The 55,568-nt window shown below is 69.5% G+C and carries 60 protein-coding genes (1 of these 60 running past the window's edge); 28 read left to right on the top strand and 32 right to left on the bottom strand.

From position 1 onward, the window contains the following. The first annotated feature begins 200 nt into the window (after positions 1-200). From A5757_RS04710 to A5757_RS04720, 3 genes are read left to right on the top strand one after another with little or no spacing between them, the layout of a single operon-like run. Entirely contained in the window at positions 201-824 is a 624-nt protein-coding gene (locus A5757_RS04710; RefSeq protein ID WP_197497258.1) for a DUF3000 domain-containing protein, read from the top strand. 1 nt (position 825) lies between these two features. Further along, the gene (locus tag A5757_RS04715) at positions 826-2,091 is read left to right on the top strand and encodes a ribonuclease D (RefSeq protein WP_066829154.1); all 1,266 of its coding nucleotides are present in this window, start codon (positions 826-828) and stop codon (positions 2,089-2,091) included. A 44-nt stretch (positions 2,092-2,135) separates the two neighbouring features. Next, positions 2,136-3,836 carry an alkaline phosphatase D family protein gene (locus tag A5757_RS04720; RefSeq protein WP_231983888.1) on the top strand — a complete coding sequence of 567 codons (1,701 nt, stop codon included), beginning with the start codon at positions 2,136-2,138 and terminating at the stop codon, positions 3,834-3,836. Here A5757_RS04720 and dxs read toward each other — a convergent pair. Beyond that, positions 3,817-5,742: a 1-deoxy-D-xylulose-5-phosphate synthase gene (gene dxs / locus A5757_RS04725; RefSeq protein ID WP_066829164.1), complete on the bottom strand. Its 1,926-nt coding sequence runs from the start codon at positions 5,740-5,742 to the stop codon at positions 3,817-3,819. The two genes, A5757_RS04720 and dxs, sit on opposite strands and share 20 nt — an antisense overlap. A 28-nt stretch (positions 5,743-5,770) precedes the next feature. Then, entirely contained in the window at positions 5,771-7,084 is a 1,314-nt protein-coding gene (gene nhaA / locus A5757_RS04730) for a Na+/H+ antiporter NhaA (protein WP_066829166.1), read from the bottom strand. 101 nt (positions 7,085-7,185) lie between these two features. On the opposite strand from nhaA, the gene A5757_RS04735 reads away from it, so the two are divergent. Continuing rightward, entirely contained in the window at positions 7,186-7,647 is a 462-nt protein-coding gene (locus A5757_RS04735; protein WP_066829168.1) for a hypothetical protein, read from the top strand. Here the strand turns inward: A5757_RS04735 and A5757_RS04740 are convergent. The 3 genes from A5757_RS04740 to A5757_RS04750 are packed head-to-tail and all read right to left on the bottom strand — an operon-like array spanning position 7,634 to position 11,414. Beyond that, entirely contained in the window at positions 7,634-8,200 is a 567-nt protein-coding gene (locus tag A5757_RS04740) for a hypothetical protein (RefSeq protein WP_066829172.1), read from the bottom strand. The genes A5757_RS04735 and A5757_RS04740 overlap by 14 nt on opposite strands. After that, a complete protein-coding gene (locus tag A5757_RS04745) occupies positions 8,197-9,423 on the bottom strand; it encodes a class I SAM-dependent RNA methyltransferase (protein WP_066829175.1) in 1,227 nt (408 codons plus the stop codon). Before A5757_RS04745 ends, A5757_RS04740 begins: the two co-directional genes overlap by 4 nt. Then, positions 9,420-11,414: an APC family permease gene (locus A5757_RS04750; protein ID WP_066829178.1), complete on the bottom strand. Its 1,995-nt coding sequence runs from the start codon at positions 11,412-11,414 to the stop codon at positions 9,420-9,422. The genes A5757_RS04745 and A5757_RS04750 overlap by 4 nt, the downstream gene beginning before the upstream one ends. Before the next feature lie 98 nt (positions 11,415-11,512). On the opposite strand from A5757_RS04750, the gene A5757_RS04755 reads away from it, so the two are divergent. Next, positions 11,513-12,178, top strand: coding sequence for a TrkA family potassium uptake protein (locus A5757_RS04755; RefSeq protein ID WP_197497253.1), 666 nt, complete (start codon positions 11,513-11,515; stop codon positions 12,176-12,178). After that, positions 12,178-12,846: a TrkA family potassium uptake protein gene (locus tag A5757_RS04760; RefSeq protein ID WP_066829181.1), complete on the top strand. Its 669-nt coding sequence runs from the start codon at positions 12,178-12,180 to the stop codon at positions 12,844-12,846. The genes A5757_RS04755 and A5757_RS04760 overlap by 1 nt, the downstream gene beginning before the upstream one ends. Positions 12,847-12,853: 7 nt before the next feature. Here the strand turns inward: A5757_RS04760 and A5757_RS04765 are convergent, their stop codons facing one another. Genes A5757_RS04765 through A5757_RS04775 form a run of 3 tightly spaced genes read right to left on the bottom strand, consistent with a single transcriptional unit; the run spans position 12,854 to position 15,375 of the window. Then, a complete protein-coding gene (locus A5757_RS04765; RefSeq protein ID WP_066829184.1) occupies positions 12,854-14,281 on the bottom strand; it encodes an MFS transporter in 1,428 nt (475 codons plus the stop codon). 7 nt (positions 14,282-14,288) lie between these two features. After that, positions 14,289-14,993, bottom strand: coding sequence for a DUF3159 domain-containing protein (locus tag A5757_RS04770; protein ID WP_066829187.1), 705 nt, complete (start codon positions 14,991-14,993; stop codon positions 14,289-14,291). A 10-nt stretch (positions 14,994-15,003) separates the two neighbouring features. Then, the gene (locus A5757_RS04775) at positions 15,004-15,375 is read right to left on the bottom strand and encodes an OB-fold nucleic acid binding domain-containing protein (RefSeq protein ID WP_066829364.1); all 372 of its coding nucleotides are present in this window, start codon (positions 15,373-15,375) and stop codon (positions 15,004-15,006) included. A 146-nt stretch (positions 15,376-15,521) separates the two neighbouring features. On the opposite strand from A5757_RS04775, the gene A5757_RS04780 reads away from it, so the two are divergent. After that, a complete protein-coding gene (locus tag A5757_RS04780; protein WP_066829190.1) occupies positions 15,522-16,238 on the top strand; it encodes a thioesterase domain-containing protein in 717 nt (238 codons plus the stop codon). On the opposite strand, the gene A5757_RS04785 is transcribed toward A5757_RS04780, so the two are convergent. Together A5757_RS04785 and dut are read right to left on the bottom strand one after the other, a co-directional pair. Further along, positions 16,225-17,001 (bottom strand): DUF3710 domain-containing protein, encoded by a 777-nt coding sequence (locus A5757_RS04785; protein ID WP_082929319.1) that lies wholly within the window; start codon positions 16,999-17,001, stop codon positions 16,225-16,227. The genes A5757_RS04780 and A5757_RS04785 overlap by 14 nt on opposite strands. Then, the gene (gene dut, locus A5757_RS04790; protein WP_066829193.1) at positions 17,002-17,466 is read right to left on the bottom strand and encodes a dUTP diphosphatase; all 465 of its coding nucleotides are present in this window, start codon (positions 17,464-17,466) and stop codon (positions 17,002-17,004) included. 25 nt (positions 17,467-17,491) lie between these two features. Here dut and A5757_RS04795 point away from each other — a divergent pair, with 25 nt between their 5' ends. Beyond that, on the top strand, positions 17,492-17,971 hold the full coding sequence (locus tag A5757_RS04795) for a DUF3093 domain-containing protein (protein WP_066829366.1): 480 nt from the start codon (positions 17,492-17,494) through the stop codon (positions 17,969-17,971). Positions 17,972-17,999: 28 nt separating this feature from the next. Here the strand turns inward: A5757_RS04795 and A5757_RS04800 are convergent, their stop codons facing one another. Continuing rightward, complete coding sequence (locus A5757_RS04800; RefSeq protein WP_066829195.1) at positions 18,000-18,302, bottom strand: DUF4193 domain-containing protein; 303 nt, start codon at positions 18,300-18,302, stop codon at positions 18,000-18,002. A 180-nt stretch (positions 18,303-18,482) separates the two neighbouring features. On the opposite strand from A5757_RS04800, the gene cei reads away from it, so the two are divergent. Continuing rightward, positions 18,483-19,139, top strand: a complete 657-nt coding sequence (gene cei / locus A5757_RS04805; RefSeq protein WP_066829198.1) for an envelope integrity protein Cei — start codon at positions 18,483-18,485, stop codon at positions 19,137-19,139. A gap of 3 nt (positions 19,140-19,142) precedes the next feature. Here cei and A5757_RS04810 read toward each other — a convergent pair whose 3' ends face one another. Continuing rightward, positions 19,143-20,003 carry an inositol monophosphatase family protein gene (locus A5757_RS04810; RefSeq protein WP_066829201.1) on the bottom strand — a complete coding sequence of 287 codons (861 nt, stop codon included), beginning with the start codon at positions 20,001-20,003 and terminating at the stop codon, positions 19,143-19,145. 127 nt (positions 20,004-20,130) lie between these two features. Between A5757_RS04810 and ppgK the strand changes: the two genes are divergently transcribed. Next, entirely contained in the window at positions 20,131-20,940 is an 810-nt protein-coding gene (gene ppgK / locus A5757_RS04815; protein WP_066829204.1) for a polyphosphate--glucose phosphotransferase, read from the top strand. Between the two features lie 107 nt (positions 20,941-21,047). Here ppgK and A5757_RS23375 read toward each other — a convergent pair whose 3' ends face one another. Next, positions 21,048-21,215, bottom strand: coding sequence for a hypothetical protein (locus A5757_RS23375; RefSeq protein ID WP_197497261.1), 168 nt, complete (start codon positions 21,213-21,215; stop codon positions 21,048-21,050). Here A5757_RS23375 and A5757_RS04820 point away from each other — a divergent pair. The 3 genes from A5757_RS04820 to A5757_RS04830 are packed head-to-tail and all read left to right on the top strand — an operon-like array spanning position 21,160 to position 24,173. Beyond that, positions 21,160-22,596, top strand: coding sequence for an RNA polymerase sigma factor (locus A5757_RS04820; RefSeq protein WP_066829207.1), 1,437 nt, complete (start codon positions 21,160-21,162; stop codon positions 22,594-22,596). The genes A5757_RS23375 and A5757_RS04820 overlap by 56 nt on opposite strands. Positions 22,597-22,653: 57 nt before the next feature. Beyond that, on the top strand, positions 22,654-23,778 hold the full coding sequence (locus A5757_RS04825; protein WP_066829209.1) for a methyltransferase: 1,125 nt from the start codon (positions 22,654-22,656) through the stop codon (positions 23,776-23,778). Then, a complete protein-coding gene (locus A5757_RS04830) occupies positions 23,775-24,173 on the top strand; it encodes a RidA family protein (RefSeq protein ID WP_369815914.1) in 399 nt (132 codons plus the stop codon). Before A5757_RS04825 ends, A5757_RS04830 begins: the two co-directional genes overlap by 4 nt. Here the strand turns inward: A5757_RS04830 and A5757_RS04835 are convergent. Next, a complete protein-coding gene (locus tag A5757_RS04835; protein ID WP_066829213.1) occupies positions 24,131-24,499 on the bottom strand; it encodes a DUF952 domain-containing protein in 369 nt (122 codons plus the stop codon). The two genes, A5757_RS04830 and A5757_RS04835, sit on opposite strands and share 43 nt — an antisense overlap. Before the next feature lie 157 nt (positions 24,500-24,656). On the opposite strand from A5757_RS04835, the gene A5757_RS04840 reads away from it, so the two are divergent. Together A5757_RS04840 and A5757_RS04845 are read left to right on the top strand one after the other, a co-directional pair. Continuing rightward, the gene (locus A5757_RS04840) at positions 24,657-24,845 is read left to right on the top strand and encodes a hypothetical protein (protein ID WP_066829216.1); all 189 of its coding nucleotides are present in this window, start codon (positions 24,657-24,659) and stop codon (positions 24,843-24,845) included. A 66-nt stretch (positions 24,846-24,911) separates the two neighbouring features. Continuing rightward, a complete protein-coding gene (locus A5757_RS04845) occupies positions 24,912-25,886 on the top strand; it encodes a YihY/virulence factor BrkB family protein (RefSeq protein WP_066829219.1) in 975 nt (324 codons plus the stop codon). Here the strand turns inward: A5757_RS04845 and A5757_RS04850 are convergent. Then, on the bottom strand, positions 25,876-26,112 hold the full coding sequence (locus A5757_RS04850) for a DUF3039 domain-containing protein (protein ID WP_066829222.1): 237 nt from the start codon (positions 26,110-26,112) through the stop codon (positions 25,876-25,878). The genes A5757_RS04845 and A5757_RS04850 overlap by 11 nt on opposite strands. A gap of 77 nt (positions 26,113-26,189) precedes the next feature. On the opposite strand from A5757_RS04850, the gene A5757_RS04855 reads away from it, so the two are divergent. The 3 genes from A5757_RS04855 (at position 26,190) to A5757_RS04865 (ending at position 28,543) form a co-directional block, all read left to right on the top strand. Beyond that, positions 26,190-26,591 carry a DUF3099 domain-containing protein gene (locus tag A5757_RS04855; protein ID WP_197497254.1) on the top strand — a complete coding sequence of 134 codons (402 nt, stop codon included), beginning with the start codon at positions 26,190-26,192 and terminating at the stop codon, positions 26,589-26,591. 113 nt (positions 26,592-26,704) lie between these two features. Next, on the top strand, positions 26,705-27,694 hold the full coding sequence (locus tag A5757_RS04860) for a sigma-70 family RNA polymerase sigma factor (RefSeq protein ID WP_255360349.1): 990 nt from the start codon (positions 26,705-26,707) through the stop codon (positions 27,692-27,694). A 156-nt stretch (positions 27,695-27,850) separates the two neighbouring features. Next, the gene (locus tag A5757_RS04865; RefSeq protein ID WP_066829234.1) at positions 27,851-28,543 is read left to right on the top strand and encodes a metal-dependent transcriptional regulator; all 693 of its coding nucleotides are present in this window, start codon (positions 27,851-27,853) and stop codon (positions 28,541-28,543) included. 9 nt (positions 28,544-28,552) lie between these two features. Here A5757_RS04865 and A5757_RS04870 read toward each other — a convergent pair whose 3' ends face one another. Beyond that, the gene (locus A5757_RS04870) at positions 28,553-29,578 is read right to left on the bottom strand and encodes a DUF4192 domain-containing protein (protein WP_066829369.1); all 1,026 of its coding nucleotides are present in this window, start codon (positions 29,576-29,578) and stop codon (positions 28,553-28,555) included. Positions 29,579-29,672: 94 nt separating this feature from the next. Then, positions 29,673-30,356, bottom strand: coding sequence for a hypothetical protein (locus A5757_RS04875; protein ID WP_066829236.1), 684 nt, complete (start codon positions 30,354-30,356; stop codon positions 29,673-29,675). Between the two features lie 226 nt (positions 30,357-30,582). On the opposite strand from A5757_RS04875, the gene A5757_RS04880 reads away from it, so the two are divergent. From A5757_RS04880 to A5757_RS04890, 3 genes are read left to right on the top strand one after another with little or no spacing between them, the layout of a single operon-like run. After that, on the top strand, positions 30,583-31,584 hold the full coding sequence (locus tag A5757_RS04880; RefSeq protein WP_066829239.1) for a proteasome assembly chaperone family protein: 1,002 nt from the start codon (positions 30,583-30,585) through the stop codon (positions 31,582-31,584). Between the two features lie 54 nt (positions 31,585-31,638). Further along, complete coding sequence (locus A5757_RS04885; RefSeq protein ID WP_066829242.1) at positions 31,639-32,661, top strand: alpha/beta fold hydrolase; 1,023 nt, start codon at positions 31,639-31,641, stop codon at positions 32,659-32,661. Positions 32,662-32,696: 35 nt separating this feature from the next. Then, the gene (locus tag A5757_RS04890) at positions 32,697-33,386 is read left to right on the top strand and encodes a PhzF family phenazine biosynthesis protein (protein ID WP_066829245.1); all 690 of its coding nucleotides are present in this window, start codon (positions 32,697-32,699) and stop codon (positions 33,384-33,386) included. Positions 33,387-33,402: 16 nt separating this feature from the next. Here the strand turns inward: A5757_RS04890 and nrdR are convergent, their stop codons facing one another. Continuing rightward, a complete protein-coding gene (gene nrdR / locus A5757_RS04895; RefSeq protein WP_066829247.1) occupies positions 33,403-33,867 on the bottom strand; it encodes a transcriptional regulator NrdR in 465 nt (154 codons plus the stop codon). 161 nt (positions 33,868-34,028) lie between these two features. Beyond that, positions 34,029-34,493, bottom strand: coding sequence for a LysM peptidoglycan-binding domain-containing protein (locus A5757_RS04900; protein WP_066829250.1), 465 nt, complete (start codon positions 34,491-34,493; stop codon positions 34,029-34,031). 202 nt (positions 34,494-34,695) lie between these two features. Between A5757_RS04900 and lexA the strand changes: the two genes are divergently transcribed. Then, complete coding sequence (gene lexA / locus A5757_RS04905; protein WP_066829252.1) at positions 34,696-35,391, top strand: transcriptional repressor LexA; 696 nt, start codon at positions 34,696-34,698, stop codon at positions 35,389-35,391. Between the two features lie 9 nt (positions 35,392-35,400). Here the strand turns inward: lexA and A5757_RS04910 are convergent, their stop codons facing one another. Then, positions 35,401-37,368 carry an LGFP repeat-containing protein gene (locus A5757_RS04910; RefSeq protein ID WP_066829255.1) on the bottom strand — a complete coding sequence of 656 codons (1,968 nt, stop codon included), beginning with the start codon at positions 37,366-37,368 and terminating at the stop codon, positions 35,401-35,403. Between the two features lie 184 nt (positions 37,369-37,552). Between A5757_RS04910 and A5757_RS04915 the strand changes: the two genes are divergently transcribed. After that, positions 37,553-39,856, top strand: a complete 2,304-nt coding sequence (locus A5757_RS04915; RefSeq protein WP_066829258.1) for a molybdopterin-dependent oxidoreductase — start codon at positions 37,553-37,555, stop codon at positions 39,854-39,856. Here the strand turns inward: A5757_RS04915 and A5757_RS04920 are convergent. The 6 genes from A5757_RS04920 to A5757_RS04945 all read right to left on the bottom strand — a co-directional run bounded on the left by A5757_RS04920 (position 39,853) and on the right by A5757_RS04945 (position 46,327). Beyond that, entirely contained in the window at positions 39,853-41,199 is a 1,347-nt protein-coding gene (locus A5757_RS04920; protein ID WP_066829261.1) for a DEAD/DEAH box helicase, read from the bottom strand. The two genes, A5757_RS04915 and A5757_RS04920, sit on opposite strands and share 4 nt — an antisense overlap. 222 nt (positions 41,200-41,421) lie before the next feature. After that, complete coding sequence (gene hflX, locus A5757_RS04925; RefSeq protein WP_066829266.1) at positions 41,422-42,840, bottom strand: GTPase HflX; 1,419 nt, start codon at positions 42,838-42,840, stop codon at positions 41,422-41,424. A gap of 45 nt (positions 42,841-42,885) precedes the next feature. After that, positions 42,886-43,791, bottom strand: coding sequence for a diaminopimelate epimerase (gene dapF / locus A5757_RS04930; protein ID WP_369815912.1), 906 nt, complete (start codon positions 43,789-43,791; stop codon positions 42,886-42,888). Between the two features lie 10 nt (positions 43,792-43,801). Continuing rightward, a complete protein-coding gene (miaA, locus tag A5757_RS04935) occupies positions 43,802-44,725 on the bottom strand; it encodes a tRNA (adenosine(37)-N6)-dimethylallyltransferase MiaA (protein ID WP_066829268.1) in 924 nt (307 codons plus the stop codon). Next, on the bottom strand, positions 44,726-45,424 hold the full coding sequence (locus A5757_RS04940) for a hypothetical protein (protein ID WP_066829271.1): 699 nt from the start codon (positions 45,422-45,424) through the stop codon (positions 44,726-44,728). It lies immediately after the preceding gene. A 36-nt stretch (positions 45,425-45,460) separates the two neighbouring features. Then, positions 45,461-46,327 carry a DMT family transporter gene (locus A5757_RS04945; RefSeq protein ID WP_066829274.1) on the bottom strand — a complete coding sequence of 289 codons (867 nt, stop codon included), beginning with the start codon at positions 46,325-46,327 and terminating at the stop codon, positions 45,461-45,463. Positions 46,328-46,555: 228 nt separating this feature from the next. On the opposite strand from A5757_RS04945, the gene A5757_RS04950 reads away from it, so the two are divergent. Continuing rightward, positions 46,556-47,947 (top strand): DUF349 domain-containing protein, encoded by a 1,392-nt coding sequence (locus A5757_RS04950; RefSeq protein ID WP_066829277.1) that lies wholly within the window; start codon positions 46,556-46,558, stop codon positions 47,945-47,947. Positions 47,948-48,023: 76 nt separating this feature from the next. On the opposite strand, the gene A5757_RS04955 is transcribed toward A5757_RS04950, so the two are convergent. Further along, positions 48,024-48,617 (bottom strand): hypothetical protein, encoded by a 594-nt coding sequence (locus tag A5757_RS04955; RefSeq protein WP_369815913.1) that lies wholly within the window; start codon positions 48,615-48,617, stop codon positions 48,024-48,026. After that, the gene (gene miaB, locus A5757_RS04960; protein WP_066829283.1) at positions 48,614-50,137 is read right to left on the bottom strand and encodes a tRNA (N6-isopentenyl adenosine(37)-C2)-methylthiotransferase MiaB; all 1,524 of its coding nucleotides are present in this window, start codon (positions 50,135-50,137) and stop codon (positions 48,614-48,616) included. Before miaB ends, A5757_RS04955 begins: the two co-directional genes overlap by 4 nt. A 101-nt stretch (positions 50,138-50,238) precedes the next feature. On the opposite strand from miaB, the gene A5757_RS04965 reads away from it, so the two are divergent. The 4 genes from A5757_RS04965 to A5757_RS04980 are packed head-to-tail and all read left to right on the top strand — an operon-like array spanning position 50,239 to position 53,397. Next, on the top strand, positions 50,239-50,967 hold the full coding sequence (locus tag A5757_RS04965) for an amino acid ABC transporter ATP-binding protein (RefSeq protein ID WP_066829375.1): 729 nt from the start codon (positions 50,239-50,241) through the stop codon (positions 50,965-50,967). Between the two features lie 30 nt (positions 50,968-50,997). Then, complete coding sequence (locus A5757_RS04970; protein WP_066829377.1) at positions 50,998-51,816, top strand: glutamate ABC transporter substrate-binding protein; 819 nt, start codon at positions 50,998-51,000, stop codon at positions 51,814-51,816. Positions 51,817-51,838: 22 nt separating this feature from the next. Continuing rightward, positions 51,839-52,519 carry an amino acid ABC transporter permease gene (locus tag A5757_RS04975; protein WP_066829286.1) on the top strand — a complete coding sequence of 227 codons (681 nt, stop codon included), beginning with the start codon at positions 51,839-51,841 and terminating at the stop codon, positions 52,517-52,519. After that, positions 52,519-53,397, top strand: a complete 879-nt coding sequence (locus tag A5757_RS04980) for an amino acid ABC transporter permease (RefSeq protein ID WP_066829289.1) — start codon at positions 52,519-52,521, stop codon at positions 53,395-53,397. The genes A5757_RS04975 and A5757_RS04980 overlap by 1 nt, the downstream gene beginning before the upstream one ends. Before the next feature lie 4 nt (positions 53,398-53,401). Here the strand turns inward: A5757_RS04980 and recX are convergent, their stop codons facing one another. The 4 genes from recX to A5757_RS05000 form a co-directional block, all read right to left on the bottom strand. Continuing rightward, complete coding sequence (gene recX, locus A5757_RS04985) at positions 53,402-53,947, bottom strand: recombination regulator RecX (protein ID WP_066829291.1); 546 nt, start codon at positions 53,945-53,947, stop codon at positions 53,402-53,404. Then, positions 53,916-54,956: a recombinase RecA gene (gene recA / locus A5757_RS04990; RefSeq protein ID WP_066829294.1), complete on the bottom strand. Its 1,041-nt coding sequence runs from the start codon at positions 54,954-54,956 to the stop codon at positions 53,916-53,918. The genes recX and recA overlap by 32 nt, the downstream gene beginning before the upstream one ends. Before the next feature lie 189 nt (positions 54,957-55,145). Then, positions 55,146-55,340 carry a DUF3046 domain-containing protein gene (locus A5757_RS04995; protein ID WP_066829380.1) on the bottom strand — a complete coding sequence of 65 codons (195 nt, stop codon included), beginning with the start codon at positions 55,338-55,340 and terminating at the stop codon, positions 55,146-55,148. 10 nt (positions 55,341-55,350) lie between these two features. Then, positions 55,351-55,568: the end of a glycosyltransferase gene (locus A5757_RS05000; protein ID WP_066829297.1), read on the bottom strand. It continues 946 nt past the right edge of the window; 218 of the gene's 1,164 nt are visible here — the last part of the coding sequence; its start codon lies beyond the right edge, outside the window; its stop codon occupies positions 55,351-55,353.

The raw sequence follows: 55,568 nt of genomic DNA on the forward strand, positions 1-55,568 counted from the left end.
CAACCTGCAGGTCAGCGGCGTTCTTCCCGCTGGCAGTGATTGACCGACCGGTGGCAGGAAGTGATCGCCGAGTGTGCATCCTGGGCGTCGAGAGTGCGTCCAGGGCGACGATCCGGCCGTCCGCCCGCCCTGGGTGCACACTCGACGCCCTCACCGCACACTCGGTCGTCGTCGGAGCCGGCGATCATGGTTCGGCGCGCCTGCGCCGACGTGCGGCGGAATGGTCTAGCGTCGTCGGCGTGACCACCGCCGCCGAACCGGCTCAGTTCCGTACTGCGGTGGCGGCGATGAATGCCACCACCGTGCGACCGGAGATCGAGCTGGGCCCGATCCGTCCGCCGCAGCGGCTGGCGCCCTACAGCTACGCGCTCGGCGCGGAGGTGCGCCATCCCGAGACGGTGGTCGTTCCGGAACGCTCGGAGGGCGACGCCTTCGGCCGGCTGATCCTGCTGCACGACCCCGACGGCGCCGAAGCGTGGGACGGCACCATGCGGCTGGTCGCCTACATCCAGGCCGACCTGGACTCCAGCGAGGCCGTCGACCCGCTGCTGCCCGAGGTGGCCTGGAGCTGGCTGGTCGAGGCGCTGGAGACCAGGGCAGATCATGTGACGGCGCTGGGCGGGACCGTCACCGCGACCACCTCGGTGCGCTACGGCGACATCTCCGGCCCGCCGCGCGCGCACCAGCTGGAGCTGCGCGCGTCGTGGACGGCGACGTCGCTGGAGCTGGGACCGCATGTGGAGGCGTTCTGCGAGGTGCTCGAGCACGCCGCGGGGCTGCCGCCGGACGGGGTGACCGATCTGAGTTCCCGCAGCCGCGCGTGAGATGACCGACGAGACCATCACCGACGCCGACGGCGCCGAACCCGAGGTACCCGAGACCACGCCGCTGCTGGCGCCGGCCGACGGGGTGCCCGAACTCGCCGTCACCACCGACCAGATCCTGGCCGCCGCCGAACTGCTGGCCGCCGGCCACGGTCCGTTCGCGATCGACGCCGAGCGGGCCTCGGGCTTCCGGTACTCCAACCGCGCGTATCTCGTCCAGATCCGGCGCGAAGGCGCGGGGACCGTCCTGATCGACCCGGTCAACCACGGGGAGAACGCCACCATGGTGATGGCGCCGGTGGCCGACGTGCTCGACACCGACGAATGGGTGTTGCACGCCGCCGACCAGGATCTGCCGTGCCTGGCCGAACTCGGGATGCGCCCGCCTGCGCTGTACGACACCGAACTCGCGGGCCGGCTCGCCGGCTTCCAGCGGGTGAACCTGGCGACGATGGTGTCCGAACTCCTCGGCCTGCAGCTGATGAAGGGTCACGGCGCCGCGGACTGGTCGAAGCGACCGCTGCCCGACGAGTGGCTCAACTACGCCGCCCTCGACGTCGAGGTGCTGCTCGAACTGCGCGACGCCATCGCCGCGGTGCTCGAGGAGCAGGGCAAAACCGATTGGGCTGCACAGGAATTCGAACATCTGCGGACCTACACCGCGGCACCGACGCGGCGCGATCGGTGGCGGCGCACGTCCGGTATCCACAAGGTGCGCAATCCGCGGGCGCTGGCGGCGGTCCGCGAACTCTGGCTCACCCGCGACGAGATCGCGCGCCGACGCGACATCGCGCCTGGCCGCATCCTGCCCGACTCGGCGATCATCAACGCCGCCACCACCGACCCCGACACCACCGAGAAGCTCACCGCGCTGCCGGTGTTCGGTGGTTCGCGGCAGCGCCGCAGCGCCCATGTCTGGCTCGGCGCGCTCGAGCGTGCCCGCAGCAGCGACGACGCGCCCGAATCGGCCGAACCGCCCAACGGGCCGCCGCCGCCGTCGCGCTGGGCCCGCCGCAAACCCGAAGCCGCCGCACGCCTCGAGGCCGCCCGCGCCGGCCTGGCGGCGCTGTCCGAACGGGTCAACGTGCCGGCCGAGAACCTCGTCACACCCGAGGTGGTGCGACGGCTGTGCTGGGACTGGGAACCGGTCGGCGATACCGCGGCGCAGATCGAGGAGTTCCTGGTGGAGGCCGCTGTCCGGCCGTGGCAGCGCCAGCTGGTGGTGCCCGTCCTGACCGCCGCGCTCACCCCAGCCGCCACGGAGTGACCGGCCAGCGTTTGAGCTGGTGACGATAGGGGAACCGCCCTCTGGTGACCATCGCGGACGCGTCAATCAACACCTCGGAGCGCCTGCTTCTCGGACCGGCATTACGCCACGTCGGCGAAACCACCGCCGTGGTCTGGGTACAGACCGACAGCTCCGCTACGGTGAGCGTGTTGGGTTGCGACGCAACGACTTTTGAAGTCAAGGGCCATCACTATGCACTGGTCACCGTCACCGGCCTGGAACCGGACACCGTGGTGGAGTACCAGGTGGCGATCGACGGTGAACAGGTCTGGCCGCCCGCGGACTGTCCGTTCCCGCCCAGCGTCATCCGCACCCGCGGTCCCAGGATGGCCGACCGGTTGCGCGCGGTGTTCGGCTCCTGCCGGTATCCGAAGACCGGCGTCGACGAGGTCGACGACAAACTCGGCGCGGATGCCCTGGACCGCTACGCGACCCGGATGGCGCAGCTGCCGGTCGAGCATTGGCCGGATGTGCTCATCCTGCTCGGTGACCAGGTGTACGCCGACGAACTCACCCCCGAGGCGCGACGCCATCTGACGGGGAGGCGCCGCAAGCGGGTCTCGCACGCCCACCGACCGGCCGACGAGGTGGTGTCGTTCGACGAGTACGAGGAGCTGTACCGGCACTCGTGGTCGGATCCGGAGATCCGCTGGATCATGTCGACCGTTCCGACGGCGATGATCTTCGACGATCACGACATCCGGGACGACTGGAACACCTCGGCGGCCTGGCGCGCCGACATGAACGAACAACCGTGGTGGCGCGATCGCATCCGCGCCGGACTGGTGTCGTACTGGGTGTATCAGCACATGGGCAACCTGAGCCCCGACGAACTCGCCGCTGACGAGGATCACCAGCGGATGCAGGCCGCCGAGGGCGACTTGTGGCCGGTGCTGGTGGAGATGGCCGACCGCGCCGACGCCGAGGTCGACGCCAACAAGGGGGTCCGCTTCTCCTACCGGTGGGACATGGGGCGCAGCAGGTTCCTCATGATGGACTCCCGTAACGGCCGCATCCTCGACTCCGGCGAACGAATGATGATCGGCGAGCGGGAGTTCTCCTGGCTGGAGGCGCAGGCCGAGGACGGTATCGAGCAGGTCGACCATCTCGTGCTCGGCTCGTCGGTGCCGTGGCTGCTTCCGCCGGTGCTGTCGGATCTGCAGACGGTCAACGAGATCTCCGCGGACCGGCCGGGCTGGCGCGGGTGGCCCGGGGAGAAGATTCGCCAGGCTGCGGACCTCGAACACTGGCCGGCGTTCATGAAATCGTTCCTAAGGCTGACGACGATGATCCGGCGCGCGGCGACCCACCCGGACGGTCCGGCGACGGTCACGGTGCTCTCCGGCGATGTGCACCACAGCTACGCAGCCCGCGCCACACTCGACGGGGTGGGCGACGACGCCGCTCCGGTGCATCAGCTGGTGTGTTCACCGGTGCACAACTACGTCCCGTCCTACGTCAAACCGGCATTCAAGATCGGGTGGTCCAACCGGATGGCGCCGATCATGCGGCGCTGGGCGGTCCGCCACGGCTCGCCGGAGCTGCCGATCAGCTGGGACAACGACGCGGGTCCGCTGTTCGGCAACACCATTGCGACGCTGGCGATCTCGGGACGCGACGCCGAGGTGCTGTTCGAACAACCCGACGGTGAGCACGACATCCGTGAGGTCGCCCGGGTGGCACTCGGCAAGCGGCGAGCGGCCGTCAGTCCAGCTGCTCGCTGACCTCGTTCTGGCTGTCGGTCTCGGTGGACGTACTGCCCTGTGCGGCAATCCATCCGGTGATCTGACGGGCGATGTTGCGGTCGGTCAGACCCACCTCGGAGAGCACCTCGCCACGCGATGCGTGATCGAAGAACCGCTGCGGCAACCCGAGATCCCGGCACGGCACGTCGATCTCGGCGCGCCGCAGGGCTCCCGACACCGCCGAACCGACTCCGCCGTGCACGCCGTTGTCCTCGAGCGTCACCACCAGCTTGTGCCCGGCGGCGAGGTCGACCACGGCCTCGGGCACGGGCAGCACCCAGCGCGGGTCGACGACGGTGACGCCGATGCCCTGGTTGCGCAGGTGGTCCGCGACCGTCATGGCCATCGTGGCGAACGGGCCGACGGCGACCAGCAGCACATCGTCGGACAGGCCGGCGTCCGGCTTGGCCAGCACGTCGACCCCGCCGCGACGTTCGACCGCGTCGATGTCGGCGCCGACGTCGCCCTTGGGGAAGCGGATGGCGGTGGGGCCGTCGTTGACGTCGAGCGCTTCACCGAGTTCCTCGCGGAGCCGGGCGCCGTCGCGCGGAGCGGCGACCCGCATCCCCGGCACGATCCCCAGGATCGACAGGTCCCACATGCCGTTGTGGCTGGCGCCATCGGGGCCGGTGACCCCCGACCGGTCCAGCACCATGGTGACGGGCAGCTTGTGCAGCGCGACGTCCATCATCATCTGGTCGAACGCGCGGTTGAGGAACGTCGAGTAGATCGCGACGACCGGATGCAGACCGCCCATGGCCAGACCGGCGGCCGAGGTCATGGCGTGCTGCTCGGCGATGCCCACGTCGAAGAACCGGTCCGGGAACCGGTCGCGGAACGCCGAGAGCCCCGTGGGCCCCGGCATGGCGGCGGTGATCGCCACGACGTCGCGACGTTTGGCCGCTGCGCCCACCAGCGCCTCGGTGAACGCGGACGTCCACCCCGGGCCGGCGACCTTGGTGGCCTGACCGGTGGCGACGTCGATGACACCGCAGGCGTGCATCTGGTCGGCCTCGTCGTTCTCGGCGGGTGCGTAGCCGTTGCCCTTGCGGGTGACTGCGTGCACGATCACCGGCGCGTTGAAGCCGCGGGCGTGCCGCAGCGCGGACTCCACGGCGTGTTCGTCGTGCCCGTCGATGGGGCCGACGTATTTGAGCCCGAGGTCGGTGAACATGACCTGCGGGGACAACGCGTCCTTGATACCGGCCTTGACGCTGTGCATGCACTGGTAGCAGAACTCGCCGATCATCGGCAGCCCGCGCACGGCCTTGCGGCCCTCCTCGAGGAGGCGTTCGTAGCCGGGCTGCAGGCGCAGCGCCGCCAGATGGTCGGCGAAGCCGCCGATCGTGGGCGCGTAGCTGCGGCCGTTGTCGTTGACGACGATGATCACCGGCCTGCGGGCGGCGGCGATGTTGTTCAGCGCCTCCCAGCACATTCCGCCGGTCAGCGCGCCGTCACCGACGACGGCGACGACGTGCCGGTTGCGGTGTCCGGTCAGCTCGAAGGCCTTGGCCAGCCCGTCGGCATACGACAGGGCTGCGCTGGCGTGGCTGGACTCCACCCAGTCGTGCTCGCTCTCCGAGCGCGACGGATAACCCGACAGCCCGTCCTTCTTGCGCAGCGAGTCGAAATCGTGCGCGCGGCCGGTCAGCATCTTGTGCACGTAGGCCTGGTGACCGGTGTCAAAGATGATGGGGTCGTGCGGCGAGTCGAAGACGCGGTGCAACGCGAGCGTGAGCTCCACCACACCGAGATTGGGCCCCAGGTGACCACCGGTCGCAGCGACCTTGTGGATGAGGAACTGACGGATCTCTCCGGCGAGTTCGCTCAGCTGGGACTGCGAAAGGTGCTGGAGATCAGCGGGTCCGCGGATCTGTTCGAGCATCCGACCAGTCTACGCACGGCCTGGTCCGTCAGTCTTCTCGAGACTGATAGATGTCGGGCACTCCGTCGGCGTCGGCGTCGACCGTCTCCTCGGCGTATATGCGCCGGTAGTGGCGGTTGCGAAGCCTCAGCAGCACCGCTGCGCCCAGGGCCGCGACCAGGGATCCGGTGAGTACCCCGACCTTCACGAAATCGTCACGTTCGGAGCCGAGACCGTAGGCCAGGTCGCCGATCAGCAGCGACACGGTGAAGCCGATCCCGGCCAGCATCGCCACCCCGAGGACGTCGATCCACTGCACCGCGCTGTCCAGCGAGGCGCGGGTGACCGCGGCCATCACCCGGGTGGTGAGGAAGATCCCGACCGGTTTACCGACGACCAGACCCACCACGATGCCGAGCGTGACGGGGTCGCCGAGGGCGGCGGTGAAGCCGTCGAATCCGCCGAGCGCCACACCGGCGGCGAAGAACGCGAACACCGGTACGGCGAACCCGGCCGACAGCGGCCGCAGGCGGTGTTCGAAGTGTTCGGCCATACCGGGTCCGGCATCGGGTCCGCCGGCGGCGGCGCTGCGCACGACGGGCACGGTGAAGCCGAGCAGGACACCCGCCACGGTCGCGTGCACGCCGGATTCGTGCATGAGCACCCAGGTGGCGACCCCGAGCGGGATGAGCAGCCACCAGGAGCTGATGCGCCGCTGCACACACAGTGCGAACGCGCCCAGCGGGAGCAGCACCGCGGCCAGTGCCCACAGCGTGATGTCCTCGGTGTAGAACACCGCGATCACCGTCACCGCCAACAGATCGTCGACCACCGCGAGCGTCAGGAGGAAGGTCCGTAGCGCGGACGGCAGGTGGGTGGACAGTACGGCCAGCACCGCGACGGCGAACGCGATGTCGGTGGCCGTGGGGATCGCCCAGCCCCGCGTCGCGCCGTCACCGGCGGACAGGGTGAAGGCGACGAATATCAGGGCGGGCACGATCATCCCGCCGACGGCTGCGGCGATGGGCAGCGCCGCGCGGGCAGGGTCGCGCAGATCCCCGGCGACGAACTCCCGCTTCAGTTCGAGACCGACGACGAAGAAGAAGATCGCCAGCAGACCGTCGGCGGCCCAGTCGCCGATTGTCAGGGTCAGGTGCAGCCCGAACGGTTCGCCGCCGATCTCCAGATCCCGCAGCGAGAAGTAGGCGGCCGACCACGGCGAGTTGGCCCAGATCAGAGCGACGGCCGCGGCGACGAGCAGGATGGCGCCGCCGATCGTCTCTCGGCGCAGCACCTCGGTGATGCGGCGGGCTTCCGGCCAGGAGCCGCGCGACAGCAGGCGGCGGTTGGACTGCTCGGTCATGGGCGGCTCCGGGGTCGGCGGTACAGACGCCGACCAGACTTCCCGGCACACCGGACGCAAACGTAGCGCACCGAGGAATCCACGCGTCTAGCGTGACCCCCATGATCGTCGAACGGCGCGCGGTCGTCGACGCACCCGTCGAGCGGGTGTGGCAGCGGATCGTCACCCCGGACGGCATCAACCACGAATTGCGGCCCTGGCTGACGATGTCGATGCCGCGCCACGCCCGCCACCTCACCGTCGACAGCGTCGCGGTGGGGGTGCCGGTCGGGCGGTGCTGGCTGCGACTGTTCGGCGTCCTGCCCTTCGACTACGACCTGCTCACGATCGCCGCCCTGCGGCCCGGCCGTGGATTCGACGAGCAGTCGACGATGTTGAGCATGCGGTCCTGGCGCCACGAGCGGTCGCTGGAGCCCGACGGCGACGCCACCGTGGTGCACGACCGGCTCACCTTCGAACTGCGGGCCCCGCTGCGCGTCCTGACGCCGGTCATCGGGGCGGGGGTCGGCGCGTTGTTCGGTCACCGCCAGCGCCGGCTGCAGCGGTTCTTCAGCGGCGCCTGACGGCCCGGATCGCGGCGTCGGGCCACAGCGCCGCCGCGCCGTGGCCGAGGAGCAGCTTCGCGTGGAAGACCGGCCCGAACCACGGCGCCGCGGCGGACGGTCCGAGCACCCGGTCCAGAGCCACCGCGCCCGCGGTCACGGCCACCCCGACCACCCGGCGCCCGCGGCCGGCACGGCGGATCAGCACCGTGGCCGCCATCAGGTAGGCGTAGTTGGCGACCGCCCAGCGCAGCCGTGCCCGGCCGCCGCCGTCCATCCAGGCCAGCAGGAACGGGTGCAGGTGCGCCGCGGCGAACCGCAGATGATCGCCGTCGGTCTGCCCGGGCCGTTCGTACCAGCGCGCACACGCCAGCGTGTTGTTCGACCAGGCGCCACCCCACAAATCGACTGCCGAGACCACCAGCAGCGTCTTCTCCGCCGTCCCGAGCCGGGTGCGGGCCAGTCGCGGAGCGAGGTATCCCCCGGCCGCCGCCACCGCGAGAATCGTCGCAGTGCCCGTAGGCGTGGTCTCCTCGCCGACGAACTCCAGCCAGGCTTGCCGCAGGGCGGTCATCGGGTGAGCACCGCCACGCATTCGACGTGATGGGTGAGCGGGAACGAATCGAACACCCGCACCTCCTCGACGGTGTACCCGGCCCGCAGATACAATCCGACGTCGCGGGCGAATGACGCTGCCTCACAACCGATGTGAATGATGCGGGGCACGCCGGCGGCGCTGATCGCCTCGATGATCTCCCGGCCCGCACCCGCGCGGGGCGGGTCGAGCACCGCCACGTCGGCACCCGTCCGCTGCGCCGACAGGGCCCGGCGCACCGAATCGGTCACCACCGCCACCTGGCCGAGGTCGTCGAGCGCGGCGCGCGCCGAACGTCCGGCCGCGCGCGAGGTGTCGACGGTGACGACGTGTCCACCGGGCCCGACCAGTTCGGCGAGGGCGGCGGCGAACAGCCCCGCTCCGCCGTAGAGATCCCACGCCGTCATCCCGGGCTGCAGTCCCGCGCGCTGTGCCACCAGTTCGCTGTAGCGCGCGGGCGCGTCGCGGTGCGCCTGCCAGAACGCCGTCACGGGGATACGCCACTCCCGGCCGCCGACCCGCTGCACAGCTTCGTACTCCCCCGACACCACCGTCGTCGCCGGTGCCCCGCGGCGGCTCTTCGGGCCGGTCTGCACGACGTGCCGGGCGCCGGCGTCGTCCACGGCGACGTGCACGTGGACGCCGGCCGGCCAGCGCAGGGACTCCAGATCGTCGAGCAGCCCGTCCGGGAGTTGCGCGCAGCGCAGGTCGGTGACCAGTTCCGCGCTGTGATAGCGGTGGAATCCAGCCCGCCCGGCCTGCGGACCCTGCGTCGCGGTGTCCAGCCGGACTCGGGTGCGCCATCCGGTGGGGCCGGTCTCGCCGACCGGTTCGGCCGTGGCCTCCTCCTCGGCGCACCACGCGTACCCACCGAGCCGCATCAGCTGGTTGGCCACCACGGCGCCCTTGAGCCGCCGCGCGGCCTCCGGAGTGGCGAAGGCCAGATCGCAGCAACCCGCACCGTCCACGCCGGCGATCGGGCACAGCGACGGGATGCGGTCGGGCGACGGGTCGAGTACCTCGACGACGTCCGCGTGCCAATAGGATCCGCGCTCGTCGGCGACCCGCACGCGGACGGTCTCGCCGGGCAGCGCGTGCCGGACGAACACCACCCGGCCGTCGTGGCGGGCCACGCAGCTGCCGCCGTTGGCCGCGGGCCCGGTGGTCAGCGTCAGCTCCCGGGCCGGTTCGGGGGCGTTCACTCCAGGAATCCCCGGCGCGCGTCACCCGGGGCCGACTGCGGATGCAGGGTCTTGAGCCGCTCGGAGGACGTCAGCTGCCATGGCACCGAGGTGACCATCACGTTGGGCATGAACAGCAGTCTGCCCTTGAGCCGCAGCGCGCTCTGGTTGTGCAGCAGCTGTTCCCACCAGTGCCCCACCACGTATTCGGGGATGAAGACCGTGACCACCGTGCGGGGCGACTCCTTGGTGACGCGCTTGACGTACTCGAGCACCGGACGGGTGATCTCCCGGTAGGGCGACGCGATGACTTTGAGTGGGACGACGACGTCGCTGTCCTCCCACTTGTGCACCAACACACGGGTTTCCGCGTCGTCGACGCTGACGGTGATCGCCTCCAGCACGTCGGGGCGGGTGGCGCGGGCGTAAGCCAGCGCCCGCAGCGTCGGCAGATGCAGATTGGACACCAGCACGATGGCGTGGTTGCGGCTGGGCAGGACGATGTCGCCTTCCTCAGCGGCGCGCAGCTCCAGCTCGCGCTGCACGGTGTTGTAGTGCTTGCGGATCAGCTTCATCAACACGAACAGCACCACCATCGCCAGGATCGCGATCCACGCGCCCACCGCGAACTTCGTCACCACCACGATGACGAGCACCGCACCCGTGCACGTCAAACCGGTGGCGTTGATGACCCGGGACCGCATCATCCGGCGGCGCACCTCGGGGTCGGTCTCGGTGCGCAGCAGCCGCGTCCAGTGCCGCACCATGCCGATCTGGCTGAGCGTGAACGACACGAACACACCGACGATGTAGAGCTGGATCAGTGCGGTCACCTGGGCCTGGAACGCCACCACGAACGCGATCGCGGCGATCGCCAGGAACAGGATGCCGTTGGAGAACGCCAGCCGGTCCCCGCGGGTGTGCAGCTGGCGGGGCAGATACCGGTCCTGGGCCAGGATCGACCCCAGCACCGGGAAGCCGTTGAACGCGGTGTTCGCGGCCAGGACGAGGATGAGGGCGGTCACCAGCGCGATGAGGAACAACCCGATCGGGAAGTCGTGGAACACCGCGTCGGCCAGCTGGGCGATGAGCGTCTTCTGCTGATAGTCGGCCGGCGCACCGACGAGCTGTTCGTGCGGTCGCTCGGCGATCTGCACCCCGGTTTCCTTGGCCAGCATGATGATGCCGACCAGCAGGCTGGTGGCGATGACGCCGAGCAGCAGCAGGGTGGTCGCGGCGTTGCGGGACTTCGGTTTCCGGAACGCCGGCACACCGTTGCTGATGGCCTCGACACCGGTCAGTGCCGCCGACCCCGAGGAGAACGCCCGGGCGATGAGGAACACCAGCGCGAAGCCCAGCACGTCGCCGTGCTCGGAGTGCATCTCGAATCCTGCCGATTCGGCACGCAGCGGTTCGTCGAGCACGTAGATCTGGACGAAGCCCCACACCAGCATCACGTACATGCCGATCATGAAGGCATAGGTCGGGATGGCGAACGCGGTGCCCGACTCACGGATCCCCCGCAGGTTCAGCGATGCCAGGATGACGATGGCGGCGACGGCGAACCACACCTTGTGCTCTCCGATGAACGGCACCGCCGAGCCGATGTTCGACATCGCCGACGACATCGACACCGCCACGGTCAGCACGTAATCCACCAGCAGCGCACTGGCCACCGTCAGACCCGCGGTGGGGCCGAGGTTGGTGGTGACGACCTCGTAGTCGCCACCGCCGGAGGGATAGGCGTGCACGTTCTGCCGGTAGCTGGCGATCACGATGAGCATCACCGCGGCGACGGCCAGACCGATCCACGGCGCCATCGCGTACGCGCTCAGCCCGGCGACCGACAGCACCAGGAAGATCTCCTCCGGGGCATAGGCCGTGGAGGACAGCGCGTCGGAGGCGAACACCGGCAGCGCCACCCGCTTGGGCAAAAGCGTGTGGGACAGCCGGTCGCTGCGGAACGGCCGCCCCAGGAGCAGCCGACGAGCAGCGGTCGAAACCTTGGACACGAGAGCCAAGGGTAAGCCCAGCGACGATTAGCGGTAGCGTTCCGGTTGCGGAGATTCGCTACCGGCCGACAACCGGCACAGCCGAAAGGAAACCGCTGGTGCGTGTAGTGGTGATGGGATGCGGACGGGTGGGCGCATCGCTGTCGGACAGCCTGTCGCGGATCGGACACGATGTGGCCGTCATCGACCGGGACAGCACGGCGTTCCACCGGCTCAGCCCGGAGTTCGCGGGCGAACGGGTGCTGGGCATGGGTTTCGACCGGGACGTGCTGCTGCGGGCCGGGATCGAGGAGGCGGGCGCGTTCGCGGCGGTGTCCTCCGGCGACAACTCCAACATCATCTCCGCGCGGGTGGCCAGGGAGACGTTCGGCGTCGAACGGGTGGTGGCCCGCATCTACGACTTCAAGCGCGCCAAGGTCTATGAGCGCCTCGGCATCCCGACGGTCGCCACCGTGCCGTGGACGACCGACCGGCTGCTCAACGTGTTGACGCGGGAGACGGAGACCACGAAGTGGCGGGACCCGTCGGGCAACGTCGGGGTCGCCGAACTGCCGCTGCACGAGGACTGGATCGGGCACCGGGTGACCGAACTCGAATCCGCGACGCGGGGCCGGGTGGCGTTCATCATCCGCTTCGGCAGCGGTCTGCTGCCCGAGTCCAAGACCGTGCTGCAGGCGGGTGACCAGGTCTACATCGCCGCGGTGTCCGGTCAGATCGCCGAGGCGATGGCGATCAGCGCGCTGCCGCCGGGCGAGGAGGATTGATGAAGGTCGCGATCGCCGGTGCCGGCGCGGTCGGGCGCTCCATCGCCCGCGAACTCCTCGACAGCAACCACGACGTGACGCTGGTCGAGCGCAACCCCGACCACATCGACGTCGACGCCATCCCCGCCGCGCAGTGGCGGCTCGGCGACGCCTGCGAGCTGTCCGTGCTGGAATCGGTCAGTCTCGAGGAGTTCGACGTGGTGATCGCCGCCACCGGCGATGACAAGGTCAACGTGGTGGTCAGCCTGCTGGCCAAGACCGAGTTCGGCATCCCCCGGGTGGTGGCGCGGGTCAACGATCCGCGCAACGAGTGGTTGTTCGACGAGAACTGGGGGGTCGACGTCGCGGTGTCCACCCCGCGGATGCTGGCCTCGCTTGTCGAGGAAGCCGTCGCGGTCGGAGATCTGGTGCGGCTCATGGAGTTCCGTACCGGTCAGGCCGCGCTACTGGAGATCACGCTGCCGGACGACACTCCGTGGGGCGGTAAGCCGGTCAAACGGCTGGAGCTTCCGCGTGACACCACACTGGTGACGATTCTGCGCGGCCCGCGGGTGATCGTGCCCGAGGCCGACGAACCCCTCGAAGGTGGTGACGAGCTGCTGTTCGTCGCCGTCGCGGAGGCCGAAGAGGATCTGCGTACCCTATTGCTGCAGGGCCGATCCCGCTAGCCGACCGTCATCGCCGCGGTGGCGGCCAGGCCCGGTCCTGACACTGCGCGGTGGCGTGGGCGGGGACGTCTCCGACCCCGGCGCCATTGCGGATGCCGAGTGCCGAGACGGCGCCCGCGACGACCAGGAGCGCCGCGACCACCAGCGCACCCCGCCGGAAGCCTTCGAAATCCATTGCGCCCAGCGCACTCTGGCCGACAATGACCCCGGTGAACGCGATCGCCACCAGACCGGCGATGCGCGATACGGCGTTGTTCACCGCCGACCCGATCCCGCTCTGCGCCGGGGGCACGGCCGCCAGCACCGCCGCGGTCAGCGGTGACACCGTCACCGACAGACCGAGACCGAACAGCACCAGACCGGGCAGCATCTGGGTCCAGAAGTCGAACGGATCGCCGGCGCCCGCCATCAGCGCGAAACCCGCGGCGCCGAGCAGCGGGCCGACCGCCATGAACCATCGCGGCCCGTACTTCCCGGCGAGGGTGCCGAACCGGCGCGCCAGCAGGAACGACAGCACCGGGATCGGTAGCGTCGCCAGCCCGGCCGCCGTGGCCGACAGCCCCGCGCCCTCCTGCAGGAACAGCGCGATGAGCAACGGCCCCAGCGTCACCGCCGCGTAGAGGAAGACGGTCGCGAGGTTGCCGACCGCGAAGTTGCGTGACGCGAAGATCTGCAGCGGCATCATCGGCCGGTCGGCGCGGCGTTCCCAGAACGGGAACGCGAGCAGGCACGCCACCCCCGCCAGCAGTGCGGTCAGCACGCCGGGATGGGTGAGGCCGAGTCGCTGCTGTTCGATGAGCGCGTAGACGGTGCCGGAGAGCCCTGCCGCGCCGAGTACGGCGCCGACGACGTCGATACGCCCTCCGGTGGGTTCGTCGTCGGACAGCGAGCGGGCGAGGTAAAGGGTCACCGCCAGCGGGACCACGTTGACGCCGAAAATGGCACGCCAGTGCAGGGCGTCGACGAGGACGCCGCCGAGCAGCGGTCCCACCACGAACGCGGTGCCGGTCCAGGCGGTCCACGTACCGATGGCCCGGGCCTGGCCGGCTCCGGAAAAGCGGCTGTTGATCATGGCCAGGGAACTCGGGACGAGGAACGCCGCGCCGGCGCCCTGAAGGCACCGCGCCGCGACCAGCACCCCGCCCGACGGCGCCGCCGCGCAGACCACCGATGCGACGCCGAACAACAGCAGTCCGGTCCGCAGCACGGCCATTCGGCCGAACTGGTCGGACACCGCGCCGGCGACCAGGATCAGGGCGCCCAGCGTCAGCAGGTAGCCGTCGACGACCCACTGCTGCAGCGTCAGCCCGCCCCCGAAGTCGGCGCTGATCGCCGGTAGGGCGAGGTTGACCACCGAGCCGTCCAGGAACGCGACGAACGACGCCAGGACGGCGACGGCGACGACGCGGCGATCCGTGCGGGCGTCGGTCGGCACCGCGGGATCAGCGGGTGTCGGCGTCGGCCGGGTCGTGTTCGGCCGGATCGGGTGCGTCGACGGCGGCCGGCAGCGCGGCGGTGTGTTCGTCGATCGCGCGCTGCGCAGCTCGGATCGCGAGATATGTCGCCAGCGCGGCAACGCCGGTCAGCGGCCAGCCCATCACGATGCGGGCGACGCCCAGCCAGCCGGTCTGGTCCTGGTCGTAGAGGTGCTCCTGCACGATGAAGCGGGAGGCGAATACGGCGACCCAGGTCAGCGTGGCGATGTCGAAGGCGCGCACCGCTTTGCGGACCTCACGCCAGGTGCGGCCGTGGCCGCCGACCCAACTCCAGAGGTAGCCGACGATCGGGCGGCGGAACAGGATCGACGCCCCGAACAGGCACGCGTACAGCAGCGACATCCAGATGCCGTAGAGGAAGAAGCCTTTGGACTCCCCCACCAGATAGGCGATCAGCGCGCTGATGCCGACGGCGAAGAAGCCCGAGATGGCCGGTTGCACGGTCTCTTTACGGATCAGTCGCCAGATGAGGATCAGGGTGGCTGCCGCCAGCGCCGCGATGATGCCCGGGATGAGTCCGGCCGCCGAGGAGACCGGGACGAACACCACGACCGGCAGCGACGAGTAGATCAGGCCCTTCACGCCGCCCATCTGCGCGAGGATCGCGTGGGCGGTGCTTGTCTGGCCCGGTTCGTCTCCGGGTGCGCTCAACTTCGGGATCTCACTTTTGGATTTCGTAGTGGGGGTTGTAAATCGCCTTCGATCCGTTCTCCAGCTTGCCGACACGTCCATGCACGCGCAGGGTGCGACCGGACTCGATGCCGGCGATGCGGCGCTGGCCCAGCCATACCAGCATCACCGTATCGGTGCCGTCGAACAGCTCGGCGCGGACGCCGCCTGCACAGCCCTTGGAGTTCGTCTCGACACTGCGCAGTGTTCCGATCATGGTGACTTCCTGCCCGCGCCTGCAGTCGATCGCCTTCTGGGCGCCGGTGCCTGCGGCCTCGTCGTTGAGTTCCTCGACGTCGAGTTGCTCGGGGTCATCTGTCAGACGGCGGGTGAGCCGCCGCAGATACCCTTCGGCCGTTGCCATGGCCTCTCCTGACTTCCGCGGATCCACCATGGATCCACCTGATTGCAACGCCACGGTAGACCTGTTGGTTCCGATATGCCATGCCGGATTGACCACGGCGCGCCGTTCTAACCACCCGGTCTTGACGGACCCGGCAGGATCGTCTGGTGACGGTCGATCTGCGCGGGGTGACCACGGTGTTGCTGCCCGGTACGGGGTCCGACGACGACTACGTCTACCGGGCGTTCTCCCCCGCGCTGCACGCCGTCGGCGCCGTCGTGGTGACCCCGACGCCGCGACCCGAGCAGCTGGTCGCCGGCTACCACGACGCCCTCGACCAGGCCGCGGCCGCGGGACCCCTCGCCGTCGGCGGGGTGTCGATCGGTGCAGCGGTGGCGGTCGAGTGGGCGCTGGTGCATCCCGGCGCCGCGGTGGCGGTGTTCGCCGCGCTGCCGGCGTGGTCGGGTTCGCCGGTCACCGCCCCGGCGGCGATGACGGCCCGGTACTCGGCGCACGTGCTGCGCCGCGACGGGCTGGTGGCGGCGACCGCGGAGATGCGGAACTCGAGCCCGCGCTGGCTCGCCGACGAGCTGACCCGGTCGTGGGCGGGTCAGTGGCCAGCGCTGCCGGACGCGATGGACGAAGCCGCCGCTTACGTCGCCCCGACCCGCGCCGAACTCCAGGCACTCACCGCCCCGCTCGGCGTCGTGGCCGCCTCCGACGATCCTGTCCACCCGATCGAGGTGGCGCTGGAATGGGTGTCGGCGGCGCCGCGGGCCGCGCTGCGCACGGTCACGCTCGACGAGATGGGCGCCGATCCGTCCGTGCTGGGCGCGGCGGGCGTGGCGGCCGTGCTCGAGGCTGCCGGCGTCAGCCGCCGGTGATCGTGCGCAGCTGCTGCATCGCCGAACCCTGGGCGCTGCGGCGCGCGTCGGGCTGCGGCGCCTGCTGCTGTTGCTGCTGAGCCTGCTGCATGGCCTGGCGCTGCTGGGCCTGCTGCTCGGCGGCGGCGCGCAACTGGGCGGCCATCGGCTCGGGCAGGTCCACCGGCAGCGGCGTGCGCACCGGCAGCGGGGTTTCGCCGCGGCGCACAACGGTGTCGCGGAGCGCGTCGCGCACCTCTGCGGTGAGCGCCTCGATGTTCTCCGACAGGCCGTTGGCCACGCACCGGATCATCCAGCGGTAGCCGTCGATCCCGATGAACCGCGCGACCCCGGCCGCCGTGCCGACCACCTCGCGACCCCACGGACCGTCCTCGATGACGACCGACGCACCGTCCTTGCGCAACGATTCGGCGAGCTCGCCGGCGACCTCACGCCACAAACCGGTCGATTTGGGCGCCGCGTACGCCGCGACGGTGAAGCGCCCGTTGCGGGTGACGACCCACACGGCGCTCGGCACGCCGGTCTCGGTGAGCTCGACCTGCACCTGCCCGCCCGCGGGCATCGGAATCAGCACCGAACCCAGGTCGAGGCGTCCCTCGGCGGCCACCGCCGGATCGTCGAAGTCCTCGATGTCGTACGGCCCGTCGAGGTCGTCGGCGTCCTGACCGCCGTCGGCGGGTGCGGAGGTCGGCCCGGACGTCTCGGTCACCCCGCCGCCGTCGTTGTCGTCGTCGTTGTCGATTCTGTGCTTACCGAATGCCATTTATAAACTCGCATGTCCGCCGGAGGATCCGTGGCCGCCTGCGCCACGGGTGGTGTCGGCCAGTCCGGCTTCGTCGAACGACGTCACCTCGACCAGCTCGGGTAGTTCGACCCGCTGCACCAGCAGCTGGGCGATGCGGTCCCCGCGACGGATGACGATCGGCGTGCGCGGATCGAGGTTGATCAGCGAAATCTTGATCTCCCCCCGATAGCCCGCATCGATCGTCCCTGGGCTGTTGACGATCGAAAGGCCAACGCGCGCAGCCAGTCCCGACCGCGGATGAACCAGGCCCACCATCCCGTGCGGGATCGCCACGGCGACGCCCGTGGGCACGAGTGCCCGTTCGCCGGGACCCAGTTCGACGTCGGAGGCGCTGAAGAGATCGACGCCTGCGTCGCCGTCATGGGCCCGGGTGGGCATCGGCAGCTCGCGGTCCAGCCGCACGACCGCCAGGAAGGTGGACACGACGTACGAGATTACTCTGATCCGCATGTCGGACACGCGCGCAGCCACCGAAACGGTGCGTTATCGGGAGCGGCTCTCGGTGCCGTGGTGGTGGTGGCTGCCCGGACTCGGGCTGGCCGCGGTGATCGCCTACGAGGTCAACCTGGGCATCGAGGGGCTGCCGGACTGGCTGCCGTACGCGGTGCTGCTGCCGGTCGCGGCCGTGGTCCTGACGTGGTTCGGCCGGGCGGAGGTGCGGGTGGTCGGCGGACCACAGGACGACGCACAGCTGTGGGTCGGCCCCGCGCACCTGCCCGTCAGCGTCATCGAACGCACAGCGGAGGTACCCAAGACCGCGAAGTCGGCGGCCCTGGGTCGCCAGCTCGACCCGGCCGCCTACGTCGTGCACCGGGCGTGGGTGGGCACGATGGTCCTACTGGTCCTCGACGATCCCGACGACCCCACCCCCTACTGGCTGGTCAGCACCCGCCATCCCGACAAGGTGCTGGCCGCGCTGGGTCGCTGACGATCGGCCCGGAAGGTTCTCCGAAGGCTCAGGCCGCGCAGTCCGAGCAGATCATCATGCCGTTCTTCTCGCTGGCCAGCCGGCTGCGGTGGTGCACGAGAAAGCAGCTCGAGCAGGTGAACTCGTCGGCCTGCTTGGGCACGACGCGCACCGAGAGCTCCTCACCGGACAGGTCCGCGCCCGGCAGCTCGAAGTTCTCCGCGGTCTCGGATTCATCGACGTCGACGACCGCCGACTGCGCCTCGTTCCGCCGCGCCTTCAGTTCTTCTAGTGAGTCCTCGGAGACGTCGTCGGTCTCCGTACGCCGTGGGGCGTCGTAATCGGTAGCCATCGTGCCGTCCCCTCCGAAAAATCCTTGCACCGTGGTCTTGCAGCAGTGCTTTGTACCAGCGTCGAACGCTTTCCCCAAACGATTCGTGCCCGGAAAGCACTCCGACCGTCTGTGATTTACATCACAGTATGGGTTCGGCCTCGCCCCTACGCATCGTCACCTTGGCTTTAGAGTGTCGGGGTGGTCGCACACATCACCGAAGGCACCGCGTTCGACAGGAACGGTCGCCCCTTCCGCCGGCGCAACTATCTGCCCGGAATCCTGACCATCGCGGCCCTCGCGGTGGTGTCGATGGTGGTGTGGGTCATCGCGCTCAACCAGCAACCGGAGGTGCCCGTCGCAGCGGTGTGCAATCAGCCCCCGCCCGCGCCCGCCACGGGACCGCCCCCGCCGCCGCTCGGCAAGCAGGTGCCGCGGGAGGAGATGGCGGGAATCATGCCGGCGAAGCTGGTCGACACGCGGATCCGGGTGCTCAACGCCAGCGGTCAGGGCGGTCAGGCCGGTGAGATCGCCGGTGAGCTGCGCGACCTCGGATTCGAGGCACCCGAAGCCGCCAACGATCCGATCTACACCAGTGTGCGCCTCGAATGTCAGGGGCAGATCCGCTTCGGACCCTCGGGGCGGGCGGCCGCGGCCGCGGTCTGGCTGGTCGCACCGTGCACCGAGCTGTTCGAGGACGAACGGCCCGACGCCACCGTCGATCTGGCCATCGGCACCGACTTCGCCGAGCTGAGCAGCGGCGACGACATCGAGGCCGTGCTGACCAGCCTGCGCCCGGACGCCACCGCACCCGCCGACGCCGCGACCATCACCCGCATCCACACCGGCACCTGCTGACCGTCACCGCACGCCGACGCGGCCCAACAGGTCTTCGAAGGCATCGGCGACACCCGGCGCCGCGGCCGTGACCAGCCCGTCGCCGCCGACCGCACCGGCAGGCACCGGCAGTCGCACCCGTGCACCCGCCTCCGCGGCGATCAGCGCACCGGCCGCCCAGTCCCAGACGTTGACGCCGTCCTCGTAGTACACGTCCAGCCGGCCCGCGGCCACCATGCACAGATCCAGCGCACACGACCCGATCCGGCGCACGTCTCGGACGTGGGGCAGCACGCCCAGCAGAATCTCGGCCTGTTCGCGGCGCCGCTGCGGCGCGTAGGCGAAGCCGGTGCCCAACAGCGCCAGCGACAGGTCCCCGGCGGCACTGCAGCGCAGCGGCGTCGCCGCGCCCCCCGCGGTCACCGACGCCCCGTCTCCGCGGGCGGCGGAGTACACCACCCCGTTGGCGACGTCGGCGACCGCGCCGGCCACCGATTCACCGTCGCGCTGCACGGCCACCGACACCGCGTAGGCCCAGATGTCGTAGACGAAGTTCACGGTCCCGTCGATCGGATCGAGCACCCAGGTGAGCTGGCCGGCTGCCGCATCGGCCGTGCCACCCTCCTCCTCACCGAGGATCTGGTCACCCGGCCGCAGCTCCGCCAGCCGCTCCCGCAGCAGCCGCTCGGTCTCGGTGTCGACGACGGTGACCGGATCGGTCGGCGTGCTCTTCACCGCGACGGCGTCGTCGGCGGTGGCCGCGGCCGCGGGGCCGAACACCTCGCCGCGGCGGCGGCGGACGAACGCCGCCGCATCCGTCGCCAACTGCTCGGCCACCGCCCGCAGCGCCCGTGGATCGTCACCGTCTGCCGTGCCGTCGCTCATATCCACGATCGCACCATGCCGGCCGCGAAATGTCTGCGGTGAGGTGACCGACACCCCCGCGCGGGAAGTGGTCAGCCACTAGGGTGGCTAGCGCGTACCCGCCGGGTCGATCTGTCTGAGGAGCGCCATGACCGCCACCGATTCACCCGTCGCCGAGCCCGCCGCGGAGGGTCGGCCCCCGCGCCAGGGATTCGGAATCGACGTGGGCGGCAGCGGCGTCAAGGGTGGCATCGTCGATCTGGACACCGGCGCACTGGTCGGAGACCGGTTCAAACTGCCCACCCCTCAGCCGGCCACGCCCGACGCGGTGGCCAAGACGATCGCCGCGGTGGTCAAGGAATTCGGCTGGACCGGCAAGCTCGGCGTCACCTATCCCGGTGTGGTCACCCACGGTGTCGTCCACACCGCGGCCAACGTCGACAAATCGTGGCTCGGCGTCAACGCCCGCGACATCTACACCGCTGCCCTCGACGGTCAGCCGGTCACGGTGCTCAACGACGCCGACGCGGCCGGACTCGCCGAGGAGCGCTACGGCGCGGGTAAGGACAACACCGGGGTCATCGTGCTGCTGACCTTCGGCACCGGCATCGGATCCGCGGTGATCCACAACGGGATCCTGCTGCCGAATACGGAATTCGGGCACCTGGAGGTCGGCGGCAAGGAGGCCGAGCACCGCGCGGCGTCGTCGGTCAAGGAGCGCAAGGACTGGAGCTACCAGCGGTGGACCGTCGAGGTCTCCAAGGTGCTCGTCGCGATCGAGAACGCCATCTGGCCGGACCTGTTCATCGCCGGGGGCGGTATCAGCCGCAAGGCCGACAAGTGGGTGCCGCTGCTGACCAACCGCATCCCGGTCGTGGCCGCGGCACTGCAGAACACCGCCGGAATCGTGGGTGCGGCGATGGCCGCCGAGGTCGACGTCACCGCTACCAACCGGTAACCCCGCATCGACCCGCCCGGATTCGGCGCACGGCGCGGCACCACTCCACTCTGTCGTTACAATGGTCTGCGGCGGCCGCCAAACCGAATAGCGGCAGATATCCCGAGTTAGAGATAACGCCAGTATTCGACACAGCCGATGTTTTCGGTGGTGCCCATCCCCGCCCAGGTGAGGGATTCACGGGTGCCCACCGGATCATGCGAGACCGAAAGGGTGTACGTGGCAGTCACAAAGCCAAGCCCGGCAACCGAAGAGCCGGTGAAGCGCACCGCCACCAAGACTCCCGCGAAGAAGACGGCGGCCAAGACCGCTGCGAAGTCCGCGAACGGAGCGGCGCCCGCCAAGCGGGCCGCCAAGGGCACCGCCACGAAGCGTGCCGCGAAATCGACCGGTCCCGCGGCCCGCGGCCGCGCCAAGAAGTCGACCGCGCCGGAAGCAGGCGCCGAGGGCGTCGTCGACGAGGATCTGGACTCGTCCGACGACCTCGAGGCCGAACCCGGCGACGACCTGGAGACCATCGAGACCGACGACATCGAGCTCGACGATCTCGACACCGACGACGAGGAACCGGCCGCCGCCGCCGCACCCGCCAAGGGCGTGGTGATCGCCGCGCCGGCCACCGACGACGAGGAGATCGCCGAGCCGTCCGAGAAGGACAAGGCCTCCGGCGACTTCGTCTGGGACGAGGAGGAGTCCGAGGCGCTGCGACAGGCCCGCAAGGACGCCGAGCTCACCGCCTCCGCCGACTCCGTCCGCGCCTACCTCAAGCAGATCGGCAAGGTCGCGCTGCTCAACGCGGAGGAGGAGGTCGAACTCGCCAAGCGCATCGAGGCCGGCCTGTTCGCCACCCAGAAGCTCGCCGAACTCGCCGAGAAGGGCGAGAAGCTGCCCGTGCAGCAGCGCCGCGACATGCAGTGGATCTGCCGCGACGGCGACCGCGCGAAGAACCACCTGCTCGAGGCCAACCTGCGCCTGGTGGTGTCGCTGGCCAAGCGCTACACCGGCCGCGGCATGGCGTTCCTGGACCTCATCCAGGAGGGCAACCTCGGTCTGATCCGCGCCGTCGAGAAGTTCGACTACACCAAGGGCTACAAGTTCTCCACGTACGCCACGTGGTGGATCCGGCAGGCCATCACCCGCGCGATGGCCGACCAGGCCCGCACCATCCGCATCCCGGTGCACATGGTCGAGGTCATCAACAAGCTCGGCCGCATCCAGCGTGAGCTGCTCCAGGATCTGGGCCGCGAGCCCACTCCGGAGGAGCTCGCCAAGGAGATGGACATCACGCCCGAGAAGGTGCTGGAGATCCAGCAGTACGCCCGTGAGCCGATCTCGCTGGACCAGACGATCGGCGACGAGGGTGATTCGCAACTCGGCGACTTCATCGAGGACAGCGAGGCGGTCGTCGCCGTCGACGCGGTGAGCTTCACCCTGCTGCAGGATCAGCTGCAGTCGGTGCTCGAGACCCTCTCCGAGCGCGAGGCCGGCGTGGTGCGGCTGCGGTTCGGCCTCACCGACGGTCAGCCCCGCACCCTCGACGAGATCGGTCAGGTCTACGGCGTCACGCGCGAGCGGATCCGTCAGATCGAGTCCAAGACGATGAGCAAGCTGCGCCACCCGAGCCGGTCTCAGGTGCTGCGCGACTATCTCGACTAGAAACGCACCAAGCGCCGTCCAAGAATTGTTCAAGGCGGATCACTTACTGTCGCTCCCATGGGACGACCTCTTCCACCGGTGATCCGGGCAGTCGATCGAATGCGAGCGGGGCCGCCTGCGCAGGTGGTCCGGGCCGTCGACAAGATCCGGGCCGGGCTGTCTCGGCTGCACCGCTCGACGGCACCGGGCAACATCGCCCTGCTCGAGCTGGCAACCGGCGCGTGGACCACGGCCGCCCTGTACTCGGCGGCTCGCTTGGGCATCGCCGACCAGCTCGCCGCGGGTCCCGCCGCGGCCAAGGACGTCGCCGCACGCGTCGGCGCGGATGCGGACGGGGTCTATCGCCTGATGCGGGCGCTGACCGCGCGCGGGGTGCTCGAGCACCGCGCCGACGGCCGGTTCGCGCTCACCCGGGTCGGGCAGGCGCTGCGCTCGGACGCCGACGGCTCGCTGCGCGACCTGGTGCTGTTCATCGGCCACCCGATTCGCTGGGCGGACTGGGGCAACCTCGAACACTCGGTGCGCACCGGTGCGACCGCGTTCGCCGAGCGGCACGGGGCGGGGTTCTTCTCCTACCTCGAGACCGACCCTGAATTCGCCGAGGTGTTCAACCGTGCGATGACGGCGAGCAGCGGGCTGGCCGATGAGGCCGCGCTGCGCCGTTACGACTTCTCCGGATTCCGGCTGATCGTCGACGTCGGTGGCGGCCACGGCGCGATCCTGTCCACGATCCTGCGTAGCGCCCCCGAGGCGCGCGGCGTCCTGTTCGACCTGCCGTCGGTGGTGCAGGACGCGGAGCCGACGTTCACTGCCGCAGGCGTCGCACACCGCGCATCGACGGTCGGCAGGTCGTTCATGGAGTCGGTGCCCGACGGCGGCGATGCCTATGTGATGAAGAACATCATCCACGACTGGCAGGACGACGATGCGGTGCGCATCCTGCGCAACATCCGCACCGCGATCGATGCCCGCGGCAAACTCCTGCTCTTGGAGATGGTGCTTCCCGAGCGCGCCGACTCGTTCGTCGGGCACCTGCTCGACCTGGAGATGCTGGTGGCCGCCGGCGGCCGGGAGCGCACCCGGGCCGAGTACGCGAATCTCCTGATACGCAGCGGATTTCGACTTACCCGCGTGATCGACACGGTGACCCCGCTGTCGATCATCGAAGCAGAGCCGGCCTGATGGCCGACCGGGTCTGCATCGGATCCGATTCGGAATACGAAGCGGTCGTTGGCTATTCGCGCGCCGTCCGGGTCGGCCCTGCCATCGCCGTGGCGGGCACCGTCGGCAGCGGACCGGACGCGGCGAGCCAGACCCGGGATGCGCTGCGTCGCATCGGCGTCGCCCTGGAGCAGGCGGGGGCGTCGTTGTCCGATGTGGTGCGCACCCGGATCTACGTCACCGACATCTCGTTGTGGCGCGAGGTGGGTGCAGTCCACGCCGAGGTCTTCGGCGACATCCGTCCGGTCACCGCGATGGTCGAGGTGGCCGCGCTCATCTCCCCCGCCTACGTCGTCGAGATCGAGGCCGACGCCTACTGCAGCGGAGCGAAGGAGCCGTCCGGTCCGGGCCGGTAGGGCGTGACATCGGTCACCGCCGCGGCGGGCAGCGGTCCGTACAGGTGCGGGAAGCGCATCGACTCCGGATCGTCGGCGACTCCGGGCTCCCAGCGGACCGGATCGGTCAACCGCTGCGGATCCACGTGGAGCAGAACGAGATCCGTGCGTCCACGGAAGAGCCGGTTGGCCGGCAGATGCACTTGTCCGGGGGTCGACAGGTGGACGAAACCGACCTCGTCGAGCGATGCGGGACGGTGTTCGCCGAGGGCTGAGCTCGCAGCCCACTCAGCCGCTCCACACACGTGTACAAACAAAGGTGATTTAAGTGTCGAATCCGGGTACATAGCTCTAGCCTGACGGGCCAGCTACTCGGGATGACGTGAGACACGACACACCGGTGAACGCCCAGGGAACAAGGCCGGAACCGAATACGTCTGACAGAGTGGAGATACGCGGCGAGGGCGAACCGCCCGGACTGTCGTACGAAGGAATGGAGGAGTCATGACCGCAACTCTGACCAGTCCCGAATTGACCCGGGCTGATCGCTGCGACCGCTGCGGAGCGGCCGCGCGTGTGCGTGCCAAGTTGCCCTCCGGTTTCGAGCTGTTGTTCTGCCAACATCACGCCAACGAACACGAGGCGAAGCTGATCGAATCAGCGGCCGTGCTCGAAGTGAGCCCGGCGGAGTAGTAGCGCCACACCGGCAATCAGTCATTTCACGCGTTACCGCCGAGCATCGGTAATGCTGGTCTGGTAATGACAGATCAGTCAGGGCGGGTAGCGCAATCGCGTCACCACATTTGGCCCATCATTCGACGTACCTTGTCGAAGAGTTGGGACGACTCGATTTTCTCCGAGTCGGCTCAGGCCGCTTTCTGGTGCGCGTTGTCGCTACCGCCCTTGCTGCTCGGCATGCTCGGCAGCCTGGCCTACGTGGCGCCGCTGTTCGGGGCCGACGTGCTGCCGACGATCGAGAACCAGCTGGTCCGCACCGCGAACAGCTTCTTCTCGTCCAACGTCGTCAACGAGATCATCGAACCCACCGTGCGCGACATCATTCTGGGCGCGCGCGGCGAGGTGGTCTCGCTCGGGTTCGTGATCTCGCTGTGGGCCGGCTCGTCGGCAATCTCGGCGTTCGTCGATTCGATCGTCGAGGCCCACGACCAGACCCCGCTCCGGCATCCGGTCCGGCAGCGGTTCTACGCGCTCGGCCTCTACGTCGTGATGCTGGTCTTCGCCATCGTCGCCGCGCCCCTATTGGTGCTGGGTCCGCGCCAGGTCGCCAAGATCATCCCGGACGACTGGGACAACCTGCTCCGGTTCGGCTACTGGCCGACCCTGTTCATCAGCCTTGCGATCGCCATCAACATCCTGTTCCGGGTGTCACTGCCGAAACCGCTGCCCTCGCACCGGTTGATCGCGGGTTCGGTGCTGGCGACGGTGGTCTTCCTCGTCGCGACCCTCGGCCTGCGGGTGTATCTGCAGTGGATCACCAGCACCGGCTACACCTATGGGGCGCTGGCGACGCCGATCGCCTTTTTGCTGTTCGCGTTCTTCCTCGGCTTCGCGATCATGATCGGGGCGGAGTTGAACGCCGCGATCGAAGAGGAGTGGCCGGCACCGCTGACCCATGCGCACCGCGTGCGCGGTTGGCTCGGTGCGCGCGCGGCGGTGGCGACCGCCAAGGCGCCGGATGCGGCGCCCGCGCCCGACCGACCCGCTACTTCTTGAGCGATTCGTAGATCCGCTTGCAGTCCGGGCACACCGGCGAACCCGGCTTGGCCGACTTCGTCACCGGGAAGACCTCACCGCACAGCGCGACGACGTGCGTTCCCATGACCGCGCTCTCGGCGATCTTGTCCTTCTTCACGTAGTGGAAGAACTTCGGACGGTCGCTGTCGGACCCGTCGTCGAGCCGTTCGTCGGTGTCCGGGCGCTCGATGGTCTGCGTCTCCATGCGCCTATTGTGCCCGGCCATTGATCGGTAAGAAATGTCACCGGCACAGCTGCCCGTGGTTGTGGAACAGTGGAGGTATGAAACACGGCCCCGAGCTGGGTTTCGACGACGAGGGTCGGCCCGTTCTGATCACCCGCGCCGCACCCGCCCATGAAGAGCAGCATCGCCAGCGCGTCCGTAAGTATCTGACGCTGATGTCCATCCGCATCCCCGCGCTGGTGCTGGCGGCCGTCGCCTACAACATCTGGGAGAACGGCCTGATCTCGCTGGCAATCGTGGCGGTCTCCATTCCGCTGCCGTGGATGGCCGTGCTGATCGCCAACGACCGCCCCCCGCGCCGCGCGGAAGAGCCCCGCCGCTTCGACAACCGGCAGCGCATCCCGTTGTTCCCGACGGCCGAACAGCAGGCGATCGACGGGCACGTCGAGATCATCCCGCAACCTGGCGAGAACGAGCGCGAGTACGACGGTCCGCGCTGATCCCCGCACCACATCTCAGGACATTCTCAGGTCGTCACCGAAAAACCGCTGATCAATACGTGTGAAGCGGGGAACGGCTGGGAACTACTGACGGCACTTGGACGTTGAAGCTCATGACAGTTCGAGCCAGTCAGGAGGCCGTCATGGCAAATGCCACCACAAGCCGCATCGACAGCGATCTGGACGCGCAGAGTCCCGCCGCTGATCTGGTACGCGTCTATCTGAACGGCATCGGCAAGACCGCTCTGCTGAACGCCGCGGATGAGGTGGAACTCGCCAAGCGGATCGAAGCCGGGCTCTACGCCCAGCATCTGCTGAACACCCGCAAGCGGCTCGGCGAGACCCGCAAGCGGGAACTGGGCGCGATCGTCCGCGACGGCGAGGCGGCCCGCAGGCACCTGCTGGAGGCCAACCTGCGCCTGGTGGTGTCGCTGGCCAAGCGCTACACCGGTCGCGGGATGCCGCTGCTCGACCTGATCCAAGAGGGCAACCTCGGCCTGATCCGGGCCATGGAGAAGTTCGACTACACCAAGGGCTTCAAGTTCTCTACCTACGCGACGTGGTGGATCCGGCAGGCCATCACACGCGGTATGGCCGATCAGAGCCGCACGATCCGGCTGCCCGTGCACCTCGTCGAACAGGTGAACAAGCTCGCCCGCATCAAGCGCGAAATGCACCAGAACCTCGGTCGGGAGGCGACCGACGAGGAACTGGCCGCCGAATCAGGCATTCCGGTGGAGAAGATCACCGATCTGCTCGAGCACAGCCGCGACCCGGTGAGCCTGGACATGCCGGTCGGCAGCGATGAGGAGGCGCCGCTCGGCGACTTCATCGAGGATGCCGAGGCGATGTCGGCCGAGAACGCCGTCATCTCCGAGCTGCTGCACACCGACATCCGCCACGTGCTGGCCACGCTCGACGAGCGGGAGCAGCAGGTGATCCGGTTGCGGTTCGGCCTCGACGACGGCCAGCCGCGCACCCTCGATCAGATCGGCAAGCTCTTCGGGCTGTCCCGCGAGCGGGTCCGCCAGATCGAGCGTGAGGTGATGGCGAAGCTGCGCAACGGCGAGCGCGCGGACCGGCTACGCTCCTACGCCAGCTAGAACTCCTGACGACAAGGGCTCGCCGGTCACCCGGCGGGCCCTTGTCGTGGTCGGGGCGGGCGCCGACCACGACCGTGTCGCCCCGATGAGACACCGCAGAAGATGCGGGTCACCCGGTAGACTCGTGCCGGGCAACAGGGTCTTGAGAGGCGCCGAATGAACGATCTGATCGATACCACCGAGATGTACCTGCGGACGATTTACGACCTCGAGGAAGAGGGCGTCATCCCGCTGCGTGCACGCATCGCCGAGCGGCTCGATCAGAGCGGCCCGACGGTCAGCCAGACGGTGTCGCGGATGGAACGCGACGGGCTGCTGCACGTCGCCGGCGACCGGCACCTCGAACTCACCGACAAGGGCCGTTCGCTGGCTGTCGCCGTCATGCGCAAACACCGGCTGGCCGAGCGCCTCCTGGTCGACGTCATCGGCCTGCCGTGGGAAGAGGTGCACGCCGAGGCCTGCCGCTGGGAACACGTGATGAGCGAAGACGTCGAACGCCGGCTCGTGAAGGTCCTCGACAACCCCACCACCTCCCCCTTCGGCAACCCGATCCCCGGCCTGACCGAACTCGGCCTCGACGCCGCCGCGCGCGAAGAGACCCTCAACCTCGTCCGGCTCACCGAGCTGCCCTCCGGGATGCCGGTGGCTGTGGTCGTGCGTCAGCTGACCGAACACGTCCAGGGCGACGCCGAGCTGATCGCCCGACTCAAGGACGCGGGCGTGGTGCCCAATGCCCGTGTCACCGTGGAGGCCGTCGACCACGGCGGTGTGCTGATCGTCATCCCCGGCCACGAACAGGTCGAACTCCCCCACCACATGGCCCACGCCGTCAAGGTCGAAAAGGTCTGACGGCCCGGCTCAGCCGGCACGGCGCCGGAAGCGGCGCCGCTGCGGGAGCGTCACACCCAGCTGATCGGCCAGCCGGTACCCGGTGACCGCCAGCTCGCGGATGCTCTCCGGCCGCATCCCCGACTGCAACGCCTGATCCAGCATCCCGGCCATGCGGTGGTCGTCGTCACCGCACAGCGCTGCCTCGAGCGCCACGCCGGCCAGCGGACCGTCGCCGCGCGCGTAGGCGGAGAACGCCAGCAACACCAGGGCCTCGGTGCGCCACGGCAACGGCAGGATCCGCGCCACCGCCGCCCACAACTCCTCGGCCGGCCCGGCGTCCACCCCGACCGCCAGTGCGAAGAGGGTGTCGCGCACCCGCAGGTCACCCAGCGCGAGCCCGACCGCGGCGGCTTCCTCGTCGGTGAGCTGGTGCCCGCGGGCCATCCGCCCCGCCAATGCCACGACGCCCTCCACGGCCGTCCGCGGGTCGACGTCCGTACCGGAATCGGTGTGCGGGGACATCAGCGGCGCGAGCGCCGCGATGCGCGCGGGGTCGATAGCGATGACCGCCTCGAGATCCGAGCGCCGGCGGTAGAGCCGGCGTCCGTCGAGCACCGCCGCCATCGCCAGCGGTGACGCCGCCGGATCGTCCACCAGCCCGCCGCGCCCGCAGCCGTCGGCGCAGTACCAGCGCCCGCCCTCGGCCACCCGATCCACCACGTGCGCGTCGAGCAGCTCGATCCCGGTGCCGGCCAGCGCTTCGGCCAGGTCGTCGGTGAGCTCGCCATGATCGCCGCCCTCGGGATCGACCACCACCGCGATGGCAGCGTGCGGCTGTGCGGCGCCCGCCACGTCGGCCAGATGCGCAACGGCCAGGGCCATCTCCGCGGGGTCGTCGTGCAGGTTGATCCGCAGCACGCACCCCAGCTCACCGCAGTCGACGGTGAGCAATACCAGGGAGTGCTCCGGCGCGAAACCCAGCACCGCGGGCAGGGCGGCGATCAGGGCACCGGGGTTGTCGAGGATCAGATCGGGGAATCGGGATGTCGTCATGGCTCTGACCTTGACGCCCATGGCTGTCAGCGGGAGCGCCGCGCAGACGCGCGGACGGGTGCCTGGGGATGAATCAGCCGCTGGGGATCGGCGGTCAGCCCAGCCCGCGGCGCACGGAGACCACGGCGTCGGCGAACAGCGCGTCGAGCGCGGTGGTGTCCGGATCGGCCACCGGATCGTCGTTCGACAAGGCGGCGATCACCCGGACGTCGTCGATCTGAGCGATCAGCGTGAGCATCCGCACCTCGGGCGTGTCCGCGCGGCGGATCGCCGATTCGGAGGCGAGGCTGTCGTCTGCGTCGACCGGGCGCGGTGGCAGCACCGCGGTCTGGACCGCGCTGACGACCTCGCCTGCGGTGGCGGTGAACGCCGCGCAGCGCAGGATCTGGTTGCGACGCCGGTCGAGATCCTCGTCGGTGCGGACGAGCGCGACGGTGAGGGCGGCACCCGTGCCGGGGTCGACGCCCCGCGCGGCAACGGCCTCGTCGACCGGCGGTGGCGCACAGTCGGTCGGTTCGACGGTCGCACCGGCGGGAATCGCGTCGATGTCCCGCACGGCCTCGGAGGCTCCCTGGGCGTCGAGGATCACCGCCTCGTAGACCGGCGGGAAGGCCGTCGGCGGGACGAGCATCTCGGCGAGCGGTGGCGGTGGCCCCTCGGCGCCCGATCCGCTCCGGGCGGCCCCGTCGACGGTGTGCACGCAGCCGCACAGCACCGCACAGCCGATCGCCACGGTGCCGGCCAAACGTCGCCCCTGCCTGTTGCCCGTCCCGGCCATCGTCCGACATCGTCGCACCGGAGCTGCAGCTCCGGTGTCAGGCGCGCGGCAGCACCTGCGGTGCGGCCCGATTCGCCGGTAGCCGAATCGGGCATCCGGTGGAATGCGGGGCGACGCGCACCGTGTTCGATGAGAGTCGGGCTCGATGTGGCGAGCGACGCAACATAGGCAACACTGGTGTCACGGTCGAGGTGCTTCGGCCCCGTGGTGAGGGAGGCGAACCGAGATGGCAGACAACGACGACAGCCCGGAGCAGTACCAGCCTGATCCGACGGGCATGTACGAGCTGGAGTTCCCGGCGCCGCAGTTGTCGGCGGCCGACGGTCGCGGCCCGGTGCTGGTGCACGCGCTCGAGGGTTTCTCCGATGCGGGGCACGCGATCCGGCTGGCGGCCCAGCACCTCAAGAACAGCCTCGACAGCGAACTGGTCGCCTCGTTCGCGATCGACGAACTCCTGGACTACCGCTCGCGTCGGCCCCTGATGACGTTCAAGACCGACCACTTCACCGCGTACGAGGAGCCGGAGCTCAACCTGTACGCCCTGCACGACACCGTCGGCACGCCGTTCCTGCTGCTGGCCGGCATGGAACCCGATCTGCGCTGGGAGCGTTTCATCACCGCGGTTCGGCTGCTGGCCGAACGGCTGGACGTACGCCAGGTGATCGGTCTCGGCACGATCCCGATGGCGGTGCCGCACACCCGGCCCGTCACGATGACCGCGCACGCCAACAACAAGGAGCTCATCGCCGAGCACACTCCGTGGGTGGGCGAGGTGCAGGTGCCGGCCAGCGTGTCGAATCTGCTCGAGTTCCGGATGGCTCAACACGGTCACGAGGCCGTGGGATACACCGTCCACGTCCCGCACTACCTCGCGCAGACGGCGTATCCGCCCGCCGCCGAGGCGCTCCTCGCCGAGGTGGCCAGGACGGCGTCGCTGCAGATCCCGTTGGCCGCGCTCTCCGAGGCAGGGGCCGAGGTGTACAGCAAGATCAACGAGCAGGTCGAGTCGAGCACCGAGGTCGCTCAGGTGGTGACGGCTCTGGAGCGTCAGTACGATGCGTTCGTTGCGGCTCAGGAGAATCGCTCGCTCCTGGCCCACGACGAGGACCTGCCCAGCGGGGACGAACTCGGCGCGGAGTTCGAACGCTTCCTCGCGCAGCAGACCGGTGAGAAGGACAAAGAGGACCGGTACAAGGACGGCTTCTCCGACGGGGAGGACCGGTCGTGAGCGAGCGCCCCTAGCCGGGCTCGGACAGCCGGCCCGACGATGAGGCTGGCAGAGATGGTTGAGCGCAAGCCGAAGCTGCACACGGTCCGGGATGTCTCACCGACGCTCGAATACCGCACGATCCACGGGTACCGACGCGCGTACCGGATCGCGGGCGAGGGCCCGGCGGTGCTGTTGATCCACGGCATCGGGGACAACTCCACGACGTGGAGCACCGTGCAGACCAAGCTCGCGCAGCGATTCACCGTGATCGCCCCGGACCTCCTCGGCCACGGCAAATCCGACAAACCCCGGGCCGACTACTCGGTGGCGGCCTATGCCAACGGGATGCGTGACCTGCTCAGCGTGCTGGGCATCGAACGCGCGACGGTCATCGGTCACTCGCTCGGCGGCGGGGTCGCCATGCAGTTCGCCTATCAGTTCCCGCAACTGGTCGACCGGTTGGTGTTGGTGGGTGCGGGCGGGGTCACCAAGGACGTCAACGTGGCGCTGCGGATCGCGTCGCTGCCGATGGGCAGTGAGGCGCTGTCGCTGCTGCGGGTGCCTTTCGTGCTGCCCGCCGTCCGGTTGCTGGGCCGCGCGGCGGGGACAGCGTTCGGCTCGACGCGGATGGGCCATGACCTGTCAGAGATGGTGCGCATCCTGGCCGACCTGCCGGAACCGACGGCGAACTCGGCGTTCGCGCGGACGCTGCGGGCGGTGGTCGACTGGCGTGGGCAGGTGGTGACCATGCTGGACCGCTGCTACCTCACCGAATCTGTTCCGGTGCAACTGGTCTGGGGCAGCCATGATTCGGTGATCCCGGCGGCGCACGGTCATCTGGCGCACGCGGCGATGCCGGGGTCGCGACTCGAGATCTTCGAGGGTGCAGGACACTTCCCGTTTCGGGACGACCCCGACCGCTTCGTGGAATTGGTCTGCGATTTCATCGACACCACGCAACCGGCCACCCACGATCAGGAGCTGTTGCGCGAGCTGCTGCGCACGGGCATCAGCGAGGCCGCGATCAGCGGTTCGGCCGACACTCGAGTGGCGGTACTCGACGCCATGGGCACCGACGAGCGCAGCGCGACCTGACCTCTTGGTGATGGGCCGGCAGTACCATCGGCCCCATGGACATCGACGTCGACGTACTCCGCGTGTTCACCGCTCCCGACGGGAGCTTCGGCAACCCACTCGGCGTCGTCGACGCCGCCACGGTCGATCCCGCCGACCGGCAGCGTGTTGCGAACGAATTGGGTTACAGCGAAACGATTTTCGTCGACATCCCGGAACCGGGCGCCGGGACCGCACACCTTCGGATCCACACACCGGTCAAGGAGTTGCCGTTCGCCGGCCACCCGACGGTCGGCGCCTCCTGGTGGCTGCGAGATCGCGGCATCCCGGTCCGCACGTTGCAGGTGCCCGCCGGCATCGTGCAGGTCGCCTACGACGATGACCTGACGGCCGTGAGCGCCCGCTCCAGTTGGGCACCCGAATTCGCGATTCACGACATGGAGTCCGAAGAGGATCTCGCCGAGGCCGATCCGTCCGACTACTCAGACGATGTCCAGCACTATCTGTGGACCTGGATCGACCGAGACGCCGGCCACATCCGCTCCCGGATGTTCGCCCCCAATCTCGGCGTTCCGGAGGACGAGGCCACCGGTGCGGCCGCCGTGCGTATCACCGACTACCTGAGTCGGGACCTCACCATTCTGCAGGGCCGGGGTTCTCTCATCTACACGACCTGGAGCGCGGAGGGCTGGTTACGCATCGCCGGGCGCGTGACCCGCGACGGACACCGCACGCTCCAGTGGTGACGGTGCGGTGCTGCGCTCAGCCCGGGGCGCTGACGTCGCGATGCGCGCGCAGCGCCTCGATCTCGCGCTCGAAATCCGCCGCCGACTCGAACGACCGGTAGACCGAGGCGAATCGGAGGTACGCGACCTCGTCGAGATCCCGCAGCGGACCGAGGATCGCCAGCCCGACCTCGTGGCTGGACACCTCCGGCGAGCCGGTGGCCCGGACGGCGTCCTCGACTTTCTGCGCGAGCACGTTGAGCGCATCGTCGTCGACCTGACGGCCCTGACAGGCTCGCCGCACACCCTTGACGACCTTCTCCCGGCTGAACGGTTCGGTGACGCCGCTGCGCTTGACGACGGCGAGCACGGCCGTCTCGACGGTGGTGAACCGCTTGCCGCACTCCGGGCACGACCGCCTGCGCCGGATGGCCTGACCTTCGTCGGTCTCCCGGCTGTCGACCACGCGCGAATCAGGATGACGACAGAACGGACAGTGCATTCCCGCTCCTTCGCCTTGTCGACAGACCCGCAGTTCGGGCCTCCCCGAGCGTACCTGCGCCGACCCGACGGCGACGACGGCCGTGGCCTGCGCCGCCCGTCGACGCGCACCCGGGGTCACCGCCGAAGCGCCACACCCGGATTCGCTGCCAGCGGCGGAACTCATCCGACCGGCGCGATCAGGGTCTGACCGGTGTCCAGCGCGGCAGAGTCGAGCTGGTTGAGTGTGCGGATCCGCTCGACGACGTCCCCGACCGGGGCGCCCGGCGCCACCCGCTGCGCCACCTGGTGCAGCGACTCCCCGGCCTGCACCTGCACGACCGCCAGCTCCGGCGGGACGCCGGCCTCGGAGCCCTGCACACCGCCAAGTTGCGCGATGAGTCCGAGCCAGACGGTGATACCCGCCGCCACGAGAGCGAGCAGGACGGTCGCGGCCGGGGTGATCGGCCGGCGGCGGTGTGAGGCCCGCGACATCAGCACCCCGGACCCCCGGTGGTGCACCGCAGCACCCGCGGGCCTGCGTGTGGGCGGCCGCCGCCGGGCTGCCGGAACTCGGACCAGCTGTCCGTCCCGCGGCACCATCCGCACCGGTCGCGCCTGCACCGGAGCCATCTCCAGAATCGTCATGCCTTACCCCTTCCGCCGTCGCTCGTGTGTTCGAATCTAGTCGACCATGTGTTCGAACGCTAGAACATGTGATCGAACTGTTGCGAACGCTAGAGCACCCCACCGACAAGTCCGGCGAGTCGCCTGAGCGAGGACCCACGGCCACGACACGCCTCGAACACATGTTTGATCATCGGCCGTGACCCGACTACATTCGTCAGACATGAGCGACGACAGCAGCGACTCACCCAGCGCCGCAGGGCGCCGTAGCACCGGCACCGGGCTGACCGAGCGTCAGCGCACCATCCTCGAGGTCATCCGCGCGTCGGTCACGACCCGCGGCTACCCGCCGAGCATCCGCGAGATCGGCGACGCCGTCGGCCTCACCTCGACCTCCTCGGTGGCCCATCAACTGCGCACGCTGGAGCGGAAGGGGTTCCTGCGCAGGGATCCCAACCGGCCGCGCGCGGTCGACGTCCGCTCGACCGAGGACATGGGCGCACCGCAGGTCACCACCGACGTGGCAGGCAGCGACGCCCTCCCCGAACCGACGTTCGTACCGGTGCTGGGGCGGATCGCCGCCGGCGGCCCCATCCTGGCCGAGGAGGCCGTCGAGGACGTGTTCCCGCTGCCGCGGGAGCTCGTCGGCGAGGGGTCGCTGTTCCTGCTCAAGGTGGTGGGCGAGTCCATGGTCGACGCCGCCATCTGCGACGGCGACTGGGTGGTCGTCCGTCAGCAGAACGTCGCCGACAACGGTGACATCGTGGCCGCCATGATCGACGGAGAGGCCACGGTCAAGACGTTCAAGCGCTCCCGGGGTCAGGTGTGGCTGATGCCGCACAACCCGGCGTTCGACCCGATTCCGGGCAACGACGCCGCGGTGCTCGGCAAGGTGGTGACAGTGATCCGCAAGATCTGAAGCGCCGGGTCAGTCGCCGCGGACAAAACCGTTCGTCCGCGCGAACTCCTCACTGGCGAACCAGATCTCGGCGTCCGCGTCGTCATAGCCATGGCTGCCCGGCACCCAGTACAGCCCCGATCGGGTGTCCGCCTTGACGGGATAGCCCTCCGGCGGGCGGCCCGCGTCAGCCGGCCCGACGTGGATGGCGGTGCGGCCGGGGGTCGGCTCGTCGGGTTCGATCGCGGCGTGGCGGCCACTCGGTGCGTCCTCGACGAACATGGGCGCAGCGGCCACCGACTCGTCCTCGGTCTGGATCCGCGTCGGAGCGGTGTCCACTGAGTCGGGATCCTCGTCGGGTTCGGCCCCACCGACCGCGTGGTCGTCGGTGCCGTCCTCCGGGGACGGCTCCTCGCGCATGCTCCACAGATCGGTCTCGTCGGGCTCGCGGCGGTCGGGATTGCCGAACAGCTCGGGCGCGGGCGCGTAGTCGTCGAAGCGGTCGGCGCCGTGGTCGCCGGTTTCGGTGCCGTCCGGCGGGACGTCCGCAGCCATGGGCGCGTACGGCCCGTCCTCTTCTTGGACATACGGCGTGCGGTCTGCCGGGGCGCCGAAGGGGTCGTCGTCGAACGGGCGGTTGTCGCGGTGGGCGCGACGGCGGCCCATCACCGCCGCGCCGGTGGCCAGCCCGGCGAGGATCAGGATCGGGATCAGCGCGAGAAGCCACCAGCGGTTCCACTGCACGCCGTCGTCGTCGGCCTGAGGCGTGGGCCCCGGCGTGTTCTGCGGGACGTCTGTGCCTGGCACCTCGAGCCCGGCGAGCTGACCGGCCAGATTCGCCGGCTCGGTGGTGAACTTCCCGGTCCCCCGATCGTAGGTCAACACCCCTCCGCTGAAGCGCTGGGTGGTCACCGAGCCGTTCTCGGTGGCGTCGGCGACCGGCGCGCCCAGCGGGCCCCTGGCGGCGTCCAGCTTCTGCCAGGCCGCATTCATCGCACCCCGGACGATCACCGGCCCGTAATCGGGCGTCCAGAAGATCACCGGCCGATCCTCGGCGGCGAACGAGCTGACGCGGCTGTTGGAGCCCAGGCCGCCGTCGGTCTCGCTGCTCGTCGGGAATCCGAGCACACCCTCGGGCCCGCCCACGCTCTCGTACTTTTCCAGCACCTGCCCGGTCACCACGTTGGCGCCGGTCTCGGGGGTGTAGAAGATCTTGCCGCCGGTGAAGTTCTGGCCCACCCCGTCGTCGCCGATCGGGTACTGCGAACCGTCGGCGGCGCCCAGCGGACCGAGCGCACCGCCCGCCGCGCGGCGGGCCGCGGCGATCGCCGACGTCGCATCCGAGGGAACGTCGACGTCGCCGAGCTGACCGGCGAGTTCAGGTGGCACCGTCGTGAACGTCTTGTCCTTGCGGTTCCACGAGATCTCGCCACCGGTGAACCGCTGCGACACCACGTCGCCGCGGTACACCTCGTCCTCGGCGGGCACCCCGAGCTGACCCGCCGAACCGCCGAGCCTGTCCCACGCAGCGTTGATCGCACCGCGCACCACACGGGCGCCGGTCGCCGGCGTCCAGAAGATCACCGGTTTGTCCGCTGCCGAGAACGTGACGTTGCGGCTGTCGGGGCCCACCCGGCCGGGACCTTCGTCCATGGTGGGAAAACCCAGATCGCTGTCGGCGGGACCGCCGAGCGATTCGTACTTCTCGAGGACGGCGCCTTGCATGAAGTGCGCCCCCGTGTCCGGGGTGAAGAACATCTTGCCGGCCGCGAAGTTCTGACCGAAGCCGTCACCGACGGGATAGACGTCGCCCTCGCGCACGCCCAGCGGTCCGGTCGGTCCCCCGCTGGCGTCGTAGCCGGCTGTGATCGCGGCGTTGGCGTCGCCGATGGGGTCGGCCGCGGCGGCAGGCGCCAGCAGCAGCCCCGCCGCCATGACCGCCACACCGGTGGTCAACCGGCCCAACGCCGTGCACAGCAGGGTCAGTCGCCTGCTCATCGAACCTCCCGTGTCGGCGAATCTCGAAAGTATCGCGCCGGTCAATCCTTGTTCACATGACGGCGATTTCGAGCGCACCACACCGAACGTGGGCAAAATACCTGCAAAATTCGCCTCGTGGGGGTGGATTCCCGATGGTCGGCCGACCGGCGTGCGACTTTCCGCGGCCCTAAACTGGCTCCCCATGGCCGAATCCGCGGCACCCGCTCCGATGAGCCTGACGCATTGGGGCGCCTTCCGCGCCGATGTGCGGGCCGGCGACATCGCCGCGGTGACCCCACCTCCGGGTGATGCGGACCCCTCCCCGCTGCTGGGCAATCTGCCGGGCTCGATCCGGCACCGGTCCCGGATCGCCGCACCCGCGGTCCGGCGCGGCTGGCTCGAACGCGGGCCGGGTCCCAGCAACGACAGGGGCGCCGACGAATTCGTCGCGGTCTCCTGGGATGAGCTGACCGAACTCCTCGCCGACGAACTGCGCCGCGTGGTCGACACCCACGGCAACGAGGCGATCTACGGCGGTTCCTACGGCTGGGCCAGCGCCGGCCGCTTCCACCATGCTCAGAGCCAGGTGCACCGCTTCCTCAAACTGCTCGGCGGATACACCTTTTCGCGCCACTCCTACAGCCTGGGCGCGACCGGGGTGATCATGCCGCGGGTGGTCGGCACGCATGACGACCTGTTCAAGCGCTCGACGAACTGGGAGGTCATCGTCGACCACACCGATCTGCTGGTGTGCTTCGGCGGTCTGGCACTGAAGAACACCGGCACCAATCACGGTGGCACCACGGCGCATCCAGCGCGCGGCGCGCTGCGGCGGTTCCGAGAGCGCGGCGGCCGGATCGTGTCCTTCTCCCCGCAACGCGAGGACGTCGACGGTCAATACCGTTGGTTCGCGCCGGTTCCCGGCACCGACGTCGCCATCATGCTGGCATTGGCACATGTCCTGGCCACCGAGGGGCTCGCCGATCGCGGGTTCCTGGACCGCTACTGCGTGGGATACGACCGCTTCGAGCGGTACCTTCTCGGCGCCGACGACGGGGTGGCGAAGTCGCCGCAGTGGGCCGCGCAGATCTGCGGGCTGCCCGCGGCCGACCTCGTCGAGCTGGCCCGCTCGATGGCCGAGGGCCGCACGATCGTCACCGTCAGCTGGTCGCTGCAGCGGATCCGCCACGGTGAGCAGGCCCCGTGGATGGGACTCACCCTGGCGGCGATGCTGGGCCAGATCGGTCTTCCCGGAGGAGGTTTCGGGCACGGCTACGGTTCGATGAACGAACCGGGGCTGGCACCGCTGCGCTGCGGATTGCCGCGGCTGCCGCAGGGCGTCAATCCGGTTCGCACGTTCATCCCCGTCGCTGCGGTCAGCGACATGCTCCTGCACCCGGGAGAACCGTTCGACTACAACGGTTTACGACTGACCTATCCCGATATCCGCTGCGTGTATTGGGCGGGCGGCAATCCGTTTCACCACCACCAGAACATCCCCCGGCTACGGCGGGCACTGGCCCGGGTCGACACCGTGGTGGTGCACGATCCGTACTGGACGGCGATGGCGAAGCACGCCGACATCGTGGTGCCGTCCACCACCGCGTTCGAGCGCGACGACTACTCCGGATCACGCAACGACCCGGTGCTGACAGCGATGCCGCGGCTGGTCGAGCCGTATGCCGACAGCCGCGACGATTACACGACTTTTGCGGCGCTGGCCGAACGGCTGGGTTTCGGGACGGCCTTCACCGAGGGCCGGTCGGCATGGCAGTGGCTGGCCCACCTGTACCAGACATGGTCGGCGGAGCTGGATTTCGACGTGCCGACGTTCGAGGAGTTCTGGCGGCACGGCAACCTGCGGTTACCCACCGAACCCGGATTGACACTGCTGGCCGACTTCCGCGCCGACCCGCACGTCCACTGGCTCGGCACCCCGAGCGGAAAGATCGAGATCTTCTCCGAGGCGATCGCCGGATTCGGCTACGACGACTGCGGCGGTCACCCCGCCTGGTATCCGCCCACCGAGTGGCTCGGCGGTCCGCGGGCGGTCACCTATCCGCTGCACCTGATCGCCAACCAGCCCGCGTCGCGGCTGCACGGCCAACTCGACGGCGGTGCCGTCAGTCAGGCCGCGAAAGTGGCTGGGCGTGAGGCGATCCGCATGCATCCCGACGACGCCGCAGCACGCGGCCTCTCCGCCGGCGATGTGGTGCGGGTGTTCAACGACCGCGGCGCCTGCCTGGCCGGCGTCGTCATCGACGACGGCCTGCGTCCGCGCGTGGTGCAGTTACCGACGGGCGCATGGTTCGACCCGGCCGATCCCGCCGATCCCGACACGATGTGCGTGCACGGCAACCCGAATGTGCTGACCGACGACGTCGGCACGTCGTCACTGGCCCACGGCTGCACCGGCGCCCACGTCCTGGTGCAGGTCGAGCAGTTCCACGGCCCGGTGCCACCGGTACGGGCCCACGAGCCGCCGGTGGTGCGTCCGCGGACCTAGCGCGCGGCCTGCGGCCTGCGCCGGGCTCCGCGGTTGCGCGACGGCTGCTCGCCGCCGTGCGCACGGGCCTGCTCACCGTGCCGCTGCGCCGGCTTGGGCGAACGACGGCCACGCGATGACCGGCCCCCGTTGGCTTGGCGCGGCTGCTCGACGGGCGCCGGGGCCGGCGCGCGGTACGGAGCCACCTCACCGACGAGTGCGGCGACCTCGGCGGAGTCGGCGGCCACCTGCTGAGGGGCCACCGTGATCCCGGCGCGGCGCAGCAGTGTCGAGGTGTCCCTGCGCTGATCGGGCAGGACGACTGTCACCACGTCGCCGCTGCTGCCCGCACGCGCGGTCCGGCCGGACCGGTGTAGGTACGCCTTGTGCTCGACCGGCGGGTCGACGTGCACGACCAGCTCGACCTCGTCCACGTGCACACCGCGCGCGGCGATGTCGGTGGCCACGAGCACGCTGGCGTCACCGTTGGAGAACGCCGCGAGGTTGCGCTCACGGGCGTTCTGCGACAGGTTGCCGTGCAGATCGACCGACGGCACGCCGGCCTCGGTCAGCTGACGGGCCAGTTTGCGCGCCTGATGCTTGGTGCGCATGAACAGGATCCGGCGTCCGGTGCCCGATGCGAGGGTGTGGACCAGTTTGGTCTTCTCCTGGGCCCCCGCCACGTGGAACACGTGGTGCGTCATCGCCGGCGAGGGGGCGTCGACCTCGTCGACCGAGTGGGTCACCGGGTTGCTCAGGAAGCGGCGCACCAGCTTGTCGACCCCGTTGTCCAGCGTCGCGGAGAACAGCAGGCGCTGTCCGCCCGCGGGCGTGGCGGACAGGATGCGGGTGACGCCGGGCAGGAATCCGAGATCGGCCATGTGGTCGGCCTCGTCGAGCACGGTGATCTCCACCGCATCGAGGCTGATCAACTTCTGGCGCATCAGGTCTTCGAGTCGGCCCGGGCAGGCCACGACGATGTCGACACCGGCGCGCAGCGCTGCGGCCTGCGGATTCTGCGAGACACCGCCGAAGATGGTGGCGACCCGCAGATCGTAGGCGGCGGCGAGCGGTTCGAGCACCGCGGTGATCTGGCTGGCCAGTTCGCGGGTGGGCGCGAGCACCAGCCCGGACGGACGCGAGGCCCGCCGCTTGGAGTCGGCCAGCCGGCTCACCAGCGGCAGCGAGAACGCCAGCGTCTTACCGCTGCCGGTCTTGCCGCGGCCCAGCACATCGCGACCGGAGAGGCTGTCGGGCAGGGTTGCGGCCTGGATCGGGAAAGGGCTTGCGATACCGCGGTTTTCGAGCACTCGGCGCAGCGGTCCGCGAACGCCGAGGTCTGCAAACGTGGTTTCGGTTGTCATTCAATGCCTTTCAGGCAGTGTGAGTGGCCCGCGCGCGCAGGGCGGCGCTGAAAGTGAAGGCACACTGGTGGCGAGATTGCCGGGTGGCAAAATCGATCGCCGCGAGAAGAGCTTGAGCCGGACGCGGGTAAGCGTTCCACGACGAGCCGTCGTCATCGTCGATGCGACGGCGTTCTCGAACAGTCTAGCGCATGGGTCGCCGGTTCCTCGGACAAGCCCTCGTCAGCCGAAGGTGGCGAACTCCCGCAGGCCCGCGGCCAGTGCGACCGGCACCCGCGCCTTGATCCTCGTCCCGTCGGCGCTGTGCTCCGTTGCGTCGATGCGGCCCTCGGCGTGCACGCGCGCGACCAGATCGCCCCGGTCGTAGGGAATCGTGACGTCCACGGTGGCGTCGGTCGGCTCGATCAGCTCGGCCATCCGGGTGCGCAACCGCTCCAGACCCTCACCGGTGTGTGCGGAGACGAACACCGCGTCGGGCAGCGCACCTCGCAGATGCGCCAGTGCCAGACCGTCGGCCGCGTCGATTTTGTTGACCACCAACAACTCTGCGGTGGGCCGCCGGTCGTGGTCGGCGATCACATCGTTGACCACCTGACGCACCGCGCTGATCTGCGCCAGCGGATTGGCATCCGATCCGTCGACGACGTGCACCAGCAGATCGGCGTCGATGACTTCCTCCAGCGTCGAGCGGAACGCCTCGACCAACTGGGTGGGCAGGTGCCGGACGAATCCGACGGTGTCGGTCAGCACAAATGGTCGACCGTCATCGAATTCCCCACGGCGCGTAGTGGGTTCGAGTGTGGCGAACAGCGCGTTCTCGACCAGCACCCCCGCGCCGGTGAGCGCGTTGAGCAGGCTGGACTTGCCGGCGTTGGTGTAGCCGACGATGGCGACCGAGGGCAGTTCGCTGCGTCGACGGCCGCTGCGCTGGGTGTCGCGGATCTTCTTCATATCGCGAATCTCGCGGCGCAGCTTGGACATCCGTTCGCGGATGCGGCGACGGTCCGTTTCGATCTTCGTCTCGCCGGGACCACGGGTGCCCACACCGCCGCCGGCGCCACCGGCACGACCGCCGGCCTGCCGGGACATCGACTCACCCCAGCCGCGCAGCCGCGGCAGCATGTACTCCATCTGCGCCAGCGACACCTGCGCCTTGCCTTCGCGGCTGGTCGCGTGCTGGGCGAAGATGTCGAGAATCAACGCTGTGCGATCGATCACCTTGACCTTGACGATCTTCTCCAGCGCGGTCAGCTGCGCGGGGCTGAGCTCGCCGTCACAGATGACGGTGTCCGCGCCGGTGGCCAGCACGATCTCACGCAGCTCGGCGGCCTTTCCGGAGCCGATGTAGGTCGATGCGTCGGGTTTGTCACGGCGCTGCACGACACCTTCGAGCACCTCGGAGCCCGCGGTCTCGGCCAGCGCGGCGAGCTCGGCCATGCTGGCATCGGCGTCGGCCGCGGTGCCGTCGGTCCAGACGCCGACGAGGACCACCCGTTCGAGGCGCAGCTGGCGGTATTCGACCTCGGAGACGTCCGTGAGTTCGGTGGACAATCCCGCGACGCGGCGCAGTGCAGTGCGATCCTCGAGCGCGAGCTCACCGGCGCTGGGGGTGTTCTGGGAGAAGAAATCGGGTTCTGTCATACGTGCAGACAGGATGGCATGAGATGTAGGTGACATACACCTGGATTAACGCTGATGGGCACGCCACCATTCCTCGGCCAGCGTGCCGGTGGCGACCAATTCCGAGGGTCCACGCAAGTAGCTGGTGGTCTCGGCGACGGTGACGTGCACCACACCGCCGGGCACCCGGACGTCGAGCACACCGGTAGCCGCGCCGTCGTACTGCAGGGCCGCCGCGGCGGCCGCCACGGTCCCGGTCCCGCAAGAGCGGGTCTCCCCCACCCCGCGCTCGTGCACCCGCATGGTCACCACACCGTCGCGGGGCGCGGTCAACACCTCCACGTTGACGCCCTCGGGGAACTGCTGTCCGTCGAACTCCACGGGCGCGGCGACGTCGAGGGCGGCCAACTCGGCGTCGGTCAGCGCGGCGTCCACGCACGCCAGATGCGGATTGCCGACGTCGACCCCGAGGCCGGTGAACCGGCGCCCGCCGACCACGGCCCACCCGGTGCCGAGCCGATTGATCTTGCCCATCTCGACCGTCACGTCCGCGTGCGACGGGTCCTGTGCCGGATCGAACCCGTGCAGCACCACCGGCCGCGGCCCGGCCGGCGAGCCGACGACGAACTCGTCCCGCGATTCGAACCCGGCGGCGCGCAGATAATGCGCGAACACCCGCACCCCGTTGCCGCACATCTGGGCGATCGACCCGTCGGCGTTTCGGTAGTCCATGTACCAGTCGTCGCTGCCGACGCCCTCGGGTAACCGGTCGAACACCCCGGCGGCCTGCGCGGCGCCCGCGGTGGTGACCCGCAGGACGCCGTCCGCGCCGATCCCCCGCCGCCGGTCGCACAGCGCCGCGATCACCGCGGGCGTCAGCGTCAGCTCCGCCCCGACATCCGGGAGCAGCACGAAGTCGTTCTGCGTGCCGTGCCCCTTGGCGAACTCCACGGCCTCAGGATATCCGTCCATCCCCGGGTCGCTACGCTCCTGCCCGCCGCTGCTGCCACACCCGCAGGGCGTCCTCGACGGAGACGCAGGCGCCGTCGAGCCAGTGCACCCGGTGGTCGCGGCGGAACCAGGATCGCTGGCGGCGCACGTAGCGCCGGGTCCCCACGAACGTCGGTTCCCGCGCGGCCGATCCGTCCCCGCCCGCATCGAGATCTGCCAACACCTGCGCGTAACCCAGCGCCCGCGCCGCCGTCACCCCCTCGCGCAGACCCTCTGCGAGCAACCCCGTCACCTCGGCGACCAGGCCGTCGGCGAACATCGAGTCGGTACGGCGGGCCAGCCGCTCGTCGAGTCGTTCGGTCGGCCAGTCCAGCCCGACGATCGCGGTGTCCCAACGCGCAGGCCCGATCCGCGGCGCCGACGCGGCGAACGGCTGCCCGGTGAGCTCGACGACCTCCAGCGCCCGCACGATCCGCCGGCCGTCGGTGGGCAGGATCGAGGCGGCGGCGGCAGCGTCCACCGCGGCGAGCTCACGGTGCAGCGCCGCGACCCCGACCTCGGCGAGGCGGCGTTCGAAGCGGTCGCGGACCGCGGGATCGGTCGCGGGAAATGACCAGCCGTCCAGCAGCGCCTGGATGTACATCATCGATCCGCCGACGATGACCGGAACGGCGCCGCGGGCGGCGATGGCCTCGACGTCGGCGGCCGCGGCGGCCTGGTAACGGGCCACCGACGCGGTCTCGGTGACGGCGAGGACGTCGAGCTGGTGATGCGGGATGCCGCGGCGCTCGGCGACGGGCAGCTTGGCGGTGCCGATGTCCATGCCGCGGTAGAGCTGCATCGCATCGGCGTTGACGATCTCCACGCCGAGCTCTCCGCCGAGCCGTTCGGCGACGTCCAGGGCCAGCGCGGATTTCCCGGTTCCGGTCGGCCCGATGATCGCGAGCGGCCGCACTCAGCCGACCCCCCGGATCCGCCAGAGGCCGGCGAAATACCCGACGCCGTACGGCGCGCCCCGGTAGAGCTCCTCGGCGACCGGGGCCGCGCCGTCGCAGAGTCCCGCCAGGATCTGGTAGGCCACGCGGCCGGTCACCGAGGCCGGCAGCCGGGTCAGCGCGGCGGCGTCCCCGGCGGCCAGGGCGTCGTCGAGGGCAGCCTGGACGGGGATCGAGTCGGGGTCGTAGCCGCCGGGCGCGGGCTGGGTCAGGGTGTGGCAGCCGTCGGCGACGATCAGCACGCCGACGGGGTCGGCTGCCTCGTCGATCAGGCCGCGAAGTTCCCGGCCCCGCGCCACCGCGGCATCGGCGTCGTGGTCGGCGGTGAACGTGCGCACCTCGACGGCGGCATGGGGCGCCCAGCGTCCGCGCACCCAGCCGGCGATCAGGGCGCACAGCGGCAGCTCGCCGACGTCCGCGCCGGTCCCGGCGTCCAGTGCCACCCGGACGTCGGCGCCGTAACCGGCGAAGGTGCCCACCCGCGGCGGTGCGAGCACCGCATCCTGCGGTCCCACGCCGACCGCCACCCACCGGTCCGGCAGCGCCGCGGCGGCGGCCGCGACGGCGGCATGTAGGTCGGTCAGTTCTTTCGCGGCGCCACCGGCGAGTTCGGGCACCATGACGGGCGCGGACGGCACCAGGGCGATCGCGGACAGCACGCCAACAACGTAAGCCACGGGCGCGACGCGCCGCCGCTAGCGATCGGCGGTCGAACCCACGGCCTCGCCGCGGGCCAGGGCGGCGGTCGCGGCGACCATTGCGGCGGCCGCGACCACCAGGGTGATCCAGCCGGCCTCACCGGGCCGCATGGTCTCGCCGAGCACGACAACACCCAACACCGACGCGACCACCGGTTCGGCGACGGTCATGGTCGGCAGGGATGCGGTCAGCGCGCCCGCCCGGAACGCCGCCTGCTGGTAGGCCGTACCCGCCACCGTCACGAGGCCGAGGACGTACAGCTCCGGGGTGGTCAGCACCGCCCAGAGCCCGTCGTCGAGCCGTTCGACGACGCCTTTCGTCAGCACCGCGAACACACCCCACAGTGATCCGGAGATCAGGGCGAGCAGCACCGCGCCGGTGGTGCCCGACCAGATCCGCGCGCCGATCGCGCACAGGAGCAGAGCGGGTCCCAGGACCGCGCCCACCACGAGCCAGGTCTCGAGTCCACCGCGCGCCTGGCCCTCGGTGGGGTTGCCGACCGTGACGATCACCGCGACCGATCCGGCCAGCAGCACCGCCCACAGCCACTCCCAGCGCGTCACTCTGCGATGGGTCAGCCGGGCGTTGATCGGCAGTGCGAACAGCAGCGAGGTGACCAGCAGGGCCTGGACCATGAGCACGGATCCGAGCCCCAGCGCGGCGGCCTGCAACCCGAATCCCGCGACCGCGCATATCCCGCCGAGCCACCATCGCGGATCGCGCATCAGCTGCCACAGCAGGGCCAGGTGGCCGGGCGGCTCGTCGGTGACCGCATGTGCCGACCGCTGCTGGATGACGTCGCCGATCGCGATGAAGAACGCCGCGCCCAAAGCGAGCAGGACGGCGATGTCCGCGCGGGCCATGGCGTCTCCGTCGGGTCGGCAGCGAATGGTCGTCAGAGGTGACGAGGGACTGAGCGTGCCCAGTAACCCGGCCGTCGCGCAAACCGGAGGGGTCAAGTGTGCGCGCACCCCACCGTGACCTGTTTGAATAGCGGGCGAAGCGACATCGCTTCTGATCGGATACCAGGCAGAAGGGCGCCGCGTTGCGCGGCAGTTGCGCGAAAGCGCGCGGAAGGTGCGAGGACGGATATGACGACCAGTGAGCCAGGCGGCACGTCGGAGGTCGGCGAGGTGACCGCGACGGACGGCGGTGCCGCGCCCGCGCCAAGTCCCCGCCCGACGCCGGGTCCCCGCCCGACGCCGCGACCCGGCCCGGCCAGGCCCGTTCCCCGTCCGGGCCGCCCCGCGGCGGTGGTGACCGCATCCCCGGCCAACGATCCGCGCCGCTTCGGCCGCGTGGAGGACGACGGCACGGTGTGGCTGGTGACCGCATCCGGCGAACGGGTGATCGGTTCGTGGCAGGCCGGTGAGCCGGAGGCCGCGTTCGACCACTTCGGGCGCCGCTTCGACGATCTGCAGACCGAGGTGGTGCTGCTGGAGACCCGGTTGGCGTCGCACACCGGCGACGCCCGCAAGATCAAGGCGGCGGCCGCCACGCTGGCCGAGAGCCTGCCCGAGGCGCACGTGCTCGGGGACGTCGATGCGCTGGCCACGCGGCTGAAGGCGATCGTCGAACACGCCGACGAGGAGGCGCAGGCCGAACGCGCCCGCCGCGACGAGCACCGCGCCGCGCAGGTTGCGCGCAAGGAAGCCCTGGCCGCGGAGGCCGAGGAGCTGGCGGCCAACTCGACGCAGTGGAAGAGCGCCGGCGACCGGCTGCGCGAGATCCTCGACGAGTGGCGCACGATCACCGGCCTGGACCGCAAGACCGACGATGCGCTGTGGAAGCGGTATTCGGCGGCGCGAGAGACATTCAACCGCAGGCGCGGCTCCCACTTCGCCGAACTGGACCGCGGTCGCGCGGGTGCCCGGCAGGCCAAGGAGGCGCTCTGCGAACGCGCCGAGAAGCTGTCCGGCTCCACCGAGTGGGGGCCTACCAGCGGCGCGTTCCGTGACCTGCTCGCGGAATGGAAGGCGGCCGGACGCGCGTCCAAGGACGTCGACGATGCGCTGTGGCAGCGTTTCAAGGCCGCGCAGGACACGTTCTTCGCCGCCCGCAACGCCGCCACTGCCGAACGCGACGCGGAGTTCCGCGCCAACCTCGCCGCCAAAGAGGCGCTGCTGGCGCAGGCCGAGCAGCTCGACACGGCCAATCTGGATGCGGCGCGCGCCGCGCTGCGCACGATCGGCGACAAATGGGACGCCATCGGCAAGGTGCCCCGCGAACGCAGCGCCGACCTCGAGCGCCGGCTGCGGGTCGTCGAACAGCGGATTCGGGACGCGGCGACGACCAGCCGCGTCGACCCGGAGGCCCAGGCGCGTGCCGATCAGTTCCGCGTGCGGGCCGAGCAGTACGAGCGGCAGGCCGAGAAGGCCGAGGCGGCGGGTAAGACCAAGGACGCCGAGAAGGCCAGGGCGAACGCCGAGCAGTGGCGGCAGTGGGCCGACGCCGCGGTCGAGGCGCTGGGCAAGCGGCGTTAGGGGCTGACAGTCAACTGACGATGCACGTCGCGATCTGCGTCGAGCGGGTCGCCGCGAGCGGCAACTGACCGATCGGCTACTGGCCGGCCGGATCACCGCCGTCGGGATCGTCGAAGCGGTCGAGCAGGCCGCGACGTTCGTCGTCCGCGGCCCGCCGGCGACGTTCTTCCTCGGCGGCCAGATGCACGGCGGTTCTGGTCCACACCACCCGCGCCCAGTGGAACGTCAGCACCATGACCGCCAGCCAGCCCAGGACCAGGCCGATCCCGGGACCGGGATAGGGCTCGGGGGCAGTCTGGCGTGACCACACGGCGAGCATCCCGATGACGCTGGCAACCGCGGAGCCGGCCAAGGCAATCCAGGCCAACGCCCACCGCCTCGTCAGCAATGCCAGCATCGAGAACCCGACCGAGAACACGACCGTCAGGATCGTGAACACCCGGGAGGGCAGCGAAATCCCCTCGCGCCCCGCGGCTTCCGATGAAACGAGCACGTCGAAACCCTTGGCGGCGCCGGTGTGTGGCAACACGAACGACAGCAGCACCACGAAAACCAGGATCGCGACCACGAGTGCCCGGGCGCCGGGGTCGAACTCGCGGGCCACGCGGCGTTCGGCGGCTTCGAGTTCCCTTCTGAAGTCGTCGAATTCGCCTGGATTGCGTTGGCTCACCGTGCACACCCCGACACGGGCGCGGGCGGGGGCGCCCCGATACGGGGCATCCCCAGACCGGTCCCGGTGCGCGGACGCAGGCCCGCGGCGTGGGCGTCGCCGGCGCGGGTCCGGCGGTGCGACAGCAGCGCGGCGTCGGCGATCAGGTGGTGCGGCGCGGCGCCGGTGACGGTGGTGGTCACCACGTCGCCGGGGCGGATGTCGGTGTCGGCACCCGGGGCGAAGTGCACGAGACGCCCGTCGCGGGCGCGTCCGGACATCCGGGCGGTCGCTGCGTCCTTGCGGCCCTCCCCCGTGGCGACGAGTAGTTCGACCGTACGGCCCACCTGCGCGAGGTTCTCGTCGAGCGAAATCTTCTCCTGGAGGTCGATGAGTCGCTGATAACGTTCGCTGACAACGGCTTTCGGCAGTTGACCGGGCATGTCGGCGGCCGGGGTACCGGGCCGCTTCGAGTACTGGAAGGTGAAGGCACTGGCGAACCGGGAGGCGGCGACGACGTCGAGGGTGTCCTGGAAGTCCTCCTCCGTCTCACCGGGGAAGCCGACGATCAGGTCGGTGGTGATCGCGGCGTCCGGAATCGCCGCGCGCACCCGTTCGATGATCCCGAGGTACTTCTCGGCGCGGTAGGACCGGCGCATCGCACGCAGGATGCGGTCGGAGCCGGACTGCAGGGGCATGTGCAGCGCCGGACAGACATTCGGCGTCTGTGCCATCGCCTCGATGACGTCGTCGGTGAATTCCGCCGGATGCGGTGAGGTGAATCGCACCCGCTCCAGCCCGTCGATCCGCCCGCAGGCGCGCAGCAGTTCGGCGAATGCGCCGCGATTTCGTGGCAACTGAGGGTCGGCGAACGACACCCCGTAGGCGTTGACGTTCTGGCCGAGCAGCGTGACCTCGAGCACACCCTGGTCCACCAGGGTCTGCACCTCGGCGAGTACGTCACCCGGCCGCCGGTCGACCTCTCTACCGCGCAGCGCAGGCACGATGCAGAACGTGCAGGTGTTGTTGCAGCCCACCGACACCGACACCCAGCCGGCATAGGCCGATTCGCGGGCGGCGGGCAGGGTGGACGGGAACTCCTGCAGCGATTCGGCGATCTCGACCTGGGCGACGCGGTTGTGGCGCGCACGTTCGAGCAGCGTCGGCAGCGCGCCGATGTTGTGGGTGCCGAAGACGACGTCGACCCACGGCGCGCGCTGCAGCACCGTCTCGCGGTCCTTCTGCGCCAGACAGCCGCCGACGGCGATCTGCAGACTCGGGTCCGATTGTTTTCGCGGCGCGAGGTGCGACAGGTTGCCGTAGAGCTTGTTGTCGGCGTTCTCCCGAACCGCGCAGGTGTTGAAGACCACCACATCCGCCTCGGCGCCCTCGGCCGCACGCCGGTAGCCGGCGGCCTCCAACAGGCCCGCCAGCCGTTCGGAGTCGTGCACGTTCATCTGGCAGCCGTAGGTGCGGACCTGGAAGGTGCGCTCGGTCCGCGGCGGGGCTGCCACCACGTCCTGTGTCACCGTCGAAGTCACGGGCCCATGGTACGGGGATGCCGGATTGACGAGTACCGGGCACAGGGGACCGACGCTGGGTAAGGTCAGCTGCCATGATCGAACCGTCGCCGACAGCGCCGATGATTTCGATGCAGAAGGTCAACAAGCATTTCGGCAGCCTGCACGTGCTCAAGGACATCGATCTGACGGTGCACCGCGGACAGGTCGTCGTGGTCCTGGGACCGTCTGGATCGGGTAAGTCGACGTTGTGCCGCACCATCAACCGGCTCGAGACGATCGATTCGGGAACCATCGCCGTGGACGGTGTGGAGTTGCCCGCCGAAGGCCGCAAACTCGCCGAGTTACGCTCCGACGTCGGCATGGTGTTCCAGTCGTTCAACCTGTTCGCGCACAAGTCGATCCTCGACAACGTGACGTTGGCACCGATGAAGGTGCGCGGCCTGTCCAGGGACCAGGCGCGGGAGGCGGCGATGACGCTGCTCGAGCGGGTGGGTGTCGCCAACCAGGCCGACAAGTACCCGGCCCAGCTCTCGGGCGGTCAGCAGCAGCGCGTCGCGATCGCGCGGTCCCTGGCGATGAACCCGAAGGTGATGCTGTTCGACGAGCCGACCAGCGCCCTGGACCCTGAGATGATCAACGAGGTCCTCGCGGTGATGGCGTCGCTGGCCGGTGACGGGATGACCATGCTCGTCGTCACCCATGAGATGGGCTTCGCCCGCCGGGCCTCGGACCGCGTGGTCTTCATGTCGGACGGGGCGATCGTCGAGGACTCCGAACCCGCCCAGTTCTTCGACAGTCCTCGGACCGACCGCGCCAAGGAATTCCTCGGCAAAATCCTGCACCACTGAAGCGAAAGGAACGCTGTGCCCTTCTTCTCGATGCCATCCCGTCCGAGACGAGTCGTCGGTGCCCTCGCACTGGCCGCCGCCCTCCCGTTCAGCATCGTCGCCTGCGGTGGCGGTGGAGGCGGTGACGAGAACACGATCGTCATCGGCACCAAGTTCGACCAGCCCGGCCTGGGCCTGAAGAACCCCGACGGCACGATGAGCGGTTTCGACGTCGACGTCGCCACCTATGTCGCCGGGGAGCTCGGCTACACCCCGGAGCAGATCGAGTGGAAGGAATCGCCGTCCGGGCAGCGCGAGACGCTGATCCAGAACGGTCAGGTCGACTACATCGTCGCCACCTACTCGATCACCGATTCCCGCAAGGAGAAGGTCGACTTCGCGGGTCCGTATCTGATCACCGGGCAGAGCCTGCTGGTGCGTGAGGACAACACCGACATCACCGGCGCCGCGTCGCTGCAGAACAACAAGCGGCTGTGCTCGGTGTCGGGTTCCACGCCGGCGCAGAAGATCAAGGACGAGTATCCCGGCGTGCAGCTGCAGCAGTACGACACCTACTCGGCGTGCATCGAGGCGCTCAAGAACGGCGCCATCGATGCGGTCACCACCGACGAGGTGATCCTGGCCGGCTACGCCGCGCAGACCCCCGGTGCGTTCAAGGTCGTCGGCGGCACCTTCTCCGAGGAGCGCTACGGCATCGGCCTGAAGAAGGACGACGCCGAGCTGCGCACCAAGATCAACGACGCCATCGAGAAGATGGAGTCCAGCGGTGCGTGGAAGGAAGCGTTCGACAAGAATCTGGGCCCGGCGGGCATCACCGCGCCGACACCGCCTGCCGTCGACCGCTACTGACCTCTAGGACTGCGCCCCGGCCGTGGAGATATTCACCGAGTACCGCCCGCAGATCTTCGAGGCGTTCTGGACCACCATCCAGTTGACGGTCTTCTCCGCGCTCGGGGCGCTCGTCCTGGGCACCGTGCTGGCCGCGATGCGGCTGTCGCCGGTGCCGGTGCTGAACTGGGTGGGCACCACCTACGTCAACGTGGTCCGGAACACCCCGCTCACCCTGATCATCCTGTTCTGCTCGTTCGGGCTGTCCCAGACGTTGGGGATCACACTGGTCGACCCGCAGTCCACGACGTCGATCGAGGACAGCAATTTCCGACTCGCCGTGGTCGGGCTGACGGTGTACACCGCGTCATTCGTATGCGAGACGGTGCGCTCGGGGGTGAACACCGTGCCGCTGGGGCAGGCCGAGGCGGCGCGGTCGCTCGGCCTGACGTTCAGCCAGAATCTGCGCCTGATCCTGCTGCCGCAGGCGTTTCGCGCGGTGGTGATCCCGCTCGGTTCGGTGCTCATCGCGCTGACGAAGAACACCACGATCGCCTCGGCGATCGGCGTCGCGGAGGCAGCGTTGCTGATGAAGGAGATGATCGAGAACACCGCGGCCCTGATGGTGGTGGGTTCGATCTTCGCGGCGGGGTTCGTGTTCCTCACGCTGCCGTTGGGGCTGGTGTTCGGGTGGGTCGGTAAGCGTCTGGCGGTGGCGCGGTAATGAGTGGGTCAGTTCTCTTCGACGCGCCCGGGCCCCGCGCCCGGACCCGCAACATGATCATCTCCGTCATCGCGTTGGTGCTGCTGGCGGCCGCGGTGTGGGTGGTCTACTCCCGCCTCGAGGCCAAGGGGCAGTTGACCGCCGCGAAGTGGGAACCGTTCCTGACGTCGAACCTGTGGACGACGTACGTGCTGCCCGGTATCCAGGGCACGCTGACGGCCGCGGCCGTGTCGATCGTGCTGGCGTTGGTGTTGGGGTTCGTCCTCGGGGTGGGACGGATGTCGGTCATCACGCCGATCCGCTGGGTCTGCGCGGTGATCGTGGAGTTCTTCCGCGCCGTGCCCGTGCTGATCATGATGATCTTCGCGTACTTCCTGTACGCGTTCTACGACGTCTTCCCGTCCAAGCATCTGGCGCTGGCCGGCGTGATCACCGGCCTGACGCTCTACAACGGCGCGGTCATCGCCGAGATCGTGCGCGCCGGGGTGGCGGCGCTGCCGCGGGGACAATCCGAGGCCGCGTCGGCGTTGGGGCTGCGATGGGGCCAGACCATGCGGTCGATCCTGCTGCCGCAGGCGGTCACGTCGATGCTGCCGGTGCTGATCTCCCAGGTCGTCGTGGTGCTCAAGGACACCGCGATCGGCTACCAGATCACGTTCGTCGAGATGGTTCGCCAGGGCACCGTCGTCGGGTCCTCCTACGGCAACTACATTCCGGCCCTGATGGTGATCGCCGTGTTGATGATCACCGTCAACTTCGGCCTGTCGGCACTGGCCGTGCGCTTGGAACGCCGGATGCGGCGGTCGCGGCGCGGACCGGCGCCGTTGGAGACCGACGCCGTGGAACAGGAAGGCGCTCCGGGCGCGAAGGCTGTCTGACGCCTCAGACCCGCCGCCGCTCCCGTTCGCCGGCCAGCTCCACGGTGACCACGTCGGCGGCCATCGTCTGTCCGTAGCCGCGGCGCGCGAGCATGCCCACCAGACGGCGCATCACCTTGGCCTGCTGTGCCGGATCGTCGTCGAGGGTCTCGCGGCGCAGCCGGGCACGCACCAGCTGTTCGGCCCGGCGGCGTTCCGCACCGGCGTCGATGTCAGCCAGCGCCTCGGTGATCAGCTCGGCGTCGACGCCCTTGCGGCGTAGCTCGGCGGCCAACGCGCGCTTGCCTTTTCCGGCATGGGTGTGCCGGGAGCGCACCCACTGCTCGGCGAAGTCCCCGTCGTCGATCAGCCCGACGTCGGTGAGCCGGTCGAGGACCCGCTCGGTGACCTCGTCGGGATAGCCACGCTGGGTGAGTTTTCCGGCCAGCTCCGATCGGGTGCGGGCCCGCGCGGTGAGCAGGCGCAGACAGTACGCCCGCGCCTGCTCCTCGCGACCGGGTTCAGCCGGTTCGGAAAGCTCAGAAGTCAACGGGGGCGGGCAGGACTTCATCGTCGGTCACCACGGCGCCGATGTTGAGCTTCTCCTTGATTTTCTTCTCGATCTCGTTGGCCACATCGCCGTTCTCCAGCAAGAACTTCCGGGCGTTCTCCTTACCCTGACCCAGCTGCTCGCCCTCATAGGTGAACCAGGATCCGGATTTGCGGATGAAGCCGTGCTCCACGCCCATGTCGATCAGCGAGCCCTCCTTGCTGATGCCCTTGCCGTAGAGGATGTCGAACTCGGCCTGCTTGAACGGCGGCGAGACCTTGTTCTTGACGATCTTGACGCGCGTGCGGTTGCCCACCGCATCGGTGCCGTCCTTGAGCGTCTCGATACGGCGGACGTCCATGCGGACCGAGGCGTAGAACTTCAGCGCCTTACCGCCCGTGGTGGTCTCCGGGCTGCCGAACATGACGCCGATCTTTTCGCGGAGCTGGTTGATGAAGATCGCGGTGGTGCCCGAGTTGCTGAGCGCACCGGTGATCTTGCGCAGCGCCTGGCTCATCAGCCGGGCCTGCAGACCGACGTGGCTGTCGCCCATCTCCCCCTCGATCTCGGCGCGCGGCACCAGGGCCGCCACCGAGTCGATGACCAGGATGTCCAGCGCACCGGAGCGGATCAGCATGTCGGCGATCTCGAGCGCCTGCTCACCGGTGTCGGGCTGGGACACCAGCAGCGAGTCGGTGTCCACACCGAGCTTCTGCGCGTAATCCGGATCGAGCGCGTGCTCGGCGTCGATGAACGCCGCGATACCGCCGGCGGCCTGGGCGTTGGCCACCGCGTGTAGCGCCACGGTGGTCTTACCCGAGGACTCCGGGCCGTAGATCTCGATGACGCGGCCGCGGGGCAGGCCGCCGATCCCCAGCGCGACGTCGAGTGCGATCGACCCGGTGGGGATGACCGAGATCGGCGCGCGGACCTCGTCGCCGAGTCGCATCACCGACCCCTTGCCGTGACTCTTCTCGATCTGCGCGAGAGCGAGTTCGAGAGCCTTTTCGCGATCAGGTGCCTGCGGCATGATTTGTGCCTCTTTCGGTAGTCGTGTCCGGTTGATCGGTGTCGATCAGTTGGCCGTGACGCTAGGCGAGGCCACCGACAAGTCGGGCTGACCGGCATCTGAGCCGTCGAACACCCACCACAGTAGACGAACACGTGTTCGACTCAAGTGGACACGCCGGGCGCGGCGCGATCGATCAGACCGACCGGCTCACCACTGGTCGCGCGGGACGTCGAAATCGGCGCACAGCGCGCGCCACACGTCGCGCGGCTCGACGCCGTCCTCGATGGCCTGCGCACCCGTCCGGCCGCCCAGCGCGGTCAGCACATGGTCCACCAGCAGGGACTGCGCTCGCACCGGTCCGAACTGACCCTCGACGAGTTCGCGGAATTCCGTCAACCGCACGCAGACCAAACTACGCGAGGGCGTCCTGGCACACCTGTACCGGATCGCTGACCTGGGCCGCCCCGGCACCGGCCCGCCGCGCCGCCTCGCGGTGGCGCGGCGCACCCAGCACCCGGCCTGCGGCGTCGGCCAGCGCCTCGGCGGTCAGCGGTCGCACCAGAAGCCCACTGCCCTGTCGCACAACACGATTGGCGATCTCCCATTGGTCGCCACCGCCGGGCACCACCA

The organism is Mycobacterium sp. 852013-51886_SCH5428379 (genome assembly GCF_001665575.1).
Taxonomy (GTDB): domain Bacteria; phylum Actinomycetota; class Actinomycetes; order Mycobacteriales; family Mycobacteriaceae; genus Mycobacterium.

Excerpts from the sequence above, each read along its gene's own strand:
- A5757_RS04715 (WP_066829154.1), top strand. The coding sequence starts at position 826 with ATGACCGACGAGACCATCACCGACGCCGACGGCGCCGAACCCGAGGTA.
- dxs (WP_066829164.1), bottom strand. The coding sequence starts at position 5,742 with ATGCTCGAACAGATCCGCGGACCCGCTGATCTCCAGCACCTTTCGCAG.
- nhaA (WP_066829166.1), bottom strand. The coding sequence starts at position 7,084 with ATGACCGAGCAGTCCAACCGCCGCCTGCTGTCGCGCGGCTCCTGGCCG.
- A5757_RS04735 (WP_066829168.1), top strand. The coding sequence starts at position 7,186 with ATGATCGTCGAACGGCGCGCGGTCGTCGACGCACCCGTCGAGCGGGTG.
- A5757_RS04740 (WP_066829172.1), bottom strand. The coding sequence starts at position 8,200 with ATGACCGCCCTGCGGCAAGCCTGGCTGGAGTTCGTCGGCGAGGAGACC.
- A5757_RS04760 (WP_066829181.1), top strand. The coding sequence starts at position 12,178 with ATGAAGGTCGCGATCGCCGGTGCCGGCGCGGTCGGGCGCTCCATCGCC.
- A5757_RS04775 (WP_066829364.1), bottom strand. The coding sequence starts at position 15,375 with ATGGCAACGGCCGAAGGGTATCTGCGGCGGCTCACCCGCCGTCTGACA.
- A5757_RS04785 (WP_082929319.1), bottom strand. The coding sequence starts at position 17,001 with ATGGCATTCGGTAAGCACAGAATCGACAACGACGACGACAACGACGGC.
- A5757_RS04795 (WP_066829366.1), top strand. The coding sequence starts at position 17,492 with ATGTCGGACACGCGCGCAGCCACCGAAACGGTGCGTTATCGGGAGCGG.
- A5757_RS04800 (WP_066829195.1), bottom strand. The coding sequence starts at position 18,302 with ATGGCTACCGATTACGACGCCCCACGGCGTACGGAGACCGACGACGTC.
- A5757_RS04810 (WP_066829201.1), bottom strand. The coding sequence starts at position 20,003 with ATGAGCGACGGCACGGCAGACGGTGACGATCCACGGGCGCTGCGGGCG.
- ppgK (WP_066829204.1), top strand. The coding sequence starts at position 20,131 with ATGACCGCCACCGATTCACCCGTCGCCGAGCCCGCCGCGGAGGGTCGG.
- A5757_RS04825 (WP_066829209.1), top strand. The coding sequence starts at position 22,654 with ATGGGACGACCTCTTCCACCGGTGATCCGGGCAGTCGATCGAATGCGA.
- A5757_RS04835 (WP_066829213.1), bottom strand. The coding sequence starts at position 24,499 with ATGTACCCGGATTCGACACTTAAATCACCTTTGTTTGTACACGTGTGT.
- A5757_RS04840 (WP_066829216.1), top strand. The coding sequence starts at position 24,657 with ATGACCGCAACTCTGACCAGTCCCGAATTGACCCGGGCTGATCGCTGC.
- A5757_RS04845 (WP_066829219.1), top strand. The coding sequence starts at position 24,912 with ATGACAGATCAGTCAGGGCGGGTAGCGCAATCGCGTCACCACATTTGG.
- A5757_RS04850 (WP_066829222.1), bottom strand. The coding sequence starts at position 26,112 with ATGGAGACGCAGACCATCGAGCGCCCGGACACCGACGAACGGCTCGAC.
- A5757_RS04855 (WP_197497254.1), top strand. The coding sequence starts at position 26,190 with ATGAAACACGGCCCCGAGCTGGGTTTCGACGACGAGGGTCGGCCCGTT.
- A5757_RS04860 (WP_255360349.1), top strand. The coding sequence starts at position 26,705 with ATGACAGTTCGAGCCAGTCAGGAGGCCGTCATGGCAAATGCCACCACA.
- A5757_RS04865 (WP_066829234.1), top strand. The coding sequence starts at position 27,851 with ATGAACGATCTGATCGATACCACCGAGATGTACCTGCGGACGATTTAC.
- A5757_RS04870 (WP_066829369.1), bottom strand. The coding sequence starts at position 29,578 with ATGACGACATCCCGATTCCCCGATCTGATCCTCGACAACCCCGGTGCC.
- A5757_RS04875 (WP_066829236.1), bottom strand. The coding sequence starts at position 30,356 with ATGGCCGGGACGGGCAACAGGCAGGGGCGACGTTTGGCCGGCACCGTG.
- A5757_RS04880 (WP_066829239.1), top strand. The coding sequence starts at position 30,583 with ATGGCAGACAACGACGACAGCCCGGAGCAGTACCAGCCTGATCCGACG.
- A5757_RS04885 (WP_066829242.1), top strand. The coding sequence starts at position 31,639 with ATGGTTGAGCGCAAGCCGAAGCTGCACACGGTCCGGGATGTCTCACCG.
- A5757_RS04890 (WP_066829245.1), top strand. The coding sequence starts at position 32,697 with ATGGACATCGACGTCGACGTACTCCGCGTGTTCACCGCTCCCGACGGG.
- nrdR (WP_066829247.1), bottom strand. The coding sequence starts at position 33,867 with ATGCACTGTCCGTTCTGTCGTCATCCTGATTCGCGCGTGGTCGACAGC.
- A5757_RS04900 (WP_066829250.1), bottom strand. The coding sequence starts at position 34,493 with ATGACGATTCTGGAGATGGCTCCGGTGCAGGCGCGACCGGTGCGGATG.
- lexA (WP_066829252.1), top strand. The coding sequence starts at position 34,696 with ATGAGCGACGACAGCAGCGACTCACCCAGCGCCGCAGGGCGCCGTAGC.
- A5757_RS04910 (WP_066829255.1), bottom strand. The coding sequence starts at position 37,368 with ATGAGCAGGCGACTGACCCTGCTGTGCACGGCGTTGGGCCGGTTGACC.
- A5757_RS04915 (WP_066829258.1), top strand. The coding sequence starts at position 37,553 with ATGGCCGAATCCGCGGCACCCGCTCCGATGAGCCTGACGCATTGGGGC.
- A5757_RS04920 (WP_066829261.1), bottom strand. The coding sequence starts at position 41,199 with ATGACAACCGAAACCACGTTTGCAGACCTCGGCGTTCGCGGACCGCTG.
- hflX (WP_066829266.1), bottom strand. The coding sequence starts at position 42,840 with ATGACAGAACCCGATTTCTTCTCCCAGAACACCCCCAGCGCCGGTGAG.
- dapF (WP_369815912.1), bottom strand. The coding sequence starts at position 43,791 with ATGGACGGATATCCTGAGGCCGTGGAGTTCGCCAAGGGGCACGGCACG.
- A5757_RS04945 (WP_066829274.1), bottom strand. The coding sequence starts at position 46,327 with ATGGCCCGCGCGGACATCGCCGTCCTGCTCGCTTTGGGCGCGGCGTTC.
- A5757_RS04950 (WP_066829277.1), top strand. The coding sequence starts at position 46,556 with ATGACGACCAGTGAGCCAGGCGGCACGTCGGAGGTCGGCGAGGTGACC.
- A5757_RS04965 (WP_066829375.1), top strand. The coding sequence starts at position 50,239 with ATGATTTCGATGCAGAAGGTCAACAAGCATTTCGGCAGCCTGCACGTG.
- A5757_RS04970 (WP_066829377.1), top strand. The coding sequence starts at position 50,998 with ATGCCATCCCGTCCGAGACGAGTCGTCGGTGCCCTCGCACTGGCCGCC.
- A5757_RS04980 (WP_066829289.1), top strand. The coding sequence starts at position 52,519 with ATGAGTGGGTCAGTTCTCTTCGACGCGCCCGGGCCCCGCGCCCGGACC.
- recX (WP_066829291.1), bottom strand. The coding sequence starts at position 53,947 with ATGAAGTCCTGCCCGCCCCCGTTGACTTCTGAGCTTTCCGAACCGGCT.
- recA (WP_066829294.1), bottom strand. The coding sequence starts at position 54,956 with ATGCCGCAGGCACCTGATCGCGAAAAGGCTCTCGAACTCGCTCTCGCG.